General features: G+C 38.7%; 60 protein-coding genes (2 of these 60 running past the window's edge). 35 read left to right on the top strand and 25 right to left on the bottom strand.

Annotation, left to right across the window (positions count from 1 at the left end; translation table 11 throughout):
- The 9 genes from ssb to dnaA form a co-directional block, all read right to left on the bottom strand.
- A protein-coding gene (gene ssb / locus R4146_RS02120) for a single-stranded DNA-binding protein (RefSeq protein WP_339959805.1) crosses the window boundary here: on the bottom strand, positions 1-339 show its 5' portion. The gene continues 261 nt to the left of window position 1, outside the view; 339 of the gene's 600 nt are visible here — the first part of the coding sequence; the start codon lies at positions 337-339; its stop codon lies off the left edge, out of view.
- Positions 340-378: 39 nt separating this feature from the next.
- Positions 379-669, bottom strand: coding sequence for a 30S ribosomal protein S6 (gene rpsF, locus R4146_RS02125; RefSeq protein WP_339959806.1), 291 nt, complete (start codon positions 667-669; stop codon positions 379-381).
- 221 nt (positions 670-890) lie between these two features.
- A complete protein-coding gene (gene gyrA, locus R4146_RS02130) occupies positions 891-3,386 on the bottom strand; it encodes a DNA gyrase subunit A (RefSeq protein WP_339959807.1) in 2,496 nt (831 codons plus the stop codon).
- 83 nt (positions 3,387-3,469) lie between these two features.
- The gene (gyrB, locus tag R4146_RS02135) at positions 3,470-5,413 is read right to left on the bottom strand and encodes a DNA topoisomerase (ATP-hydrolyzing) subunit B (RefSeq protein WP_339959808.1); all 1,944 of its coding nucleotides are present in this window, start codon (positions 5,411-5,413) and stop codon (positions 3,470-3,472) included.
- Positions 5,414-5,442: 29 nt separating this feature from the next.
- Positions 5,443-6,558: a DNA replication/repair protein RecF gene (recF, locus tag R4146_RS02140; RefSeq protein WP_339959809.1), complete on the bottom strand. Its 1,116-nt coding sequence runs from the start codon at positions 6,556-6,558 to the stop codon at positions 5,443-5,445.
- A complete protein-coding gene (gene yaaA / locus R4146_RS02145) occupies positions 6,558-6,785 on the bottom strand; it encodes a S4 domain-containing protein YaaA (RefSeq protein WP_339959810.1) in 228 nt (75 codons plus the stop codon). Before yaaA ends, recF begins: the two co-directional genes overlap by 1 nt.
- 217 nt (positions 6,786-7,002) lie before the next feature.
- The gene (locus tag R4146_RS02150; RefSeq protein WP_339959811.1) at positions 7,003-8,103 is read right to left on the bottom strand and encodes a M24 family metallopeptidase; all 1,101 of its coding nucleotides are present in this window, start codon (positions 8,101-8,103) and stop codon (positions 7,003-7,005) included.
- 36 nt (positions 8,104-8,139) lie between these two features.
- On the bottom strand, positions 8,140-9,273 hold the full coding sequence (gene dnaN, locus R4146_RS02155) for a DNA polymerase III subunit beta (RefSeq protein ID WP_339959812.1): 1,134 nt from the start codon (positions 9,271-9,273) through the stop codon (positions 8,140-8,142).
- A gap of 228 nt (positions 9,274-9,501) precedes the next feature.
- Positions 9,502-10,857 (bottom strand): chromosomal replication initiator protein DnaA, encoded by a 1,356-nt coding sequence (gene dnaA / locus R4146_RS02160; RefSeq protein ID WP_339959813.1) that lies wholly within the window; start codon positions 10,855-10,857, stop codon positions 9,502-9,504.
- A gap of 486 nt (positions 10,858-11,343) precedes the next feature.
- On the opposite strand from dnaA, the gene rpmH reads away from it, so the two are divergent.
- The 8 genes from rpmH to lepB (R4146_RS02200) all read left to right on the top strand — a co-directional run bounded on the left by rpmH (position 11,344) and on the right by lepB (R4146_RS02200) (position 18,738).
- A complete protein-coding gene (gene rpmH, locus R4146_RS02165) occupies positions 11,344-11,478 on the top strand; it encodes a 50S ribosomal protein L34 (RefSeq protein ID WP_219053889.1) in 135 nt (44 codons plus the stop codon).
- Positions 11,479-11,546: 68 nt separating this feature from the next.
- A complete protein-coding gene (gene rnpA, locus R4146_RS02170; protein ID WP_339959814.1) occupies positions 11,547-11,915 on the top strand; it encodes a ribonuclease P protein component in 369 nt (122 codons plus the stop codon).
- Positions 11,908-12,744 (top strand): membrane protein insertase YidC, encoded by an 837-nt coding sequence (gene yidC, locus R4146_RS02175; protein ID WP_339959815.1) that lies wholly within the window; start codon positions 11,908-11,910, stop codon positions 12,742-12,744. Before rnpA ends, yidC begins: the two co-directional genes overlap by 8 nt.
- A gap of 110 nt (positions 12,745-12,854) precedes the next feature.
- The gene (jag, locus tag R4146_RS02180) at positions 12,855-13,610 is read left to right on the top strand and encodes an RNA-binding cell elongation regulator Jag/EloR (RefSeq protein ID WP_339959816.1); all 756 of its coding nucleotides are present in this window, start codon (positions 12,855-12,857) and stop codon (positions 13,608-13,610) included.
- 183 nt (positions 13,611-13,793) lie between these two features.
- Positions 13,794-15,191 (top strand): tRNA uridine-5-carboxymethylaminomethyl(34) synthesis GTPase MnmE, encoded by a 1,398-nt coding sequence (mnmE, locus tag R4146_RS02185; RefSeq protein WP_339959817.1) that lies wholly within the window; start codon positions 13,794-13,796, stop codon positions 15,189-15,191.
- 73 nt (positions 15,192-15,264) lie between these two features.
- Positions 15,265-17,190: a tRNA uridine-5-carboxymethylaminomethyl(34) synthesis enzyme MnmG gene (gene mnmG / locus R4146_RS02190; RefSeq protein WP_339959818.1), complete on the top strand. Its 1,926-nt coding sequence runs from the start codon at positions 15,265-15,267 to the stop codon at positions 17,188-17,190.
- A 143-nt stretch (positions 17,191-17,333) separates the two neighbouring features.
- On the top strand, positions 17,334-17,984 hold the full coding sequence (gene lepB, locus R4146_RS02195; RefSeq protein ID WP_339959819.1) for a signal peptidase I: 651 nt from the start codon (positions 17,334-17,336) through the stop codon (positions 17,982-17,984).
- 142 nt (positions 17,985-18,126) lie between these two features.
- Positions 18,127-18,738, top strand: coding sequence for a signal peptidase I (gene lepB, locus R4146_RS02200; protein ID WP_339960638.1), 612 nt, complete (start codon positions 18,127-18,129; stop codon positions 18,736-18,738).
- A 47-nt stretch (positions 18,739-18,785) separates the two neighbouring features.
- Here the strand turns inward: lepB (R4146_RS02200) and R4146_RS02205 are convergent, their stop codons facing one another.
- Both R4146_RS02205 and R4146_RS02210 read right to left on the bottom strand, forming a co-directional pair.
- On the bottom strand, positions 18,786-19,088 hold the full coding sequence (locus R4146_RS02205) for a hypothetical protein (protein WP_339959820.1): 303 nt from the start codon (positions 19,086-19,088) through the stop codon (positions 18,786-18,788).
- Between the two features lie 28 nt (positions 19,089-19,116).
- Entirely contained in the window at positions 19,117-19,965 is an 849-nt protein-coding gene (locus R4146_RS02210) for a helix-turn-helix domain-containing protein (protein ID WP_339959821.1), read from the bottom strand.
- A gap of 505 nt (positions 19,966-20,470) precedes the next feature.
- Here R4146_RS02210 and R4146_RS02215 point away from each other — a divergent pair.
- The 5 genes from R4146_RS02215 (at position 20,471) to R4146_RS02235 (ending at position 24,341) form a co-directional block, all read left to right on the top strand.
- Positions 20,471-20,893, top strand: a complete 423-nt coding sequence (locus R4146_RS02215) for a hypothetical protein (protein ID WP_339959822.1) — start codon at positions 20,471-20,473, stop codon at positions 20,891-20,893.
- A 123-nt stretch (positions 20,894-21,016) separates the two neighbouring features.
- Positions 21,017-22,333: a C1 family peptidase gene (locus tag R4146_RS02220; RefSeq protein ID WP_339959823.1), complete on the top strand. Its 1,317-nt coding sequence runs from the start codon at positions 21,017-21,019 to the stop codon at positions 22,331-22,333.
- 21 nt (positions 22,334-22,354) lie between these two features.
- The gene (locus R4146_RS02225) at positions 22,355-23,680 is read left to right on the top strand and encodes a C1 family peptidase (RefSeq protein WP_339959824.1); all 1,326 of its coding nucleotides are present in this window, start codon (positions 22,355-22,357) and stop codon (positions 23,678-23,680) included.
- An 83-nt stretch (positions 23,681-23,763) separates the two neighbouring features.
- On the top strand, positions 23,764-23,970 hold the full coding sequence (locus tag R4146_RS02230) for a DUF6440 family protein (RefSeq protein WP_339959825.1): 207 nt from the start codon (positions 23,764-23,766) through the stop codon (positions 23,968-23,970).
- 20 nt (positions 23,971-23,990) lie between these two features.
- The gene (locus R4146_RS02235; RefSeq protein ID WP_339959826.1) at positions 23,991-24,341 is read left to right on the top strand and encodes a DUF1516 family protein; all 351 of its coding nucleotides are present in this window, start codon (positions 23,991-23,993) and stop codon (positions 24,339-24,341) included.
- A 40-nt stretch (positions 24,342-24,381) separates the two neighbouring features.
- Here R4146_RS02235 and R4146_RS02240 read toward each other — a convergent pair whose 3' ends face one another.
- Positions 24,382-25,035 (bottom strand): hypothetical protein, encoded by a 654-nt coding sequence (locus R4146_RS02240; protein ID WP_339959827.1) that lies wholly within the window; start codon positions 25,033-25,035, stop codon positions 24,382-24,384.
- Between the two features lie 128 nt (positions 25,036-25,163).
- Here R4146_RS02240 and R4146_RS02245 point away from each other — a divergent pair, with 128 nt between their 5' ends.
- The 4 genes from R4146_RS02245 (at position 25,164) to R4146_RS02260 (ending at position 29,140) form a co-directional block, all read left to right on the top strand.
- Positions 25,164-25,475, top strand: coding sequence for a toxin-antitoxin system HicB family antitoxin (locus R4146_RS02245; RefSeq protein ID WP_339959828.1), 312 nt, complete (start codon positions 25,164-25,166; stop codon positions 25,473-25,475).
- A gap of 16 nt (positions 25,476-25,491) precedes the next feature.
- On the top strand, positions 25,492-26,319 hold the full coding sequence (locus R4146_RS02250) for an SPFH domain-containing protein (RefSeq protein ID WP_339959829.1): 828 nt from the start codon (positions 25,492-25,494) through the stop codon (positions 26,317-26,319).
- A 132-nt stretch (positions 26,320-26,451) separates the two neighbouring features.
- Positions 26,452-27,897 (top strand): cardiolipin synthase, encoded by a 1,446-nt coding sequence (gene cls / locus R4146_RS02255; protein ID WP_339959830.1) that lies wholly within the window; start codon positions 26,452-26,454, stop codon positions 27,895-27,897.
- Positions 27,898-28,099: 202 nt separating this feature from the next.
- A complete protein-coding gene (locus R4146_RS02260) occupies positions 28,100-29,140 on the top strand; it encodes a PTS sugar transporter subunit IIC (RefSeq protein WP_339959831.1) in 1,041 nt (346 codons plus the stop codon).
- Positions 29,141-29,466: 326 nt separating this feature from the next.
- On the opposite strand, the gene pyrE is transcribed toward R4146_RS02260, so the two are convergent.
- The 4 genes from pyrE to serC form a co-directional block, all read right to left on the bottom strand.
- Positions 29,467-30,105 (bottom strand): orotate phosphoribosyltransferase, encoded by a 639-nt coding sequence (gene pyrE / locus R4146_RS02265; RefSeq protein ID WP_339959832.1) that lies wholly within the window; start codon positions 30,103-30,105, stop codon positions 29,467-29,469.
- A 5-nt stretch (positions 30,106-30,110) separates the two neighbouring features.
- Complete coding sequence (gene pyrF / locus R4146_RS02270; RefSeq protein ID WP_339959833.1) at positions 30,111-30,824, bottom strand: orotidine-5'-phosphate decarboxylase; 714 nt, start codon at positions 30,822-30,824, stop codon at positions 30,111-30,113.
- A gap of 180 nt (positions 30,825-31,004) precedes the next feature.
- Entirely contained in the window at positions 31,005-32,165 is a 1,161-nt protein-coding gene (locus R4146_RS02275) for a phosphoglycerate dehydrogenase (protein WP_339959834.1), read from the bottom strand.
- Positions 32,166-32,178: 13 nt separating this feature from the next.
- Positions 32,179-33,261, bottom strand: coding sequence for a 3-phosphoserine/phosphohydroxythreonine transaminase (gene serC / locus R4146_RS02280; RefSeq protein ID WP_339959835.1), 1,083 nt, complete (start codon positions 33,259-33,261; stop codon positions 32,179-32,181).
- A gap of 383 nt (positions 33,262-33,644) precedes the next feature.
- Here serC and R4146_RS02285 point away from each other — a divergent pair, with 383 nt between their 5' ends.
- The 5 genes from R4146_RS02285 (at position 33,645) to R4146_RS02305 (ending at position 38,287) form a co-directional block, all read left to right on the top strand.
- Positions 33,645-34,268: a histidine phosphatase family protein gene (locus tag R4146_RS02285; RefSeq protein ID WP_339959836.1), complete on the top strand. Its 624-nt coding sequence runs from the start codon at positions 33,645-33,647 to the stop codon at positions 34,266-34,268.
- A gap of 10 nt (positions 34,269-34,278) precedes the next feature.
- Entirely contained in the window at positions 34,279-34,743 is a 465-nt protein-coding gene (locus R4146_RS02290) for a PH domain-containing protein (protein ID WP_339959837.1), read from the top strand.
- Positions 34,733-36,157, top strand: coding sequence for a PH domain-containing protein (locus tag R4146_RS02295; protein ID WP_339959838.1), 1,425 nt, complete (start codon positions 34,733-34,735; stop codon positions 36,155-36,157). The genes R4146_RS02290 and R4146_RS02295 overlap by 11 nt, the downstream gene beginning before the upstream one ends.
- Before the next feature lie 116 nt (positions 36,158-36,273).
- Entirely contained in the window at positions 36,274-37,506 is a 1,233-nt protein-coding gene (locus tag R4146_RS02300; RefSeq protein WP_339959839.1) for an MFS transporter, read from the top strand.
- A 157-nt stretch (positions 37,507-37,663) separates the two neighbouring features.
- On the top strand, positions 37,664-38,287 hold the full coding sequence (locus R4146_RS02305) for a helix-turn-helix domain-containing protein (protein WP_339959840.1): 624 nt from the start codon (positions 37,664-37,666) through the stop codon (positions 38,285-38,287).
- A gap of 46 nt (positions 38,288-38,333) precedes the next feature.
- Here the strand turns inward: R4146_RS02305 and R4146_RS02310 are convergent, their stop codons facing one another.
- The 3 genes from R4146_RS02310 to R4146_RS02320 form a co-directional block, all read right to left on the bottom strand.
- Positions 38,334-39,203, bottom strand: coding sequence for a GRP family sugar transporter (locus R4146_RS02310; protein ID WP_339959841.1), 870 nt, complete (start codon positions 39,201-39,203; stop codon positions 38,334-38,336).
- Between the two features lie 98 nt (positions 39,204-39,301).
- Complete coding sequence (locus R4146_RS02315) at positions 39,302-39,844, bottom strand: GNAT family N-acetyltransferase (protein WP_339959842.1); 543 nt, start codon at positions 39,842-39,844, stop codon at positions 39,302-39,304.
- Positions 39,845-39,851: 7 nt separating this feature from the next.
- Positions 39,852-40,733: an N-acetylmuramoyl-L-alanine amidase gene (locus R4146_RS02320; RefSeq protein ID WP_339959843.1), complete on the bottom strand. Its 882-nt coding sequence runs from the start codon at positions 40,731-40,733 to the stop codon at positions 39,852-39,854.
- A 162-nt stretch (positions 40,734-40,895) separates the two neighbouring features.
- On the opposite strand from R4146_RS02320, the gene R4146_RS02325 reads away from it, so the two are divergent.
- The 5 genes from R4146_RS02325 (at position 40,896) to R4146_RS02345 (ending at position 45,356) form a co-directional block, all read left to right on the top strand.
- Positions 40,896-41,795 carry a metal ABC transporter solute-binding protein, Zn/Mn family gene (locus R4146_RS02325; protein WP_373695330.1) on the top strand — a complete coding sequence of 300 codons (900 nt, stop codon included), beginning with the start codon at positions 40,896-40,898 and terminating at the stop codon, positions 41,793-41,795.
- A gap of 6 nt (positions 41,796-41,801) precedes the next feature.
- The gene (locus R4146_RS02330; protein ID WP_339959844.1) at positions 41,802-42,464 is read left to right on the top strand and encodes a metal ABC transporter ATP-binding protein; all 663 of its coding nucleotides are present in this window, start codon (positions 41,802-41,804) and stop codon (positions 42,462-42,464) included.
- Positions 42,464-43,261, top strand: coding sequence for a metal ABC transporter permease (locus tag R4146_RS02335; RefSeq protein WP_339959845.1), 798 nt, complete (start codon positions 42,464-42,466; stop codon positions 43,259-43,261). The genes R4146_RS02330 and R4146_RS02335 overlap by 1 nt, the downstream gene beginning before the upstream one ends.
- 65 nt (positions 43,262-43,326) lie before the next feature.
- Positions 43,327-43,977: a hypothetical protein gene (locus tag R4146_RS02340; RefSeq protein WP_339959846.1), complete on the top strand. Its 651-nt coding sequence runs from the start codon at positions 43,327-43,329 to the stop codon at positions 43,975-43,977.
- A 47-nt stretch (positions 43,978-44,024) separates the two neighbouring features.
- On the top strand, positions 44,025-45,356 hold the full coding sequence (locus tag R4146_RS02345) for a GH25 family lysozyme (protein WP_339959847.1): 1,332 nt from the start codon (positions 44,025-44,027) through the stop codon (positions 45,354-45,356).
- Between the two features lie 101 nt (positions 45,357-45,457).
- Here R4146_RS02345 and R4146_RS02350 read toward each other — a convergent pair whose 3' ends face one another.
- Together R4146_RS02350 and R4146_RS02355 are read right to left on the bottom strand one after the other, a co-directional pair.
- A complete protein-coding gene (locus tag R4146_RS02350) occupies positions 45,458-45,847 on the bottom strand; it encodes a VOC family protein (RefSeq protein WP_339959848.1) in 390 nt (129 codons plus the stop codon).
- Positions 45,848-45,868: 21 nt separating this feature from the next.
- Positions 45,869-46,879: a zinc-dependent alcohol dehydrogenase family protein gene (locus tag R4146_RS02355; RefSeq protein WP_339959849.1), complete on the bottom strand. Its 1,011-nt coding sequence runs from the start codon at positions 46,877-46,879 to the stop codon at positions 45,869-45,871.
- Positions 46,880-47,337: 458 nt separating this feature from the next.
- Here R4146_RS02355 and R4146_RS02360 point away from each other — a divergent pair, with 458 nt between their 5' ends.
- The 8 genes from R4146_RS02360 to R4146_RS02395 all read left to right on the top strand — a co-directional run bounded on the left by R4146_RS02360 (position 47,338) and on the right by R4146_RS02395 (position 54,383).
- Positions 47,338-47,718: a fluoride efflux transporter FluC gene (locus R4146_RS02360; protein WP_339959850.1), complete on the top strand. Its 381-nt coding sequence runs from the start codon at positions 47,338-47,340 to the stop codon at positions 47,716-47,718.
- Positions 47,718-48,068 (top strand): fluoride efflux transporter FluC, encoded by a 351-nt coding sequence (locus R4146_RS02365; protein ID WP_339959851.1) that lies wholly within the window; start codon positions 47,718-47,720, stop codon positions 48,066-48,068. The genes R4146_RS02360 and R4146_RS02365 overlap by 1 nt, the downstream gene beginning before the upstream one ends.
- 213 nt (positions 48,069-48,281) lie before the next feature.
- Positions 48,282-48,764: a class Ib ribonucleoside-diphosphate reductase assembly flavoprotein NrdI gene (locus R4146_RS02370; protein WP_339959852.1), complete on the top strand. Its 483-nt coding sequence runs from the start codon at positions 48,282-48,284 to the stop codon at positions 48,762-48,764.
- Positions 48,757-50,928: a class 1b ribonucleoside-diphosphate reductase subunit alpha gene (gene nrdE, locus R4146_RS02375; protein ID WP_339959853.1), complete on the top strand. Its 2,172-nt coding sequence runs from the start codon at positions 48,757-48,759 to the stop codon at positions 50,926-50,928. Before R4146_RS02370 ends, nrdE begins: the two co-directional genes overlap by 8 nt.
- A gap of 10 nt (positions 50,929-50,938) precedes the next feature.
- Entirely contained in the window at positions 50,939-51,865 is a 927-nt protein-coding gene (locus tag R4146_RS02380; protein WP_339959854.1) for a ribonucleotide-diphosphate reductase subunit beta, read from the top strand.
- An 11-nt stretch (positions 51,866-51,876) separates the two neighbouring features.
- The gene (gene nrdF / locus R4146_RS02385; protein WP_339959855.1) at positions 51,877-52,827 is read left to right on the top strand and encodes a class 1b ribonucleoside-diphosphate reductase subunit beta; all 951 of its coding nucleotides are present in this window, start codon (positions 51,877-51,879) and stop codon (positions 52,825-52,827) included.
- 180 nt (positions 52,828-53,007) lie between these two features.
- Entirely contained in the window at positions 53,008-53,730 is a 723-nt protein-coding gene (pnuC, locus tag R4146_RS02390) for a nicotinamide riboside transporter PnuC (RefSeq protein ID WP_339959856.1), read from the top strand.
- Between the two features lie 26 nt (positions 53,731-53,756).
- Positions 53,757-54,383 carry a deoxynucleoside kinase gene (locus R4146_RS02395; protein WP_339959857.1) on the top strand — a complete coding sequence of 209 codons (627 nt, stop codon included), beginning with the start codon at positions 53,757-53,759 and terminating at the stop codon, positions 54,381-54,383.
- A 65-nt stretch (positions 54,384-54,448) separates the two neighbouring features.
- On the opposite strand, the gene R4146_RS02400 is transcribed toward R4146_RS02395, so the two are convergent.
- The 4 genes from R4146_RS02400 to R4146_RS02415 all read right to left on the bottom strand — a co-directional run.
- Positions 54,449-55,393: a metal ABC transporter substrate-binding protein gene (locus R4146_RS02400; RefSeq protein WP_339959858.1), complete on the bottom strand. Its 945-nt coding sequence runs from the start codon at positions 55,391-55,393 to the stop codon at positions 54,449-54,451.
- Between the two features lie 24 nt (positions 55,394-55,417).
- A complete protein-coding gene (locus R4146_RS02405) occupies positions 55,418-56,257 on the bottom strand; it encodes a metal ABC transporter permease (RefSeq protein ID WP_339960640.1) in 840 nt (279 codons plus the stop codon).
- Positions 56,254-56,991, bottom strand: a complete 738-nt coding sequence (locus R4146_RS02410; protein ID WP_339959859.1) for a metal ABC transporter ATP-binding protein — start codon at positions 56,989-56,991, stop codon at positions 56,254-56,256. The genes R4146_RS02405 and R4146_RS02410 overlap by 4 nt, the downstream gene beginning before the upstream one ends.
- A gap of 267 nt (positions 56,992-57,258) precedes the next feature.
- Positions 57,259-57,671, bottom strand: the final stretch of a protein-coding gene (locus tag R4146_RS02415) for an NCS2 family permease (RefSeq protein ID WP_339959860.1). It continues 898 nt past the right edge of the window; 413 of the gene's 1,311 nt are visible here — the last part of the coding sequence; its start codon lies beyond the right edge, outside the window — the gene reads right to left on this strand; it ends in the stop codon at positions 57,259-57,261.

The following is a 57,671-nucleotide window of genomic DNA, read 5'->3' on the forward strand; positions in this document are numbered from 1 at the left end:
TCCTCTGGAGTTTGCAGAATTACGTGACTCTAAGAATGAGAAATTCTCAACAACTACTTCTGTGACATAAACACGGGTTCCCTGATTATTTTCATAATTTCGGGTTTGGATTCGACCATCAATGCCGACCAAATTACCCTTATGCACATAGTTAGCAAAATTTTCAGCTGACTTGCCCCAAATGACACAGTTGATAAAATCAGCTTCACGGTCCCCGTTTCCATTTTTAAAACGACGATCAACAGCTAAAGTAAAACTACCAACAGCTCTGCCGCTTTGGGTGTATCGCAATTCTACATCCCGGGTCAAACGACCAGTTAATGTGGCTCGATTAATCATGCTGAAAAACTCCTCTCGTATCAGAACTTAAATGTCTAATTATCTTACTACAGTCATTTGACGTAAAATACCGTCACTGTACTTGGATAAACGATCAAATTCAAGTAATGCATCGTGGTTATCAGTAGTTAAGTTAACAATGTGGTAAGTACCTTCATTGAAACCGCCAATTTCGTATGCAAAACGACGCTTTGACCAATCCTTTGAATCAATAATCTTAGCACCATTATCAGTCAAGATCTTGTCGAAACGGTCAACTAATTCCTTCTTAGCTGGTTCGTCTAAATCAGGGCGAATGATGTAAGTAATTTCATATTTCTTTTCTTCCATGAGTTACACCTCCTTGTGGTCTTTGGCCCTCTAGCCAATTCTAGAGAGCAAGGAGAATAAAAGCAGACAACTGCTAATATTCACAAATTAAAATTATAGCACGCTTACTAGCATTAATCAATAAAATCTCATAACGAGATGAAAGAATTGCGATACCCATTTAAATACGCAAAGCAAATAAAAAAACGACCAAAAGTCGTTCATTTATTTTAAAACATTAATTATTCGTCTGAGTTTGCAGACTCATCATCATTTTCTGCGTCATCTTCCTTAGCCACTTTGGCCATGGTAGCCACCTTAGAGCCATCATCCATTCGGATTAAATGAACCCCTAAGGTCACCCGACTACTTTCAGAAACGTTGTTTGCATCAAATCTAATTGTGACACCCTTGTCAGTAATCAACATAATGTCTTCATCACCATCAACCGTTGCCAATCCAGCAATTGGTCCGTTCTTAGCACTAATCTTGGCGGTCTTGATTCCTTTACCACCACGGCCCTTAATTGCGTATTCATTGGCTGGCGTCCGTTTTCCATACCCTTTTTCAGAGATAATGAAAACATAACTATCCGGTGCTAAAACATCGGCACCAACTACATAGTCATCAGGATGGAGGTTAATTCCTCGAACCCCACTCGCAGTACGGCCCATTGAACGGACATCGGATGCCTTGAAACTAGCTGCATACCCAAGGTGGGTTCCGATAATCATATTATCGTCTTTTCCAACTACGGATACTCGAATTAACTCATCGTCATCCTTTAAGCTAATTGCCTTTAGCCCATTACTACGAATATTGTAAAATTCATTAATCGCAGTTCGCTTGGAACGACCGTTTAAAGTGGTGAAGAAGAGGTATTTATCTTCATCCTTAGCCTTTTCAGAAACGTTAATGACCGCTTCAATCTTTTCTTCTGGCTTAATGCCTAATAGATTAATAATTGGAATTCCCTTTGCAGTCCGACCGTATTCAGGAATTTCATACCCCTTCATTCGATAAACCTTACCGGCATTCGTAAAGAAGAGCAATGTATCATGAGTAGAAGTAGCAACTAAGTGTTCAATGAAGTCATCATTGTGCACACCCATACCTTGAATTCCACGACCCCCACGATTTTGAGTCTTAAAGTCAGAAGTTGGTAGGCGCTTTACGTAACCATTGTGAGTCAATGTAACCATCACGTCTTCTTCAGCAATTAGATCTTCATCTTCAATGCTGAGCACTTCACCAACTAATAACTTCGTCCGACGTTCATCACCGAACTTATCCTGAATTTCAAGTAATTCATTGTAGATAATTTCATTGATTTTTTCACGACTAGCTAAAATGGCCTTGTATTCCTGAATAGCGCTTAAAAGACGTTGGTGTTCATCTTCCACTTTTTCACGTTCTAATCCAGTCAATCGAACTAGTCGCATGTCCAGGATTGCTTGGGCTTGCTTGTCAGATAAGTCATAGTTATCAATCAATTGGGCCTTTGCCACTGCCCCAGTTCTAGATTCACGAATAATCTTAATGATGGCATCAATATGATCTAGCGCAATCAACAATCCTTGTAAGATGTGATCACGATTTTCAGCCCGTTTTAAGTCATGTTGAGTCCGCCGCTTGATTACTTGAACTTGATGTTCTAAGTAGTTTTGGAGGATTTCCTTTAAGCTAAGCACTTTTGGTGCCCCGTGAACAATCGCTAACATGTTAAAGCTAAATGAAGTTTGTAATAGGGTTAGCTTGTAAAGGTTGTTTAACACAACTTCAGCACTCGCATCCCGTCTAACATCAATGGTAACCCGTAATCCTTCACGGTCAGATTCATCCTTGATGTCAGTAATGCCTTCAATCCGCTTTTCACGAACTAAGTCAGCGATTCGTTCAATCAATTTAGCCTTATTAACCATGTATGGTAATTCAGTGGCTACAATTTGTTGATGACCTCTAACTTCTTCAATGTCAACCTTGGCCCGTAATACAATGGTTCCCTTACCGGTTTCATAAGCCTTCCGAATTCCAGACTTACCCATTACGACCCCCCCAGTAGGAAAGTCAGGGCCAGGGAGTGCATCCATTAAATCAGCCACTGTCGCATCTGGATTTTTCATCAAGATGTGAAGCGCACTGATTACTTCACTTAGATTATGCGGTGGCACGTTGGTAGCCATCCCAACCGCAATTCCAGAAGCTCCGTTAACTAATAAGTTAGGGAAGCGAGAAGGTAACACCGTTGGTTCCTTTTCCGTTCCATCATAGTTATCTTGAAAATCAACGGTATCCTTGTTGATGTCGCGTAACATCTCTAATGAAATCTTACTCAACCGTGCTTCGGTATAACGCATTGCGGCTGCACCATCACCATCGACGGACCCAAAGTTTCCGTGTCCATCAACTAGCATGTAGCGATAGCTGAAGTCCTGTGCCATCCGCACCATTGATCCATAAACCGCAGCATCACCGTGGGGGTGGTACTTCCCAAGGACATCCCCAACGACTCTGGCAGATTTCTTGTATGGTTTATCAGGGGTAACCCCTAATTCGTGCATATCATATAAAATTCTACGGTGCACTGGTTTTAATCCATCTCGTACATCAGGCAATGCTCTGGCAACGATAACACTCATCGCATAGTCTAAGAACGAGGTTTGCATTTTTTTAGATAAATCAATATCCGTAATTCGGTGATTTACAATATCTCCGTTGGCCAATTTCTTTGCCTCCATTCATAGTTACCCAGTCTTGTTGATTTGTGTTACACGTGAAACACAATCAAATCTAATCATAAAATGTTACACGTGAAACAATTTTAAACATCCAAGTTTTCAACGAACTTAGCGTTTTCTTCGATGAACTTGCGCCGTGGTTCAATTTGGTTCCCCATTAACATGGCGAATACTTGGGCAGCATCGGCAGCATTTTCTGAATCCACCCGTAACAAGTGGCGGTTATCTGGATTCATAGTTGTTTCCCAAAGTTGTTCTGGATCCATTTCACCAAGCCCCTTGTAACGTTGAATTTGTGGCTTAGGTGAGCCTGGGAGTTCGCTTAATAGTTGTTGTAATTCTTGATCAGTATCAATATACCGTTGTAACTTACCTTGTCTCAACCGATACAAAGGTGGTTGGGCAATGTATACATATCCGGCATCCAATAGTGGCCGCATGTAGTTATAGATCAACGTTAATAATAACGTTTGAATGTGCGCACCATCGACATCGGCATCAGTCATGATAATCAATTTGTGATAATGAACTTTGGAAATATCAAAGTCATCCCCAAATCCAGTTCCCATTGCAGTAAATAGGGACCGGATTTCTTCGTTAGCTAGGATTCGATCCATACTTGCCTTTTCAACGTTCAAAATCTTACCCCGAATTGGTAGGATGGCTTGCGTTAATCTAGAACGACCCTGCTTAGCAGAACCACCGGCAGAATCCCCTTCGACGATAAATAATTCTGAAATTTCGGGATCATTACTAGTGTTATTAGCTAACTTACCAGGTAAGTTACTAATTTCAAGTCCACTCTTCTTACGGGTTACTTCACGAGCCCGCTTAGCAGCGACCCGGGCCTTAGAAGCAATTGAACCCTTTTCGACGATCTTTCTAGCAATACTTGGATTTTCCAATAGGAACCGACTGAAGTGTTCACTAAAAATACGATCAGTTGCAATCCGCGCATCAGAGTTACCTAACTTTGTCTTAGTTTGGCCTTCGAATTGAGGATCTGGATGCTTAATACTAATCACGGCCGTCAATCCTTCGCGGACATCATAACCAGTTAGTTTGGCATCTTTACCCTTTAGTAAGTTATTTTTACGTGCATAATCATTGACTACCCGTGTAAGAGCTCGCTTAAACCCTTCTTCATGGGTTCCACCTTCAATCGTGTGGATATTATTCGTAAAGGTCAATAAATTACTGTGATAATCATCAGTGTATTGAAGTGCTACTTCAACGTTGATGTCATTTTCTTTTCCTTCAACGTAAATCGGCGTCTTAAATAGCGTGTCCTTATTTTTGTCTAAGTATTCAACATAGTGTTTAATTCCACCTTCATAGTGGAAGTCATGTTCAACGGGTTCGTCAGGGCGATTATCTCTAATCGTAATCCGCAAGCCCTTATTTAAGAATGCCAATTCACGAACCCGATTGGTTAAGGTATCCATGTCATAAGTAGTCGTTTCAGTGAAAATATCTGGATCTGGTACAAAATGCACCTTAGTTCCATGGTCTTCTTCTGAAGTCGTCCCAATTTGTTTCATTGGATCTTGAACGTGACCACGCTTGAAGTCGATGTAGTAAACCTTACCACCACGTTTGACAGTTACGTCTAACTCAGTGGAAAGCGCATTAACAACTGAGGCCCCAACCCCATGTAGTCCACCAGAAACTTTGTATCCGCCACCACCGAATTTTCCACCGGCATGTAAGATTGTAAAAATCGTTTCTAGGGCTGGTTTGCCAGTCTTAGTCATTGTATCCACTGGCACTCCACGTCCATTATCAGTAACGGTAATACTATTGTCCTTTTCAACCGTTACATGAATTGTGTCGGCAAATCCAGCTAATGCTTCATCAATTCCGTTATCCACAATTTCCCATACCAAGTGGTGTAGTCCTTGCACGCTTGTGGAACCAATGTACATTCCTGGACGTTTTCGAACTGCTTCGAGGCCTTCTAAGACCTGAATTTGGCTGGCATTATATTTTTCTGCTTCAGCTTCACGGCGCTTTTCTTCGTCAGTCAACCTAAACTCCTCCTTTGTGCGAGTCACGATCAATCGGTTGCCAAATCACCATTGGTGATATTGAACACCTTCGGATCATGAATCAAATCCTTAGCAATCCCACTTAAACTAGTGGTGGTTAAAAACGTTTGAACTTTATCTTGAATCGCCTTTAACAGGTGCGTTTGCCGTGCATCATCTAATTCAGACAAAACATCATCTAGTAATAATACTGGATATTCACCAGTTTCTGACTTCATCAAATCAATTTCAGCCAACTTTACTGATAGTGCCGTCGTCCGTTGTTGACCTTGCGAACCAAATGTTTGAACGTCATTGTGGTTGATCTTAAATTTTAAATCATCCCGATGCGGCCCCAAGACGGTCGTCCCCATTCTAATCTCACGGTCACGTTCATCTTGGAACGCTTGTTTTAACCCAGCGTAAATGTCATCTACGCTTTGTAATTGCTTTTGTTTTAGTGTTGTCACGTATTTAAACGTTAATTGTTCTTTATTTTGCGAAATCGTTGCATGAATTTGACTCGACCATTGCTCTAGTTTTTGTAATAACTGGAGCCGTTGATAAATAATTTGGGCCCCATAAGCCGACAGTTGATCAGATAAGACGTCTAAGTAAACTAAGTCATTTGCCTTTTTGATCTGCAATAACTTTAGATACTTATTTCTTTGGCGCAGGATTCGCTGGTACTGCGAGGTGTTGTATAAATAGAGATTGCTCATCTGACCAAACTCAATATCCATAAACCGGCGCCGTACCTGCGGTGAACCCTTCACAATTGAAAGATCCTCCGGCGCAAACAAAATGACGTTTAACTGACCAACGTATGATGACAGCTTTGCTTGTTCAATATGATTGACCTTTGCGCGTTTACCCTTTTTACCTAGGTCTAGTTCTAGATTCAAGTGCCCATTTTGCTTAGTAATTAAGGCTTTTAACTGGGCATTCGATTGTTTCCATTGAATCAAATCAGCATTATTGTTAGTGCGATGACTTTTGGTCAATGCCAACACGTAGATGGACTCCAAAAGATTGGTTTTCCCCTGGGCATTATCCCCTAATAAAACATTAACCCCATCCGAAAACTCAGTTTCCACATGGGTATAATTTCTGAAGTGATCCAATTCTAACTTTGCAATTTTCATTAATCATCCTGCTTTGTCCGAATGAAAAACATTCCCACATCTGGGATTGTGACGTTGTCACCATCATATAGCTTCTTACCACGTCTGTTTTCAGGTTCGTCATTTAGCATCACGGTATGCTCACGCAAATACCACTTAGCTTGACCACCTGAACCTACGATTGTCTCCTCCTTTAACATTTGTCCCAATGTTATATATGGAGTGGAGATAAAAACAGTTTTTTTCAAATTTTCACCCCTCTTTACAATGTCTATTATACCCTTAAAACGGTAAAAAGTACACTTTATTCACATTATCAGGCTTTCTTAGCAATTTTAAGTTCAACCAGTATATTTAGTCGTAAAAATAAAAAATCGCCTTAAATCGTTAATTTTGGTATAAATCGCAAAAAAACATGGACCCAAATCAATTGAGTCCATGTTTTTTGAATTTGATTATTAATTTTTATTTATCAACGTAGGTTAATTCTTTTGAAGTGTGGGTAAATGGTTCAGCACCATTTTCAGTCACGTGCACACAATCTTCGATTCTAACTCCTGCAACGTCTGGAATGTAAATTCCGGGTTCAATTGAGAAACACATTCCCGGTTGTAATTCCATCTTATTGCCTTCCATGATGGATGGGAATTCATGTTCACTCATCCCCATTCCATGACCGAGTCTGTGGATAAAGTATTCGCCATAGCCGGCCTTGTTGATAACATCACGGGCTACAAAATCCAATTCTTCGGCAGTGATGCCTGGTTTAACTGCATCCATTGCCTTTAATTGAGCTTCCAAACAGACCTTGTAAATATCAAGTTCCTTATCGGTTGGCTTCCCAACAGCAACGGTTCTAGAGGCATCTGAAATATAACCATCATGAACGGTTCCTAGATCAAATAACACTAATTGGTTATTTTGCACCTTAATCTCACTAGTGTCACCATGTGGATTCGCCGCATGGGCACCAGCTTGCACCAAGGTGTCAAAACTCATGTTACTAACGCCACGTAATTTTAATTCATATTCCAACTTAGCGGCAATACTCATTTCAGTTACTCCAGGATGAACGGCAGCAAAACCTTGTTCAAAGGCAAAGTCTGCTTCACGGCCAGCTGCTTCTAGCTTAGCAATTTCATCTGGCGTCTTAAATAAGCGCATGTGTTCAACTAGTGAAGTTACATCCTTGTCAAAGGCCGCATCAGTGAAGACTTTTTGTAATGCTTCTTCGCGGGCAACTGGTAAGTATGACTTATCCAAAGCAATTCGTTTAGGATCAGCAACCCGTTTCTTAACTTGGTCTCCAATCATTTGCCATGGATTTTCATGGTCTAAATAGCCATAAACAGGGTGGCTAAAGCCAGTTCCCTTAATGACTTCTACTTCCAAAGCTGGTGCAAACATAAATGGTTCTTGATCTGCAAACACGACTAACGCTAAAACCCGTTCAACTGGGTCACTATAGAACCCAGTTAAATATTCAATTGTTTTAGGATCACTGATATAAGTAAAATCAGCGCCTTGTTCAGCAGTCCATTTTTGAATCGATGTTAGTTTTGACAATTAAACCACCCCACAAATAATTTTGTTCGTTGGATCTTAGAACGTCCGAACTGGCGTTACTAGTTGAATAAAGCTGTCCCCATCTTCAGTTGGCTTAAGTGTAAATGGCCGTAATGCTGATGAGAATGAAATTTGAATCATGGTCTTGCCGAATGAACGTAGGGCGTCCTTAACGTAATCCGGGTTAAACGAAATTTCTAATGCATCTCCATCAACAGATTCTGGTTCTAATTCTTCTTCAACAGTCCCAACGTCTGGTGAATCACCAGTTAGCTTAATCATAGCATTATTTGGGTCGATGGTTAACTTAACGACATTATTTCTAGATGCATGGGAAAGTAGTGAGGCCCGTTCAATTGATGCCAATAAGACGGGTGCTTCTAGTTGAATTCTAGTATTTGATTCTTCTGGAATTAACCGTGAAGTATCAGGATAGTTTCCTTCAAGTAATCTGGAGTAGAAGTACGTATCACCAAAAATAAATAATACTTGGTTTTCAGCAATCCGCATTTGTAATTCTTGATGGTCTTCAATCATCCGCGAAAGTTCACTTAGACTCTTTCCTGGAATGATGAAGTTGTATTCACGATCACTACCAGAGAAGTTGATGACACGTTGACTTAAACGATGACTATCAGTAGCAACTGCTAATAATTGCCCATCTTTTAATACAAAGTGCACTCCAGTTAAAATAGGCCGACTTTCTTGAGTTGATACGGCGATTACAGTTTGGCTAATGATTTCTTTAAAGATATCACCAGAAAACGTTACAGAATCGTCAGTATCAATTTCTGGTAGGTGGGGATAATTACTAGCGCTTAGTCCTTTAATTGTAAATTCTGATTGGCCAGATGTAATGGTTGCTTGTAAGTCGTTACCAACCGTTAGTTGCATGGTAGTGTCAGGTAATTTCTTAACGATGTTTACAAAGAAACCAGCGGTTAGCACGATTGAACCTGGTTCTGTGATTTCTAGTTCGTTATCAGGATTGTCAGTTTTAATTTGGGTTTCGATTGAAATATCTGCATTACTACCAGTTAGGATTAATCCTTCAGCATCTGCAGTAATTTTAATTCCAGTTAAGATTGGAATTGTGGTTTTAGAAGAGATTGCTCTTGAAACGGTGTTCAAACTTTGAATAAATGCTGATCTTTTGATTGAGAATTTCATAGTTTAATTTTTGCCTCCTGCGCTCTACAACAATAAGTAATAATAAAACAGTAGTAGTAAGGGCTGTGGATAAAGTCGCGATTTTGGACCTCATCCCTTGCCACCACTGGGATAGTGCCTGTGGATAACCTGTGGATAAACTCGATTTTCTGTGGATAACCTGTGGATATCTTTTTTCAGCGACTAGTCATAATTTGGTTGAAAATGTTACTAAAATTATAACATTTTTTATCTTAGCAACTCAGTTTTTAAGTCCCCAACTTCGTCTTTAATTTGGGGATCATTATTTTTCAATGCTTTTTTGATTTTATCGTAAGCATGAATAACAGTCGTATGATCTTTACCACCAAATGCCTTGCCAATTTTTGGTAGCGAAGCATTAGTTAACTCACGAGAAAGATACATGGCGACCTGGCGCGGCCCCACAATTTCTTTGAACCGCTTTTTACCTTTGATATCTTTGACTTGAACGTTGTAATATGATGCAACTTTTTCTAAGATCTCATTGATATCAACATTACGGTCAATTTTAGTTGAATAATCTAAGCCGTTCATTGCATCTTCAACTAATTGTGTATTGATGACGGCTTTTGTGCCTTGGAACTTAGAATACGCTTTAACTCTTGAGAGGGCACTTTCTAACTCCCGAACGTTTGAATCTACTTTTTCAGCTAGGTATTCTAACGCTTCATCAGTGATGGAGATTTTGGCATACTTAGCCTTGCTTTGTAGAATCTTAGTTCGCGTGGCCACATCGGGCTCGTCAATGCTCACCGCTAGTCCCCAATTGAAGCGAGAAATTAAGCGATCTTGTAACTTAGCAATTTCATTCGGTAACCGATCAGAAGTCATTACGATTTGTTTACCATCTTTGTGTAAGTCATTAAAAGTATGGAAAAACTCCTCTTGGGTCTTATCCTTACTAGAGAAAAACTGGATATCATCTACTAATAATAAGTCCACGTTGCGGTACTTTTCCTTGAACTTTTCCATTTCATTGCCGCCGTTACTATCTTTCTTAACAGCACTAACGAATTCATTAGTAAATTTCTCACTAGTAATAAATACGACATTTTTGCTCGGATCCTGTTCCAACATATAATTTCCAATGGCTTGCATTAAGTGGGTCTTACCTAAGCCCACCCCTCCATAGATTAGGAGGGGATTATAAGTAGTTCCAGGGTCTTCAGCAACTGATAGGGCCGCTGCTTGGGCAAACATATTTGGTTTACCGACCACGAACTTATCAAATGTGTATTTTGGATTTAATTGGTTATTCTCATCATCAGCAACTGGAAATGGTTGCTTTTGTTCTTGTTCCTGTTTTGCATCATTAACTTGATCTTCAGTTACTAATACGGGCGTGATGTCCTTACCAGTTATCTGAAATGAGTACTCAATTACCTTACTAGTAATGTTTTTTTGCCAATAATCAACGTGCAAAGGGGAAGGAAGCTGAATGGTCAGTTTGTTGTTTTCGAACTTAATGGGTTTAACGTTGCTAAACCATGTTCGGTAACTGACTTGTGTAAAATCATTTTTTAGTTCTTCATCTAATTTGTCCCATAGTGATTTTGCATCCAAATAAAGTGCCTCCCTTCCTAAAAATACAAAAAATATTTTAGCATTAAATTAGGGAGTTTTCCACAGGTTGAAAAGTGATAAAAATTTGTTTCACAAGAAATGGGCTAAAGTTATCCACATTTGCATAATTCTGTGGATAAAAAATATTAATAACATAGTTATCAACAGGGGTTGTGGATAAAAAAGACGCTATAAACATTGTTATTATAGGATTTAGTAAAAGTTATCCACACCTGTGGATAAAGTTATCCACACCCTGTGGATATGTGGATAAACCTGTGCATAACCTGTTGATAAACTGTTAATAACTTAAAAACATTGGGGAACATAAAAGTTGCGTAACAATTTTTATTAACCGCACTGTGAACAAAAAATAGTGGCTTGGAATCGAAATAACTATTTAAAATTATTGGGAGTTGTGTTATTATATTTAGGAATTGTATTTAAACTTAAATAGAAATAAAACAAGTCTAAGGAGGGTTAGTAATGAAGAGAACTTACCAACCAAAGAAACGTCATCGTGCTCGTGTACACGGCTTCCGTAAACGTATGTTAACTAGTAACGGACGTAAGGTGTTAGCACGTCGTCGCAGAAAAGGCAGAAAATCATTGTCTGTATAGATCACTGACCATTCAGTGGTCTTTTTCATTATTAATGTATATTTTGAATCGTTACTTGGAGATGGATTATGCGAAAATCATATCGCGTTAAAAAGGAAGCTGACTTCCAGACGGTATTTGAAAACCATAACTCAGTGGCTAATCGGATGTTTGTTGTTTATCAATTGGACAAGCCTAGCCAGCCTCATTTTCGAGTTGGGATTTCTGTTGGTAAAAAAATTGGGAACGCAGTTCATAGAAACTGGGTTAAGCGTCGGATTAGACAGTCACTTTTAGAGTTAAAACCAGAATTGCGCAGTGATGTGGATTTCTTGGTGATTGCCCGTCCCCATGCTTCTGGCCAATCGATGAAAGCCATCAAGTATAATTTGATTCATGTATTAAAACTAGCAAATTTACTTAATCCTGATTATAGTGAGGATCAAAAAATTGAATAAAAAACTTAAAAAATTAATTGCGTTATCTTCCGTACTTAGTTTGGCCTTTCTATTAAGTGCTTGTAGCACGACCCCAATTACTAATCACAGTACTGGGATTTGGGATGGTGGAATTGTTTTAAACTTCTCGCGGGCAATTATCTGGTTATCCAATATCTTTGGATCCAGTTATGGAATCGGAATCATTGTGTTTACGATTATCATTCGGATTATTATCTTACCATTGATGATTTTCCAAACTCGCAGTATGAAGAAGACGCAAGAAATCCAACCACAATTAAAAGCATTACAAAAGAAGTATTCATCTAAGGATACTGAAACAATGCAAAAGTTGCGTGAAGAACAACAAAAGCTTTATTCAGAAGCTGGCGTAAATCCAATTGCTGGATGTTTACCATTGGTAGTGCAATTACCAATTATCTATGCACTTTACCAATCGATTTCACGGACTGAGATTTTGAAATCAGGGCAATTCTTATGGTTACGACTTGGGGATAAAGATCCATTCTTTGTTTTACCAATTCTAGCTGCCCTATTGACGTTCGTTAGTTCCTGGTTAGCAATGAAGTCACAACCAGAAACGAATGGAATGGCTACCATGATGACGATTGGGATGCCATTGATTATCTTCTTTACAGCGCTAAATGTGCCATCCGCCCTTTCACTTTACTGGGTAATTACCAATGCGTTCCAAGCTGTACAAACCTTGGTATTACAAAATCCTTGGAAAATGCAACGCGAACGTGATGCTAAAGAACAAGCACGTAGAGAACGTGAACATAAAGTGGCAAAGGCAATTCGTAAAGCGAAGAAGAGCCGTCGGAAATAACATTAAAGCTTAATTAAAAGACACCAATTCTATTGAATTTGGTGTCTTTTTTTGGTTTGCATGTGCTATTATTATAATGTTAAGCAAAAATTACTGGAGGCTCCACATTCATGAATACGTTCACCGGAAAAACTGTTGATGAAGCAATTCAAAAAGCTCTCAACACACTAGAAATCGATAAAAATGATGCAATAATTAAAGTAATTCAAAAAGCCAAAAAGGGATTCTTCGGAATTGGCAAACGTGAAGCCATTGTCGAAGTAATCAAAAAAGAAACTGAACCAGCACCAGTTGAAGATACTGAAATTAATGAAGATATTAATGAAAAGGCATCGAATGCTGCCAAATCTGCTAGTGCTGAATATAACCGCAATAATCACTCGGATGCTAAACCAAGTCAACGAGCTGCGGATGCAGATGAAGCAATTGATAAGCTAAAAACATATTTAGATGCCATCATTGCTCAATTAGGAATTAACTCAAAATCAGAAATAGTGTTCAAAAATAGTAAGAGCGTTAAAATTAATTTTGACACGCAAGAAGAGGGATTGTTGATTGGAAAACATGGATTAACAATTAATGCGCTTCAAACATTAGCAGAGATTTATTTAAATCGATTAGGAATTTACCACGTAGTAGTTGAATTAGATACGGCCAATTATCGCCAACGCCGCTTAGATGTATTAGAAAAATTAGCGGAAAAAACAGCTCGTGATGTAGTTGCGGAAGGTAAACCAGTTTATCTCGATCCAATGCCATCATTTGAACGTAAGAAGATTCATAAGACACTAGAAAATCACCAATATGTCCGCACTTACTCAGCTGGCCGGGAACCTTACCGGGCGGTCGTCGTCGTTCCAAAATAAATTAAAAAAATAAAACAGACAAATTGACAAACCGTGGATATCACTATATGATATACATGTTTATTTGTCGTGAAAAAAATTAATATGCTAGATGAAGTAGTGAAAGTGCTTTGTCCACGTGACTTAAGGCGTGGAGTGGGCACTTTTTTTGTATTGTAATTACAACGAAAGGAAGTCATCAATATGGGATTAACCACAACTGAATTTGATACGATTGCTGCGATTTCAACCCCACCTGGTGAAGGTGGAATTGCCATTATCAGAATTAGTGGTGAAGATGCAATGAAGGTTATCACCAAAATTTATCGGGGCAAGGACTTAAACCAAGTAAATAGTCACACCATTAATTATGGGCACATTGTAGACCCAGCTGATAATAATGAAACGGTCGATGAAGTCATGGTATCAGTAATGAAAGCCCCTAATACCTATACTAAGGAAGACGTCATTGAAATTAACTGTCACGGAGGAATTGTGGCAACCAATCGGATTTTACAGATTGTATTGAGTAACGGGGCTCGAATGGCTAATCCCGGTGAATTTACTGAACGGGCATTTTTAAATGGGCGCATTGATTTATCACAATCAGAAGCGGTTATGGACTTGATCGAAGCTAAAACTGATCAATCAATGAAGGCAGCTTTAAATCAATTAGATGGAAATTTGTCTCATTTAATTCGGAATTTACGCCAAGATATTTTAGACGTTTTGGCCAATGTTGAAGTTAATATTGACTATCCAGAATACGATGATGCTGAAACCATGACGACTAAATTATTGTTGGATAAAGCTAATGAAGTTCATGCTAGCATCGAACAACTATTGAAAACTGCTAAGCAAGGAAAGGTATTACGAGATGGATTAGCCACTGCTATTGTGGGGCGGCCTAACGTTGGAAAATCCAGTATCTTAAATCACCTCTTGCATGAAGACAAGGCCATCGTGACGAATGTGCCTGGGACCACGCGGGATGTTTTGGAAGAATACGTTAACGTTAGAGGAGTCCCGTTGAAGCTGATCGATACGGCTGGAATTCGTGAAACCGATGACCAAGTGGAAAAAATCGGGGTGGAACGATCACGTAAATCCATCAATAGTGCTGATCTAGTATTATTAGTGTTGAATGCTAGTGAACCACTAACGAATGAAGATCGCGAACTATTGAAGTTGACTGAACACACGAAGCGGATTGTGATCTTGAACAAGACCGACCTAACTCCAAAGATTGAAATGGACACGGTAAAAGAGTTAGTGGGAGCCGACAATATTATTTCCACTTCTGCTATGAAGGCAGATGGGTTACAACCATTAGAAGAACGAATTGCAAAGTTGTTCTTTGAAGAAGGAATCGAAAATTCACAGTCGAATGTCATGGTAACAAATGCACGGCACATTAGCTTATTGAATCAAGCGATGGATGCACTATCAGATGTCACTAATGGAATTGCTAGTGGGATGCCTGTGGATCTAGTTCAAATTGATATGACGAGATGTTGGGAGCTTTTAGGTGAAATTACCGGAGATAGCTATAACGATGAATTATTGGACCAACTCTTTAGTCAGTTCTGTTTAGGAAAGTAATTTGTGGATAACTAGTGGATAACTATTTTAAATTAAAAAGTAATTAACATGTGGATAACTTTTGGAGGAAATTATGAGTGAAATTTTAAGTCATGTTAAGCAAACCTACCAGGGCCCTGACTACGATGTAATCGTTGTAGGCGCTGGACATGCTGGATGTGAAGCGGCTTTAGCTGCTGCTAGAATGGGCAATAAGACTTTATTGCTAACGATTAACTTGGAAATGGTGGCCTTTATGCCATGTAATCCATCCGTTGGGGGACCAGCTAAGGGAATCGTTGTTCGTGAAGTTGACGCTCTTGGTGGTGAAATGGGTCGTAATATTGATAAAACTTACATTCAAATGCGGATGTTAAATACTGGAAAGGGGCCTGCAGTGCGTGCTTTACGGGCCCAAGCCGACAAGCATGCTTACCATCGCGCAATGAAGGAAACGATTGAAAACCAACCAAACTTGACGTTACGGCAAGGAATTGTGGATTCATTGTTAACTAAGGATGGTGTTTGTACCGGAGTGGTAACGAATACCGGTGCCAAATATAACGCCAAAACGGTCGTTTTATGTACGGGAACTGCTGCGCGGGGTCGAATTATCATTGGGGAACTTCAATACTCCTCAGGTCCTAATAACACCCAACCAGCGTTAGAATTATCCAAAAACCTAGAAGATCTTGGATTTAAGTTAAAGCGGTTTAAGACTGGAACGCCACCACGGGTTGATGGAAATACGATTGACTTTAGTAAGACTACTGAACAACCTGGGGATAAAGAAGTGAACCACTTTAGTTATGAAACTCCAGATAGTCAATATCTAGATTTAAAGAATCAACTATCGTGTTGGTTGACTTATACCAACGAAAAGACCCACGAAATCATTCGTGAAAACCTTGGTCGGGCGCCAATGTTTAACGGAACGGTTGAAGGAATCGGACCTCGTTACTGCCCTTCCATTGAAGATAAGGTAGTTCGGTTTGCAGATAAGGATCATCACCAAGTCTTTTTGGAACCAGAAGGACGTGAAACCCAAGAATATTACGTGAATGGGATGTCCACTTCCATGCCGGAAGAAGTACAACAAAACATGATTCATTCCGTTGAAGGGCTAAAAGATGCTGAATTAATGCGGCCTGGTTACGCGATTGAATATGACGTTGTGGATCCATATCAATTAAAACCAACCTTTGAAACAAAAGTGTTGAAGAACTTATACACAGCTGGTCAAACTAACGGGACTTCCGGATATGAAGAAGCTGCTGGACAAGGAATCTATGCCGGAATTAACGCTGGACTTAGAGCCCAAGGCAAAGATCCAATGATTCTAAAGCGAAACGAAGCTTATATTGGGGTAATGGTCGATGACTTAGTAACAAAGGGAACTAACGAACCATACCGACTTCTAACTAGTCGGGCTGAATACCGGCTCTTATTACGGCACGATAATGCTGATATTCGTTTAACCGAAAAGGGACACGAATTAGGATTAATCTCAGATGAACGTTACCAAAAGTTCTTGGCTAAGAAAGCAGCTGTGGATAACGAAATTGATCGGTTAAACAGCATTCGCATCAAGCCAAATGATGAAGTTAATCAATTTATTCAAGAACATGGGGATAAACCATTACAAGATGGGGTATTAGCATCTGTCTTTCTACGTCGTCCATACGTTAGCTACAATATCTTAAGACAATTTATTCCAGCCCCTGACCAACCACTTGGTCGGCGGGTGATCGAACAAGTTGAAATCCGGACTAAGTACGCTGGATACATTAAGAAGGCGGAAGAAAACGTTGAAAAGTTAAAGAAGATGGAAGCTAAGAAGATTCCTGAAAACATTGACTACGACGCTATTGATGGATTGGCAACTGAAGCTCATCAAAAATTAAAGAAGATTCAACCACACAGTATTGCACAAGCATCACGAATTAGTGGGGTTAATCCTTCCGATATCGCAATTTTAAGTGTCTATATTCAACAAGGACGCATTGCTAAAACAAAATAATTAACAGTTAATAAAACCACTGTGGATAACTTTTCCACAGTGGTTTTATTGTTAAAAATTAATTTCTGTGGATAAGTTGTGAAAAACTATTAAAATTATTATATATTATTAATAGTTTTACATAAGCAATTAGGAGTGAAAAAATGAAGAACAATAAGGTAGTTCAGTTTATTAAAGATTACGTCCTGTTGATATTAGCAATTATTGTGATTTGGGTGTTGCTCAATCTATTTTTATTTGCCCGGGTCAACGTTAGTGGACCATCAATGGAACCTAATTTGAACAATAAACAGTCGTTGATTGTATGGCGTCAAGCACAGATTAAACATTTAAGTGTAGTCGTATTTAATGCGGCGGGAGTGGATCCTAATGCGCAAGCAAGCCCTATTTACTATGTAAAACGGGTAATTGGGTTACCTGGGGATAAAGTGGCATTTAAAGATGGTGCTCTTTATGTGAATAACCAAAAGGTTAACCAGTCGTTTATTAGTCAGACTGAACAGACTAATGGGACCCAGATTCAACCAGGAGTATCTAAAATTCCAGCATTAAAGAACTGGGATTTAAAGCAACTTTCTAATTATTGGACGGCAGATAAGGGCGCCGTGACGGTCCCTAAGGGGAAGTACTTTGTTTTAGGCGATCACCGGAGCGTTTCCAACGATAGTCGTTATTGGGGATTTGTGCCGAAGGATAAAGTCATGGGGGTTGTGAATTCTGAAAGCTGGCTATGGCCATTCCGTTACAATACTAATGATCAACAACGTTATAATATTAATTCATTAGGTTATTAACAGGTTATCCACTGTGGATAATTATTTACAAAATGATTAAATGACCAAACTTCGTTTAGAAAATGTTATAATGTGAATAAATTGTAGATTTGTACAGGAGATTTTGATTTTGGAAAAAGAAGAGAATAAATTACTAGGCTTCATGAAGGATTATGTTTTGCCAGTTGTAGTGACGCTATTAGTACTATGGCTAATTAATAGCTTTTTAGTAACTAAGGTCCGGGTAAGTGGTCCATCAATGGAACCTAATTTAAAGAATAACCAGTCGATTATTGTATGGCGCCAAGCACAAATTAAGCATTTGAGTGTAATTGTGTTTAATGCCTCAGGTGAAGACCCACAAGCTAGTGGGAATCCAGACTATTACGTAAAACGGGTGATTGGATTACCTGGTGATAAGGTGGCATTTAAAGATGGCACTATTTATGTAAATGACAAAAAGGTTCCGCAAACCTTCATTAGTAAATATGAACGGACTTCAGGAACGCAGGTGCCAGCTTATAAGATTACCAATTGGGACATTAAGAAACTAGCAGCTAATTGGCCTAAGAATAAGCAAGCAGTGACCGTTCCTAAGGGCGAATACTTCGTCTTAGGTGATCACCGGAGTGTTTCTAATGATAGTCGTTACTGGGGCTTTGTACCAAAGGATAAAATCATGGGGGTTGTTCATGCTTACGGATGGCCATGGCCATTTAATGGAAATAACACCAATGATCAACAACGTAATAACATTAATTCATTAGCATATTAAAGTTCAAAAAAGGACGTCCAACTAAAATGTTGGGCGTCCTTTTTATATTAATCAATAATATTTAGCTTCATTAGAACGTTTTGAATAATAGAATTAAAGTTTGCTTCTGTGAATTGACCTTGCCAAATAATATGATTGTGTTCATCTGATACTTGATATTCATTGGTATTTTCAATTGGAGCAAGAACGATTTTAATTTGCTTGCCGTTATTTTGAAAATTCGCTACCGAAACTAACCATGTTTTATGATCAGCCTGCGCTAGTGATTGGACATCTTCAGTAGTACTTAAGTCACCGTTTTTAACGGCGATTTCAGCATACTTACGGATGTGTTGTTTGATGTTAATCATGAAAACACTACCTTTCTAGTGTCGGAAATTAAAAAAGTTTATTTTCCTTACTAAAACTGTTGTATTCTTCAAATAAATTAGCAAAATTTTGGTATCTTTGTAATACATCTGGCTTTAAATCGAGACCGTTGCCAGCTTCATATGCAATGCTAAATAATGAATGCATGAAGTGAGTAGTATTAATTTGATTATTTAATTTGATGCCAACCTTAACAATATCCATTGTTCGCTTGTAATTCTTTGTTAAAACATAGTAATGAGCTAATTGGTTACATACAAAGATAATTTGAATTTGACGATAGCTAAATTCATCACCATCTTTTTGTTGCTTGGCCATAAAGTCATCTACTAAATTGAAGAAGTAGTCGGCCTTATTAAGCTTATCAAGCTTTTTGTATGAGTCACCCTTAATTGTGTATGCTAATGTTGTATACACATTTAAGTCATCACTGTGAGTACTTGCGAGCACCTTATCACATTCAAAGATTGCGTCTTCGTAGTGATCTTGACGGAATTTTGAGAATGCAATCACAAAGTGGTATTGGACCAGTTGATCAGCATCCATTTTAACATTTGATAGTGATTTAATGCGCTTTTCAATTGATGGTTGATCTTCTGGTGCGTAATTGTATAAATCATCTTCAATTTGCATTAACTTATTATCTAAGTCACTATCAGGACGACTAAAGTCGGAAAATACATCATTTAAAGTTAAGTCAATGCGCTTGCATAGCTTAATTAAAATCTTAGTAGTTGGTGGCACATTGTGCTTTTCAATCTTACTAATCGTATTTTGCGTACAAATGTCCTTTGCTAAATCAGTTTGAGTAATATTCTTTGCCTTTCGCTGTTGGGCAATTTTACTTCCTAAAAACATAAACATACCTCTCTATATTAAAAACATATTTTTAACTAACAAAAAGGTCCTAATGTTTTCACTAACAAAAAGTATCTACTATTCACAAGTTAATATAATATCACAACTAACAAAAAAATAACATATGTATCATTGAATACTTATGAATAATTTCTATAAATTTTATTTTAAAATAGACATTTGACCAACGGATGTATCGATAGCAGTAGGGGGTTTCGCATTTCATATCAATGATTAAATTAGATATTAATATTTACCAATATTTGTTCATAACCAATCTAATTAGCACTAATCTATTCAAAATAAATTACTGATGGGGTCAAATTGTTTGATCTCGTTTACAATCAAAACTTAATCAACACATTCGTTAATGATACAATTATTTATATTTTATTCTGAAATAACTATAAAACTGGTTGTAGAATAGGATATAATAGTAATCGGTCTTGAATTATAATGTTATAATTTAATACGTATTATTAATATTAGGAAAGGATATGATTTCATGCAGATGATTGATACGATTGAAAGTGCTGTCAATTCAGTAAAAGCAAACAGCAAATACAGCATTTCCGACTTAAAAATTATCCCCGAAACTCCTTACTGGGCAATGGTAGGGTTAGTTAATGATGGCGATTGCGAAATTCAATTCCAAGTTCACAACGACCACCAAGTACGGGTCTTAATTCCACTTCAATTGGAAGACTGGGGTGTTTTTAATCTTGAACACTTCCCTGAACTAAAGACTGTTGAAAACTACTTTGAAAAGTTACCTAATCACCGGGTTGATGGCAGTAACTTCAAGATTTATTACTACCGTCCATACCACTGTTTAACCACTACGGTTGATTTAAATGATGTTAACCTAACTGATGTTATCGAAAAGATGACTAGTACTTATGACGATATCATAAGTACGCAAGCTTAATTAATCATCATTATAAAGTCCCTGTTATCAGGGGCTTTTTTTGTTGGCTTAATTACAATAACTTTACTTTGAAAATCTGCTCGAGTATGATTTAATTAACTAATTTTTTAGGGGGCTTAATCAATGGGAAAAGAATTAACCGCTAATGATATCGCTAAATTTAAAGGGGCGTATTACCAACAACCCCAAGCTGATGTAATTGCTAGAGCAATTCAAGAAAACGGGATCAATAAGGTAGCAATTGATAGTCAGGCACAAGTTCGCCTCAATCCTACCTTTTCAATCGATTTAAAAGCGAGTGAAAACGACAAGATTACTGATCAAAAACAAGCTGGTTTTTGTTGGATGTTTTCATTAATGAATGTTTTAAGACATTCATTTATTAAGCAACATAACATTAAGGGTTTTGAACTATCCGCCAATTTCTTATTCTTCTGGGATAAGATTGAACGGGCAAACGCTTACTATGAACAAATCCTTAGAACTGCTGCTAAGGATACTAACGATCGAGAAGTAGCATCTTATCTCGCCTATCCAGATGAAGATGGTGGCGAATGGGACATGGCTGTGGCGTTAGTGCAAAAGTATGGCGTCATGCCAGCCGCTGTATTTCCACGGACTTCAGTTGCAAATAATACGGGTGATTTTAACAATGTCTTGTCGTTAAAATTACGGCGTGATGGGATGAAGCTACGGGGCTTAGTTAATGACGGTGCCAATCCGGATGAAATTAAGCAGACGCGTAAGCAAATGTTGTCAGAAGTTTACCGTATGGTTGCCCTAAGTATTGGGGTACCACCAAAGACTTTTGACTTCGAATATCGGGATGACAAAAATAATTATCATATTGACCGGAATTTAACCCCTAAGCAATTTTACGATAAGTACTTTGGCATTGATTTAACCCAATATATAGCGGTATGTAATTATCCACACCGTAAGTACAATCAACTTTACCAACAATCTAAGGCTGACAACGTGTTAGGTGGTCAACACATTCATTACTTAAACCTACCAATGACCGAATTAAAACGAATGGCATTACAACAACTAAAGGATGGCGAACCAGTTTGGTTCGGAAATGATGTTGGTGCTCAATCAGCAACTAAGCCAGGATTATTGGACCGGAATCTTTATCATCGGGATCGTTTGTTCAATGTTGACCTGGACATGACCAAAAAGCAACGCTTTGAATATGATGAAGCTCAAGCTTCCCATGCAATGACCTTTACTGGAGTTGACGTTGTTGATGGTAAAACCACTAAGTGGCAAGTTGAAAACAGTTGGGGAAGCAAAGTTGGCGAAAGTGGCTACTTTACAATGGCTGATGATTGGATGGATAACTTTGTTTACGAAGTGATCGTAAAGAAGGATTATCTAACTGCTGATCAACAAAAAATGCTAACACAAATACCAGTTGAACTTGAAATCTGGGACTAATTACGAAACGGAGGGAATTAAATGATTAATAAGCAATCACAATTAACGGCTGCTGATATCGCAGCCTTGGAAGCTGACTTTGATAAACAACCTCAATCAGCGGTTATCTCACGTGCCATTCAACAAAATGGGATTAATAATGTAGCCCGTGACCCTAAAGCGGCCGTGCGCACTGAACATGTCTTTTCCGTTGAAGTTGAAACTGGTGGTGTAACTAACCAACGCCAAAGTGGGCGTTGTTGGTTATTCTCCCTTACCAATGTATTACGGCATCAATTTGCTGAAAAATACGGCGTAAAGGACTTTGAATTATCACAAAGTTACCTCTTTTTCTGGGATAAAATTGAACGAGCCAACATTTTCTTTGATCGGATGATTGAAACGGCTAGCCTACCAACTACTGATTGGACCGTTGATTTTTACCTTAGTAATCCTGGTGCTGACGGTGGCCAATGGGCAATGTCAGCAGCGTTAGTTGCAAAATATGGAGTGGTTCCAAAGAGCGTTTTCCCAGAAAGTAACGTTACTAAGAACACCCGTGATTTAAACTCAGTTTTAAACTTAAAACTACGGCGTGATGGAATGCAATTACGTAACTTGGTCAATGATGGTGCAACTGATGAAGAATTAGCTGCTGCCCGAGAAAAGATGCTAGCTGAGGTATATCGAATCACTGGTTATTCCGTCGGAGTCCCACCAGAAACCTTTGATTTTGAATATCGTGATGACAAACATAACTATCATTTGGATCAAGGTTTAACTCCTAAGCAATTCTATGATAAATACTTTGATTTTAACTTGGATGATTATGTTGTTGCTACTAATGCGCCAGATAAGAAGTTCAACCAACTTTACAGCTTACCAAGTCAAAATAACGTGGTTGGTGGTAAAGAAATTCAATTTTTGAACTTACCAATGGAAACCCTTAAGGATGCAGCCATCAAACAACTTAAAGATGGTGAGACCGTTTGGTTTGGCAATGACGTGGTTCAACAATCAGAACGGAAAGCCGGCATCTTAGATAATCACCTTTATCATTTTGATGAATTATTTAACGTGGACTTACAGATGAGTAAGGCGGAACGGTTCCAATACCACCAAGCAAATGTTTCACATGCGATGGTATTAACTGGAGTCGACTTAATTGATGACCAACCAATTCGATGGAAGGTTGAAAATAGTTGGGGAGAAGATAACGGTGAAAAGGGTTACTTCTCAATGACTGATGGCTGGTTAGATGAATTTGTTTACGAAATTGTAATTAACAAGAAGTACCTATCAGCTGACCAACAACAATTACTATCACAAACGCCAGTTGAATTGGCACCTTGGGATTCATTAAGCTAATTAAAAAGTGTAGAACGAACGTTAGTCGTGGTTCTACACTTTTTTGTGTTAAAATATTGGTATAATAGTTTTGGAGGCGACCATTGTTGGCTAAACGATTTAAGTTATTAGAAGAATCATTTACAGGGGTTTCTGTATATGTTGACCGTGAAACCGGGGTTGAATATGGCGGCTACGGTAGTTCACTAATTCCGTTATTGGACGCAAATGGTTCGGTTAAAATTAATGCAAAAACTGCTGAAAAATTATTAGCAGATAAAAGAAAGAAAAAAACACCTAAGGGTGAATAGATCAGAAAGGCGGAATTAAGATGTTGCTATGGCTACATTTAATTTTCGTGCTAATTCTAATTATCTCCGCTTCAATGGGCTTACTATTGCGAAGTGGAAATCAATTTTACATTATGATTGTTCGAGTATGCTATTTAGTGTTTATAGTTAGTGGAATCTTATTATTTTCCCATGCTTGGGCACGTGATCCATTCTTGACCATTGTTAAGATTATTGTGGCGATTGGATTAATTGGAATTTTGGAAGTGTCGTTCGCTAAACGCAAGCGGAATCAACTAACTAAACAATGGATTGTGATTGATGTATTAGCATTCATTGTTGTCATTATAGTTGGACTGTTGTTAGCGGGTGGCCGGCCGTTTATTAGATAATAAAAATGCATGATCAATTAATGATCATGCATTTTTTAATTTAGCCCCGTTTAATAACGGCAACCCCTTTATTTTCAGGCATTTCTTCGTTGTTTAAAATGAATACATTGCCACCAAAACCAATTACGGTAATGGCAAGGTCATTTAAAATATTATATTTGGCTTCTTGGGATGCGGCACTATTAATTAAGAGTGCATCTACGCGGCCAGCTGGGGCTAACTTAACGATTTGATCAAGACTATCACTAGTTAGGTCGATTTGACTAGATTCGTGGTAGTGCACTTTGATGTTTTTAATCGCCGCCTTAAATAGATGGTGAGAACCTTGGACGTGTTTGAATTGAGTATCTAAAATCAATTCAATGATTTTCATGGTGTCACCAACTACGATGGATTCATTAACTTCGTGATTTAATTTATAGATTTTTAGAATCGTAGGGCCAACGTAAATTGCAAGGCCCTTGGTAGTTCTTGGATTGATCAAGCGGGGAACTTTAATTTTATCAAACTTATCTTGGTATGGCTCCCAATCCTTATCAGGATACTTTTGCTTGAAAGTTTCCGCACTACGTCGTCCTAAATTTTTAATAAAGTCACGATTTTTAGCGCTTTCTAGTGGGATAAAAATTGAAAAGAAAGGTCCTGGTTGTGATTCAAGCATTAACATTTTGCGTAATTGTAAACTAGTAGCCATCCATATGTCCTCCAAGTCTATGATTTATTAACTTTTAGTATATCACGAAACATATTTTGGTTGTAACAATAAGGGTTATCATGCATAATGTTACACGTGAAACAAATTTAAATGAGAGGGACTATGCCATGCATATATCGTTAGACATTGATGCTCAACTAGCACAACAAATTCAGCGGGCGGCAGATTTAGAGCACCGCAGCGTTGATGAATATGTAAAAAATGTTTTAAGTAACGTGGTCAAAAGTGGCACCTTAGAACAACGGCAATTCGTTGGTCGAACGGTCAGTGGAGCTGATATTAGTGCTAAGAGTCACTTAGTCTTAATGCAGGGGATTTATTATCGCTACGACTTATTAAATGAATCTCACCCTAATCACGATGCTAATTATGAAATTGTGAGTACGAACGGCAATGTTTTAATGTTGCGGCAAAAATAATACGGAGGACTTTCAAATGCCATTTGGATTAAAAGTAGTTAGACAAAATTGTGAAGGACTAGTGGAAACATTAGGTCGGTATAGCCGGACGGTCCAGTCCGGATTACATCTATACATCCCATTTATTCAAAAAATTCGAACGGTTAGCTTAGCAATGGAACCAAAAGCACTAAAGCGTTATTCCATCATCACTAAGGATAATGCGGAAGTCTCAGCTAGTGTGACTTTGAATTATCATATTACGGACTCTGTTAAGTACCAATATGAAAATACGGATTCAGTAGAATCCATGTCCCAATTAGTGCGAGGCCATCTGCGTGATATTATTGGGCGAATGGATCTAAACGAGGTCTTAGGGTCGACTGCTAAGATTAATCAAGACTTAGCAGAAGCAATTGGTGATTTGACTAACACGTATGGAATCAATGTTGACCGCATTAATATTGATGAATTAACACCATCGACTGCCATCCAAGAAGCAATGGATAAACAACTAACGGCTGATCGAGAACGGAAGGCGGAAATTTCAAAGGCTGAAGGAGACGCTCAATCGATCCAATTACGGACCAAGGCACAAAATGAAGCCTTGATCGCAACAGCGAATGCGAATGCCAAAGCGACTCGCATCAAAGCGGATGCTGAAAAGTACCGCATCGATACCTTACAATCAGGGTTAGAGAATGCTGGGAATAAATACTTTGAAAATCAATCGATTAATGCCTTTGCCGAACTTGCTAAGTCAGATAGTAATTTGATCGTGACCCCAATTGATCAAGCAGATCAATATGGTCGACTAGCTAGTTTGAAAAAGATTTGGGATGCTAATGATAAGCAAAGTAAATAATTAATTAGTTAGTTGTTCGAAGGGATTGACTTAATCGTTAATCTCTTTTTTATTCATAATCAATCTTATCATTTTCATGAATTAGCGTATAATTAGCATTATTAATTAAAAATAGGGAGTTGGTGGAACTAAATGCTATATATTGTAATTGAAGTAGTTATTTGGTTGAATACGGCATTGGCATTGTTAACTGTCTTTAGACAAAAACGTGATATTGCAGCAACATGGGCATGGCTATTGGTGTTGTCATTTTTACCAGTTGTGGGCTTTATTTTATATGCCTTTTTAGGACGTAAATTACCTAAGAAGCGGTTATTTAGATTTCAAGCACAAAACGTGGCTAATATGCGGAAGGTATTAGATAAGCAGTTAGGGATGTTTAAAAATATTCAGGGAATTCCTGCTGACCGGGTAGCCTATCATTCACGGGGGTTGATTCGATTGTTTGATAATATGGATGATTCTTTTTTGACCCGCCGAAATCAAGTTAAAGTCTTTACAGACGGGAACGATCTCTTTAAGCAAATGCTAGCCGAATTTGAAAATGCTAAGGAAAGCATTAACATTGAATTTTATACTTTTTATAGCGATAAAATTGGCACCCAAGTTCGCGACTTGTTGGTTAAGAAAGCTAAACAGGGCGTGACCGTACGGGTAATTTATGACAGTTGGGGCTCGATGGGCACGACTGCGAAATTCTTTAAGCCATTAACGGATGCTGGCGGACTAGCTGAGCCATTTCTACATACTCATTCAGCTATTTTTGATTTTCGGATTAATTTTAGAGATCACCGTAAAATCGTGATAATTGATGGGCGCATTGGTTACGTTGGCGGATTTAATATTGGAGATCAATATTTAGGCCGTAAGAAGAAATTTGGCCATTGGCGGGATACGCATCTGCGCATTGTAGGAGCCGGCGTTTTCGGGCTTCAGTCTCAGTTTATCTTGGATTGGAACGCAACGGATGATAAGCATCAACTAGATGATGATAATCCAAAGAACTTCCCCGTGACGGATGTGGAAGGTAGTACGAATATGCAAATTGTCGTTAGTGGGCCGGATTCAGACATGGAACAGATCAAGGTCGGCTACATTAAGTTAATTCAAATGGCTGAACGGACCTGCTGGATTCAAACCCCATATTTAATTCCCGATGATAGTATGGTGGATGCGCTAAGAATCGCTGCAATGTCTGGGGTAGATGTTCGTATCATGGTACCATGTAAACCAGACCATCCCTTTGTTTATCGTGCTACTCAATACTATGCTCGACAAATGGCTGATTATGGGATTAAGATTTATTTCTATCAAGATGGCTTTATCCATGCTAAGACGATGGTCGTTGATGGCCGGGTTGCTTCTGTTGGGTCTGCTAACTTAGATTTTCGTAGCTTCAAATTGAACTTTGAAATTAATGCATTTATGTATGATCAAAAGATCTCAGAAGAACTAGTGCAAATTTATAAGAACGATATTAAGAATAGTCAATTGATTACGCCAGAAATGTTTAGACAACAGTCGCGCTGGTTGCGCTTTAAACAACAATTTAGTCGATTATTGTCGCCAATTTTATAGTAATCATAAAAAGTCACGATGCAATCGTGGCTTTTTATTATGCTCATATTTACTCGTACGTTTGGTATTAATTTTGATAATGATGATCGATTTTAAAATCAATATTTTATCGATCATGACAATTATAATTAAAAAATTAATTTATTTAAACATGTACTAATGGTATAATAATATTTACTAATAAGATTGATGAGGTTGATTTATGAATATAAACGCGAAGCAGTTCAAGGCGGGCGCTTTGAATGTGTTGAACGGAGTGAGCATAGCAATTATCGTTGCATTAATGCCCTCCGCATTATTAAACGAAGTCCTAGATTACGGTCAACAAATGTGGCCAGTATTGGGAATTCTAAAATCGTTAGTAACGTTTGCGATGGGATTATTACCAGTAATTGCGGGTCTGTGTGTCGCAATGTACTTTAAATTTAAGCCGATGGAAACGGCTACGTTGGCCCTGACTGCAGCAATGGGAGCGGGGAATTGGACGCTAGTTCCCACCGGTGGCTTCATCGTTAAGGGAAGCGGCGACGTAATTAACGTGATGGTGACGATTGCAGTGGCAGTCATTTTAATTAAGTTGTTAGCTCCTCGGTTAGGTAACTATAGCGTATTGTTATTACCGACGCTTACGATTGCAATTGGTGGTGGAATTGGATTATTGACCCTCGGGCCAGTTCGGTTGATCACAAAAGCGATTGGTGACATCGCGAGTTGGGCGACGGCACTACAACCAGAAATGATGGGGATTGCGATGGGAATTTTATTCGCAGTGTTAATTTTAAGCCCCATCTCTTCAGTTGGGGTGGCAACTGCCATTTCACTTGGCGGCGTTGCTTCTGGATCTGCTAACTTAGGAATTACGGCTGCCGCGATTGCACTGGCAGTATATGGTAGCCAAGTGAACGCGTTTGGAACTTGTATTGCGCACTTTATTGGGATGCCGAAAATTCAAATGGCTAATGTTATGCAAAAGCCCAAGTTGTTCATCCCAATTGCAATTAACGCCTGTATTGTGGGTGGCATTGGCGCCTTACTAAGGGTTCAAGGCACGCCATTAAGTGCTGGGTTTGGCTCAGCTGGCCTAGTGGGGCCAATCAATGCATTAAAGACTGGTTCCAATGTGTTTACGTTATTGTTGATTTACTTAGTAGTGCCGTTGATCTTGGCATTTATCAGCAAGTGGTTCTTTATGCATAAGACGCAATTTATGGCTGCGAAAGATTTTTACTTGAATTATGATTAACCAAAAAAACAGCTTTCAGTGCGAAAGTTGTTTTTTAGGCTTGTTTTCTAGTGGCACAATCACAGTGCCGGGAATTAGCATTATTATTTTGTTGTTTATTTTGAGCTTCTTGGCGTTCCATGTTAGCTTTACTCATTTGATCAGCCTCCTTGAATATGTTGGATATAAAAAGACCACACAGCCCGTGTGGTCTTTTTATGTATTTCGAAAGAAAGTTTTTAGGATAGTAATAATTAGCTCTGTGCACTACCATTAATAATGCACAAACAAAATCATAGTACAAAACCAATACAAAATCAAGCTAATTGTATTAGTTAATGTCTAGATTATTTGGTCCAGTGCCATGGATCTTCGCGCCACTTAGTTAATGATGCATGTTCATCTGGGGTAATTAGGTTTTCATCCATTGCTTGGCCAATTAAACTAGAGTAGTTTGTTAACGTGGTCAATGGCTTATTTGCTGCATTAAAGTTCTTAGTGCTATCTGCTAATTCGTATGTGAAAATAGCAGCCACGCCAACTACTTCTGCGTTTGGTTCCTTATCAACAGCCTTAGCAGCATCTAAAACACTCTTACCAGTTGAGATTAAATCATCGATTAAAACAACTTTGGCGTTGTCAGGGAGGTGGCCTTCAATTTGCCGCCCTTGACCGTGATCCTTAGGTTTAGAACGAACGTAGACCATTGGAAGGTTGAGTCGATCAGCAACCAGTGCAGCATGGGGAATCCCAGCGGTTGCGACTCCCCCGATTACGTTTGCTTCCGGGTAGGCGATTTTGATCATGTTGGCCAGTCCATCTGCAATTTGGGTCCGTAATGCGGGATAGCCAATGGTTAACCGGTTGTCGGTATAAATTGGTGACTTGATACCACTAGCCCAGGTAAACGGGTCGTTTGGTGATAGGGTCACTGCGTTAATTTTTAGAAGTCCTGATGCAATTTGTTTTTCAATTTTTAATGCCATATTGATTATCCTTCCCATTCTTGTTTAACGATTTGATATGCCGCTTGGGGGTCCTTAGCTTGGGTAATGGTCCGCCCAACGACGATGCCGTTACTGCCTAATTCACGAGCTTGAGCCGGAGTAGTAACCCGCTTTTGGTCATCCGTGCTGTTACTTTGCAACCGAATTCCAGGATTAATACATAAAAAGGCATCCCCCGCCGCTTGATGAATTAATGGTGTTTCCAATGCTGATGAGATCGTCCCATCCGCACCATTAGCTGCTGCTAGCTTAGCTAGGTGGGTTACCGATTCAGTTAAGCTAACGTCCACTAGTTGTTCTTCTTGCATCTGGTGTTCAGAAGTTGACGTTAATTGCGTTACCGCTAATAATTTCGCTGGTTGACCATTAACTTGTTGACTCCCTTTGACTAACCCGCGCTTGGCAGCTTGAATCATTGCTGAACCACCGGATGCATGGATCGTAGTCATTTGGACATCGAGGCGACCAAGTTGTTCCATTGCTTTTTCAACGGTGTGGGGGATGTCGTATAGTTTGAGGTCTAAGAAGACCTTAACGCCCATTTGCCGAAGTTTTTTAACGATGGCAGGGCCTTCAAAATAGAAGAGCTCCATGCCTACCTTGACGAATAGTGTTTCTGGATGGTCAAATTGATTCAAAAAGTCCATTACGATTTGTTGATTCTGAAAATCTAGCGCAATAATAATTGGTCTCATCATCTTCACCTTTCAATACAAAAAGCCGACTAGTCTGTCGACTAGCCGGCTTTAAACCTGTCCGCATTTAAGGATGGACAGACTGATACATATATACCGTAAATTTGCTAGCCTCACAGGACTAAATTAAAACCCTTGTTTAATTACATGTATTCTAACGTGATTGGCGAACAAACGCAAGGATTATTTTTGGTTTTTGATAATCCGGACCCGAATCACCGCGTTGATTTGGGTTAATTCATTTACTAAGTCTTCATATGGTTCTTGGTCTAAGTCAATAATGGTGTAGGCCGTTTTATCCTTAGCAGCATTGCTCATTCCTTCAATGTTTAAGTCATTATCAGCTAACTTGGTTGCGATTTGACCCACCATGTTTGGAATATTTTCGTGAATTAAAGTTAACCGGTAAGGGGTGTTAAATGGCACGTTCAAGTCTGGTAAGTTTAGGGCGTTCTTTACGTTTCCAGTTTCCAAGTACTTCATGATGATGTTAGCACCACGAATGGAACCGTTAGCTTCAGCTTCTTCAGTTGATCCACCAATATGTGGAGTTACGACAACGTCTTCACGGTTGTATAGGACCTTGTCACCAAAGTCGGTGATGTATGAAGCGACTTTTTTAGCATCAAGCGCGTCTACAGCAGCTTGGTTATCAACAATTCCTAATCGTGAGTAGTTTAGTAAGTGCACGCCATCCTTCATTTGCTTCAATTCTTCGGCACCAATTAAACCAGTGGTTTCCTTTGTTTTGGGAACGTGGACCGTTACAAAATCAGCATCTTGAATGGCGGCCTTCATTGAAGCGGCCCGTTCGATTTGGTTGGAAATGTTCCAAGCAGCATCGGAAGATAAGAATGGGTCGAATCCAGTAACCTTCATACCAAGGTCATTAGCAGCATTAGCAACTAGTGAACCCACGTGACCAAGTCCAATTACGGCTAACCTTTTGTTAAGGAGTTCAGTTCCTTTGAACCGGTCGTCAGTCTTTTTCATCAATGAAATATCAGCGTGAATGTTCTTAGCTGAGAAGTTAGCAACTGCGAACATGTGACGAGCAGAAGCAACGAGCATGGCAATGACTAGTTCCTTAACGGCGTTGGCGTTACTACCAGGTGTGTTGAATGCAGCAATTCCAGCTTTGGTAACGCGGTCGAGTGGGATGTTGTTAAAACCAGCTCCGGCTCTTGCGATAACCTTTAAATTCTTAGGAAATTCAGCTTCGTGAAGGTCAACTGAACGAATTAAGTATGCGTCTGCATCGTCAGTTTTGTTCACTTGGTAGTTGTTAGTTAAGCGGTCTAATCCAGCTTGTGAAATAGCGTTATAAGTTTTTACGTTGTACATAATGAAATTCCTCCTAGTGGGTTTGTTCGAATTGGTGTAAGCAATCAACTAATGCCTTGGCACCGTCAATTGGCATGGCATTGTATAAACTGGCTCTAAGGCCACCGACACTCCGGTGTCCCTTAATGCTGATCAAATCGTGTTGAGTTGCAAAGTCAACGAATTGAGCATCTAAGTCAGCATCACCAGTGGTGAATGTGATGTTAGTTAATGAACGTTCGCTTGGTTTAACATGGTTCTTGAATAATTTAGATTCATCGAGGTAGTCGTATAACACAGCTGCCTTTTGCCGATTGATCTTTTCCATTGCATCGATACCGCCAAGGCCCTTGAGCCACTTGGCAACTAAGCCAGCAGCATAAATTGGAAAAACGGGTGGGGTGTTGAACATGGAATCCTTTTTAACGTATGGTTCGTAGTTTAAGATCTTAGGGGTGTGCGCAGCTGGATCGATTAGATCCTTGCGAACGATTACGATTGTGACCCCAGCGGGAGCAAGGTTCTTTTGCGCACCAGCGAAGATTAAACCAAAGTCACTGACGTTGTAATGTTCAGCCATGAAGTTAGATGACATGTCGCCAACTAATGTGATGTCTTTATGGTCAGGGAGAATGTCATTGTGATAAGTAGTCCCTTCAATCGTATTATTGATGGTGGTATATAAATAGTCGTACTGACTAGATGACAGTTCATGGTCTGGGTATGGAAGTGATTGATAATTGTCAGCCTTAGTATTACCAACGATATCAACATCATAACCCAGATTAGTTGCTTCATTAGCAGCACCGGATGCCCAGTGGCCACTATCTAGCAACGCAATTTTGCGGTGATGATTAGCAAGGTTTAATGGAACGGCTGCAAATTGCCCCGTTCCACCACCTTGGCAAAACAAGATTTCATAATTATCTGGCACATTTAGCAAGTCCTTTAAGTCTTGCTTAGTAGTATCGATGATATCTTGGAACCGTTGACTCCGGTGCGAGATTTCTAAGATACTCATGCCGCTTCCCTGTAGTGAAGGAAGCTCGCGTTGAATCTGCTCAATAACTGGTTTAGGCATTACTGCCGGACCAGCCGAAAAATTATAAACTGTCATCAGAATAAGACCCCTTATTAAGTATGTGGATTTTTATAAAAAAGTTGAGTACACAAAAAGCCCTCACAGTGATCCACTGCGAGGGCTTTTCTCGGGTATTATTCCCGGCCTCACAGTGGATGCTAGACATCTATGCAAGACCAGACTAATTTGTCATTGGTAAATAGGCCTACATAAATGTCACTGTAGACCGAGAGGAACTGTTTGATTCGCTAATATTGAAATAATGATTAAACAAAATATTCATTAGAAATCCTCCCCTTCTTTATAATTCAAATTTAACATATTCCTTTTTTGATTGCAATTAAAATCTTAAATTAACTTGGTTTCAAATTCACAACTATGAGATAATAAAAGAAAATTAAACCATTGGAGGCATCATTATGACTGAATTTTATTTTGTTCGTCACGGACAAACCACAGCAAATGCAAAGGGATTAAAGCAAGGTGTAATCAACACGCCAATTACCCACTTATCAGAAAAGGGGAAGCAACAAGCACAAACATTACATGACCACTTTGATATTTCATTTGCAGACCGCATCATTGCAAGTCCGCTACAAAGAACGCAAGATACAGCCGCTTATTTGAATCAAACTGCTAAGTTACCAGTTAGTTTGGATGAACGGGTGTTGGAAATTTCATATGGAAAATGGGATGGCCAATTAAATGCGGACCTACATGCGAAGTATCCAGCAGTTTTTGATGATGTGATGCAAGATGTATTACCGTCATACGCTAGTTTAGCTGATGGGGAAACCTTTGAAAGTGTGATTGACCGGGTCGATGAATTTATGCATGACGTGAACGCTCAATTCCCAGATGAAAAAATCATTGTAGTCTCACATGGATTTACGATCAAGGCTGCAATGCTAGCGGCAATGGGGCACCCAGATGATGTAATGGTCATTCAAGAACCTGACAATACTTCCGTTACTAAAATTACGTTAGCTAAAGATAATTTCTACATTCACTACTTTAACCGTAGTGCAAATGGTGAGTTTTAGGAGGATTTGAATGCAAAACCTACCACCACGAGTCAAAAAAGTTTGGTTCTTAAGTACGATGGTGCAGTTGTTGATTTTAATTATCATTGCTGGTGGATACGTTTGGTTAACCAACAACGTTAGCTGGGCACCTAAATGGGGGCTATCCGTAATTGGATTCATTATCGTTGTCATAATTGGATTTGAATTGGCATTGATTCCATACCGTTACCGGTTCCATCAGTTTGCGGTGAACGAGACGGAAGTTGAAATTAAGAATGGGTTCTTTTTTCGCAGCCACGTTTCAATTCCAATCGCTCGGGTGCAAAACGTAGACATTAACCAAGGACCGTTACTACGTACTCAAAAATTATTTGAAGTGGATATTGCAACGGGCGGTTCAACGCATTCAATCGATGGGTTGAATCGAAACGATGCAGATCGGGTAAAGGAACGGGTCATGCAACTAGCATTGGAGGCTAAAAATGCGCAATAAACATTTGAATCCATTGGCGTTAATTGTGTACATGATCCGCTTTGCCAAAATTGCTTGGTTTGTGCTTTTGCCGCTATTATTTCAACATTTATCCATTCTTACTGTGTTGATTGTATTGGGAATTATCGTGCTGTATGCGTTGTCACAATATATTCCATTTACGTATTCAATCTTGCCGAATGAATTAGTTATCAAAAGTGGGTTGATTGTTTGCAAAGTCCGCCATATTCCTTATGAACGTATTCAATCGGTGCAACGTAAGCAATGGTTTTATCTACGGCCGTTTGGGATTGAAGAATTGATCATCGAAAATGCATCGAATAGCAGTGAGGAACAAACGGTGAATTTACCAGCCGTTGGAACGTCGATTGCGCCTGAGTTGGAACGCCGCCAACTGGTCGCCACCCATCATGAAAATGATCAACCATCGGAATCACCCAAGCCATTGCAATATCGGATTAAAGATAGCGATATGTTCGTCTTTGGCATTACCGGCGTAAATGTTGTCGCGGAGTTCTTTGTTATAATCGCATTGCTTGATCGATTGAACGTGGCCTTAACTCCTGAAATTGGGCGTCTTAAGTTCTTATTCAATAGCATCACAATGATTATCACGTCGGTCGTATCAGTCGTGATTATCTTAATGGCGATCGGCGTCATAAAAACGTTTGTCCGCTTTTATGGGTTTACCGTTACGAAACAAGCTGACCATTTGTTGATTGAAAAGGGGCTATTGCAACGTAAAACCTATAATATTCCCTTAGCCAAAGTTCAGGGAGTGGATTTTACGCAGAATATTGTGCGGTATTGGTTTCACTTAACAACGGTTCAGTTACGACTAATTACGAATGCAAAGGATGATGACAGTATTGGCGTCGTTACGATTATGCCGGTAATTAAGCAACAACAAGCCTTTGAAATGATTAACCGGTTAACTGGAATTGTGCCACAGCAAGCACCAACTATGAAACGTGGGGATGCTTACAGTAAGTGGCTATTTGTCCGGAATGCGCTATTAATTGCGTTACCAATGATGGCGTTGATCATGATTGCGATTTATCAAATCCATTCCGTAGTTTGGAATTGGGCGATACTAGGAATCAGTGCGTTAGTCATAGCATTTTTGATCGTGAACGGAATTTACAAGGGCTCCGTTACGGCGGTTAAACAAATTAGTGCCGACCAAGTGGCATTACAAAGCTCCCGCCGGTTATTGAAACGATTAACGATTGTGAATTGGCATCAAATTCAAAGTGTTAATTATCGTCAATCAATTTGGATGCTAAAGACCAAACGGGCCCACTTGGAATTATCGATTAGAAGCGGAACGCAGGCCCGTAAATTTAAATATCGTTACTTACCGCAATCAGATGTTCAACAGATATTTGAATGGTATCGTGACTTTGTGAAATAAAAATTGTGATTGCATTTTCATTTTGTTTGTGGCATGATAAATACAATTTGATATCTCGCAGAAAACCGAGAAATAAAGAGTGCCCGTGAGCGCTCATTTGGAGGAATTAATTTAATATGGACTTATTTAAAGACGAATCTCGTTCGTTAACATCGAATCAGAAATTGACGCTTGCATCCAGTACGGCTGGATTTGGATTGGAAAACATGGATGTCATGTTCCTATCCTTTGCATTAACATCAATCATTGCTGACCTACACATTAGTGCCGGTGCAGCGGGGTTGATTTCATCAGTTACTAATTTAGGAATGTTACTGGGCGGGATTCTTTTCGGTATTCTGGCAGATAAATATGGGCGGGTAAAGATTTTCTCCCACACCATTTTGATTTTTGCGTTTGCAACCGCAGCAATGTTCTTTGCAAATAATATTTACCTAGTGTTCTTGTTCCGATTCATTGCCGGAATCGGTGCCGGTGGTGAATACGGTGCTGGAATTACGTTGATTGCAGAAAACTTTAGACACGGCAAGATTGCTAAATGGACGTCGATTGCTTCGATTGGAGGCCAAATTGGGGCCATCGCAGCCGCATTAGTAGCCGCATTTGTCCTACCACGTTTTGGTTGGCATGCGTTATTCTTAGTGGGCTTGATTCCAGTCTTATTCGCATTCTTTGTTCGGCGGAACCTCAAGGAATCTGACGAATTTAAAACGGAAGTGAAGAATAATCCAAAGGAAACTAAGGGTTCCTTGAAACTCTTGTTCGCAACCCCACGGCTTGCTTATCAAACCTTTGCATTGATCGTAATGGTCATTGTACAGATTGCTGGTTACTTTGGTCTAATGAACTGGTTACCATCCATTATGCAAAAGCAATTAGGATTGAGCGTATCTGGTTCATCAACTTGGATGATCGTAACGATTGTTGGAATGAGTCTTGGAATGATGACCTTTGGTTCCATCATGGATTTCTTTGGACCTAGACGCGCATTTGGAATTTTCTTATTTATCGCTGCCATTTCAGTTTATGCCATTGTCTTTGCGTTCAATGCTTGGACGTTGCTATTAGCTAGTACGGTTGTTGGATTCTTCTCCAATGGGATGTACGGTGGCTATGGTGCCATCATTAGTCGCTTATACCCAACTGAAATTAGAGCTACTGCCAATAACTTAATTATGAGTGTGGGTCGGGCAATTGGTGGATTTTCACCAGTTGTAATCGGAATTTTAATGGAACATTACTCCCTTACCATCGTAATGGCGAGCCTATCTGTTTTATACCTAATTAGTTTAATTACAATGCTATCAATTCCAGCATTGAAAACGTTCCATGAAGATTTAGAAGAATAATTAAATAGATAATTTAAAAAGCCTGTCCAGAAATGGATAGGCTTTTTGTTTGGGTATATTAGCTATAATCCCTGTTATCATGGGGTTGCAAGGGATCATTGCTTGCTTAGGTTATAGTCTTTTATCATAATATTGGGTATATAAGGAGGCGAAAATTTTGCGATTTGGGGAACGTTTAAAGCAGGCACGACAAACGATGCACTTAACTCAAGATCAAGTAGCAAATGATTTTTTTGTTACTAGACAGACAATTTCAAGTTGGGAAAATGAAAAGACCTATCCAGATATGACAAGTTTGATTAAGTTAAGTGATTACTATCATATTTCATTGGATACGTTGTTGAAGGAGGATACAGGAATGCGAGAAACTTTAGAAAAGAAAACAGTTGCAAATGGCTTGAAACCATTGATGCGAAACATGATTATTAATGATTTGTTATTTTTAGTTTTACTTATTGGAGATATTTCAGGCTTGATTAATTCTAAGCATTTAATTATGTTGATTGTAACGATTTTAACATTCATTAATGTATTTACAATGCTTTCGCTACAACGTTTTGCAGATCAAAATACATTAAATATCAATTATTATAATTTAAGCCGCCGCTTTCCAAAGAAATCATGGAACGTTCTGTTCCCAGTATTAATTTTATTAATAGTACTTGGGATTGGTTTGTCACTTTATCTTTGGATTCACAAGCAAAGCTTATTAAGCGGATTGTTTAGTGGAATAACATTTATGTTAGTTATCTATATAGTTTATCATTATCGAAACCATTAAAAAAAGAGTTAGCAGAACGCATTCTGCTAACTCTTTTAGCTTATTCCTAGTCTAGCCGACTAATCATAAAGGCACTTGCGATAACTAAAATCAATCCAATTACAGTAAAGATAAGTTCCTTTTTATTCTTATGTTCTTTAAGAATTACGATTCCACCTAAAGTAGAAATAATAACGTTTAATTGCGTAAGTGGAAAGGCAGTTGCAACTCCATTTAAGTTTAATGAAGTTAAGTATGCTAATACCCCGAAACCACCGGCAATCCCGATTGAAGTACTCTTGATAGTTGGTTTAGTGAAGAATAGTGGTTTATGATCACGACTCTTCAAAATCAAACCAAGGACAACTCCACCGAAGAACATTCCCAATGTTTGTGGGAATAAACTAGCCAATCCAGAAGCATTTGGGACTCTTGGAAAGACTGAACAAGCGGTGTATCCTAATGAACCAACAATTAACAAGGTTAAACCAGATTTGTAGTCCATCTTTGGCCGAACCACGCTACCATCTTGGATACTAGTAAGTGAAATTCCAACAATTAGGACTAAGATACTGATGAAACCAATTAACTTAGCCGTTGCTGAACCCCATTCACCCCAAACGATCACACCGATTAACGGAATTTCAACTAACTGAAGTCCAGTTGAAATTGGCATTGCGGTAGATACGTTCATCTTCGTGAAAGCAGCAAATTGCATTAATTGAGCGATAGCCCAAAGTGCTCCCCCAGCGAAACACCAAATGAAACCACTTAGTGAAATCGAGGGTCTAAATACGATGAATAATACAATCCCAACGATAATTTGCCCGTAAACGGTACCAATCAATTGATCGATGGGACGTCCACCAGCCTTGGTGGCGATTAGCGGACCGACCCCCCAAAGAATAGCAGGCAAAAGTCCAATTAAAAGTGCCATGAAAAACCTTCCTTTTTTAATTAATTAAATTGTTCACATACTTAATTATATATTATTTTTGTTCAGTTAGTAAATTAAATTGACAAATTTTAAATAACCTAGTTAAAAATACGAATAAAAGTATCTGCATCATGGTAGCGCCCATTAGAGAAAATGTGGTCATGTAATACCGCTTCATGGGTAAAACCTAATCGTTGTGGAATTGAACGACTAGGCAAATTATCAACGTCGGCCACTACGGTAATTTTGTGTAGTTGTAATTCTGGTTGTAAGTTCATAATCATTTGTTTGAGGGCATTGGTCATAATGCCATGGCCCTGGGCGGTCGTTGATAACCAATAACCAACTTCAGCCGAATGATTGTCGTAATTAATGTTATGTAGATCAATCATCCCAACGGGTTTGCCATTGTAAGTGATTACGAATAAAAATAACTTAGCATCGATAAATTGATGCCGGGCAAAGTTAATAAAGTTTAGTTCATCCTGGACGCTATTGATTTCATTAGCCCATGGTAAAAATTGAGCCAGGGATTCTCGGTCGCGTTCAATAGTGGCATATAACGCTCTGGCAAATCGTGGCTCGGGCATGACTAATTCAATTTCAGCTTGATTTAAGATGAATGTACATAGTTTCATCATAATGTAATCACTCCGCTTCAAAATATTGTTTCATTGATTTAACGACATCTTCTGCAACGCTATTGCGATAATTACTATCACGAATGTATTTTAAGTCATTGGAATTATCCATGAAGCCCATTTCGATCAATACGGCTGGTTGCTTATTATTTCGAAGCACTAAGTAATTACCAAAGTTAATGCCACGACTGGTCAGTGGGAGGTTAGTAAAATTATTATTTAAAATACCAGCAAATGTATCCGCATTATTATGGTACTTAAATACTTCAATTCCAGAAGCATCATCAGCAACTTGAGAAGAATTATAATGAAAGCTCATGAATAAGTTAGCCTTAGAGTTATTTGATAAATCTGCGCGAGCTTGTAATCCAACAGTTTTATCAGTTGTCCGGCTCATAATCACATGAGCGAACGTAGGCTTTAATAACTCATTGACCCGCAACGCTAGCGGCAAGGTATATGTCTTTTCTTCATTATCGGCACCACTACCAAAGTGGGAGAGGGTTCCAGTATCTTGGCCACCATGCCCAGGATCTAAAACAATGGTTGCTTCCGAAATTGGATTAGCAGTTTTAGTATTATAGGTTGGTTGATCAATTAACCATGATGCAATCCAACCGGTATGACCATCATATTTAACATACCACCAGTCGGTTTGGGCATCTTTTTTTAGCACTTTAAGACGGGTACCCTTATTGATTCGTTCAACTAATTTAGCAGTTAAACTAGGGTTAGTTCGTAAATTAACTGAATGAGCTGTAACTAACGGCCGTGCGTAGTAAAGACCCATTTCAATGAAAATAATTCCGAAAATGCATCCTAAAATAATTAGTCGCACCAGCCACACCCCAGGTGATGCTACTAAAAAAGAATGTAGTTTTTTATTCATAATCTTTGCCACCCTTGTCAATTTCAAGTAAAATAGTAATGATTGGTTAAATATAATTAAAATAATTTTAACCTCTGTTAAGATTATCTAGCAAATAATACTTTAAATCAATTTTTATTGCTTTTGGGGGTAATAATAGATTGAAGGAGTGGACATTTTATAATGTTTAGATTTGTTAAGAGATCAATGTTGGGCTTAGTGTTAGTCCTAAGCATGGTGTTTGTTTTAGTAGGCTGTAGTTCAAAGAACGACAGCAGTAGCAAGGGAATTCACGTGGTGAGTTCAGTTAATTTTTATGGTGATGCCGCACGCGCAGTGCTTGGCAATCACGGGACCGTAACTTCAATTATTACGAAGTCAACGACTGACCCCCACGATTATCAACCCTCTGCACAAACTGCTAAGGACGTTGCAAAGGCAGATTTCGCAATTTACAATGGATTGGGCTATGATTCATGGATGAAGAAACTGCTTACCAACGCATCAGATGATATGAAATCTGTGAATGTCGGTAGTTTAATGGGCAAAAAGACTGGCGACAATCCACACATCTGGTATTCAAGTAAGACGATGCCAAAATTGGTTAATGAATTAGCTAAACAATTTGGTGAAAAAGATCCTAAGCACAGGGCAGAATTCAAAAAGAATGCTGCTAAGTACATTAAGTCTTTAGAAGCAAATAATAAGTTAATTGACCAAATTAAGAAGAACAACACTAAGAACAAGATGGTGGGAGTTAGTGAACCAGTCTTTGATTACTCATTACAAGAAATGGGTTACAAGGTCGCTGACAATGGTTATGCTAAGTCAGTTGAAAATGGAACTGACCCATCACCATCCGATATCAAGGAAATTCAAGATGATATCAAGAATAAGAAAATTGCTTTCTTCGTTGATAACAGCCAAGCTAGTGACAAGGTTGTTGAAAACTTAGTTAAGATGGCTAACCAACACAAGATTCCAGTCCTTAAGGTAACTGAAACAATGCCAAATGGAATGGACTATCAAGAATGGATGGCATCACAATACAAGCAATTATTGGCATTTCAAAAGGGAGAATAGATAAGATTGAATTCAAAAGTGTTAACTGTTGAGCATCTTAATGTTGCAGTTGAAGACCGAACTTTAATCAAAGACCTTTCATTTTCCGTTAATCGTGGAGTATTAACCTGCGTGACCGGTGAAAACGGGGTAGGAAAGACCACGTTAGTTAAGGCTTTATTGAAGTGCAAGCGGCATCCAACTAAGCAGGTTCACTTTTTGGTTCGTCCTGATCAGATTCAATATGTTCCCCAATTTCGGAACATTGACGATGATTATCCACTTAAAATAAAGGATTTTGTGAGCCTAAGCTTGCAAAATTCTTTTTTACCATGGTTAACAAAATCTGAAAAGAACCGGATCCAAAAAGTGCTTGAGATGACTAATTTAAATGAAATTAAGAATGAACCATTAGGTCGAGCATCTGGTGGTCAAAAGCAACGGGCCTATCTAGCGCAAGCATTAGTGACCAATCCAGAATTATTGATTTTGGATGAAACGACTGCTAGTTTAGATAAGGAATCACGTGTATACCTCTTACAAGTGGTTGTTGATATCATCAAACGAACGGGAGCGGCGGTAATGTTCATTACCCATGATCAAGAATTGATCAATCGCTTTGGTGATTATAATTTAGAAATCGCTGACCACCGTGGTGTGATGCATAAAATTGAGAGGAGTGATGCATAATGTTAGATTACGCATTTATGAGATATGGCTTTATTGCCAGCTTCTTCATCTCAATTTTATGTGGATTCATGGGCGTCTTCGTTGTTTCTAGAAAGACGTCGTTTTTCACCCATACATTATCTGAAATTGGGTTTGCGGGAGCGGCATTTGGATTGTTCTTAAAAACATCGCCAGTAATTGGGATGTTAATATTTACCATTTTAAGTTCCCTAATGATTGGAACGGTTGGGAATCGAGTAAGTCGTCGTGAATCATCCATTAGTGTGTTTTCCGGATTGTTTATCGGCCTCGGAATCTTGTTCCTATCGATTTCAAACACCCAGTCTAGCTATGCAACTAATATTTTATTTGGGAGTATTGTTGGGATTGGGGTCAATGATTTAAAGACGTTAATCTTTTTAAGTATTGCAATCATTGTGGCCATTCTGTTAATTTATCGGCGTTTGAAATATAATTCTTTTGATGGAACTGGTTCGCATTTTAATGCGGGATACGATACGGCCATTTCGATCATCTTCTTAATTTTATTGGCCTCCACCGTAAGTGTGACGGCACAAATCGTTGGATCGCTGTTAATTTTCGCGTTGTTGACCATTCCAGCATCAGCGGCTAAGTACTTTGTGCATAATGTCTGGGGTATGATCCTGTTAACGTTTATTTTCTCATTAATTGGGACCTGGGCTGGTTTGTCATTGAGTTATATTACCAACTTACCAGTTAGTTTCTTTATCGCCGCAATTGAAAGTGCCTTTTACATTATTGCCATTACTTACGATAAGTTAAGAAATCACGATTAATGTTTATTTTATAATTGAATTTGTTATACTATTTGAAAAGGATATTTTCCAGGGGGAAATTAATAATGAAAACTTACCAAAAATTAATTCCAATCGCTATGCTAGGTCTATTACTAGCTGGCTGTGGAAGCAAAAATAGTGATAATCAAAATGCTTCAATGAAAAACAGTGAATCAACATCAGTTAAGAGTAGTTCAGATTCATCTAGCTCAAAGGCTTCATCATCTGAATCCTCATCCTCATCTTCAGCATCAAGTAGCAGTGACACTAGTAGTTCTAGTGCAAGTAGCGCTTCTGAAATGAGTAATGGCGTTAAGACTAAGAACTATTCAAGTAATAATTCTGCTCAAAACAAGGTTGGTTACCAATCTGCTTCTGATACGGCAGGATTACCAACTGTTGATTTAGGTAGCGGCATTAAGGGTGCTAAAGATGGCGGTGCTGGTCAAGTATTCGTTAGTTTTAACATGGGTCGTTGGTCCATTGCAGTTCGTGGAACTGATGTTAACACCAGTGACACTGCTACTCCAGCTGCTAAACAAATTGTTGCTTATCTACAAACTCATACCCTTCCCGTACCAAACACGGTCGGTCGGGTAATGGCTGATATTGACTCTGGTGTTACAACTGTTAAGTGGCAAGATGGCAACGCAGTTCACTCTGTTTCCAGAAGCACACCAGAAGCAGCACTACAAGCTGCCATTGATGCTAAGTAATTTTTAATTTGGATAGATAATAATTAGCAAAAAAGGGATCCTGATTTATGAAGAAGATAAAACATGTATTAACAACGGCTGGATTAGTGTTATCCACAAGTGCGGTTACGTTAGGCATTTTAAATGTAACTAATCCTGGACGTACTAAGTACACCGCAAGTGCTTCAGTTAACATGAATCCGGCTTATGATTTGTCAGAATGGCAGAGCTCATTGACCGACGCTCAAGTTCAAAAATTGAAGAACGAAGCGAGTTTTGTCATTATTCGTGTTCAATATGGTAGTAATTACGCTGATAAAGTTTATCAAAACAACATTAGCCTATTGAACAAGTATGGTGTGCCATATGGAGTGTATAGTTATAGTTTATATAACTCCGTGGCTCAGGCACAGGGTGAAGCGCAAACGCTCTATAATCGTGTGCCAAACGCTAAATTCTACGTTAATGATTTGGAACAAACCAATGGGATGTCTAAATCTACTTTAGATGCTGCTACGTCAGCGTGGGCAGCTAAAATGCGCACGCTAACTAGTAGCCCGGTAGTGTTATACAGTGGCTTGTACTTTATGAACAACACCATTGGCGATTCTAAAAATGATTATGATACCTTATGGTTAGCATCTTATGGAAGTGGTGAACCAGATCCTTCCTATACTTATGGATTATGGCAATTTACCAGTAGTTATTACAGTAAGGCCTTGAACAAGAGTATTGATGCTTCTGTGATTCCAGATGGTGGTAAATCAATGGCCTTTTGGACTGGGAGCAGTAGCGCAACGACTAGTAGTGATGATGACGATGATGATTCAGTTGCTGATAGCAGCCAAGCATCCAGTGCCAGCAGCCAATCTGCTAGCTCATCAGTAGCAACTAGCAGTGCGGTTAGTTCTAGTGCCAGCTCCGTTAGTGCTACTTCAAGTGCAAGTAGCTCTGCTGCTAGCAGTAGTAGTGCAACTAGTGTTAGTTCAAGTACATCAACGCAATCTGCTGCCGCATCCACCACTAATGATGACAGTTCATCTGATGATGATGACGCGATTTTCAGTGATAGTAGTGACAATCTTGGCTCTAGTACTGCCAAGAAAAATGATGTTTCAAAGAAGGCTACTAAGAAGCAAAAGGTCACTACCATTAAAGTGATGAAGCCAAAGATTAATAAGAGCTTATACTATTCATCAAAGAAGATTAAGCGGGTGAAGGTCACTGCTAAGAATGGAATTTACGTTTATAACAGCGTTAATCACCGTCTTAAACATTACAAGAAGGGTCAAGTCCTAAAGGTCTTATCGTTCAAACAACAAGGAACTAAGACGATCGCAATTAGTAATAATGGGACGCACTTCACTGCTAATAAAAACTACATTAAAGCAGTTAAATAACTTAAAAGGAGTTGCTCTGTATGCAGAGCAACTCCTTTTTTATGATTTTAATGCAAAAAAATAACCGGCATGTTTACCATGCCGGTTATTTTTGATTGAAATTATAGAATTTGACAGAATTCGATAGTTTCATGGTTTGGTCCTAAGATGTTAAAGAACCGAATACCGTTGTCCCAGAATGAAGGTATTGATTGGATTTCATCATTAACCATGTCGAAACCTTCAGCCTTAGCAGCTTCGAAAGCTTTTTCAACATCAGTACAGTTCATTGAGAAGTGGTTGATGGCACCGTTCTTCATTGTAACGGGGTCACCTTCCCAAGTTTCAATTACTAAGTCATTGTATTTCATGAAAGCACAACGGTTTTCGCCGTTATGGAATAATCCAGCTTGTTCAAAACCTAACTTCTTGTAAAAAGCGATTGTTTTGTCTAAGTCTTTTGATGGGATTCCAATGTGTTGGAGTCCAGTAAAGTAATCATTTAAAGCCATTTTATATGCCTCCGCAGATAATTATTTTAAGCTACCGTCAAGTTCAACAACTGACTTACCAGGACGCTTGTCTGAACCATCAAGCTTACCAACAACTTGGTCAAGTGAAAGAACGTTCTTGATAAGTGGTTCAACATCAATCTTACCACTTGCCATTAATGCAAGAGAGTCATCAAATGCGTATGGGTTAATGAATGAACCCTTGATGTCTAATTCCTTTTGGAATACGGCATAAGTGTTAACAGTGAAAGTTTGATCTGGACGACCAACACCGAACATTAAGATTTGACCACCCTTACCAGCAACTTCGATTGCTTGTTCTTGAGTTTCTGGGCGACCAACAGCTTCGATAACGATGTCGTATTCTTCGTCAATCTTACCAGTTTCAGTGTTGATTACGTGATCAGCACCAGTAAGCTTTTGTTCTTCAGCTAACTTGTCATCGTGACGACCAGTTAAGTCAACGTGTTGAACACCGTAAGCCTTTAATAATTCAACGAATAGAAGACCCATGTAACCATCACCCATAACAAGAGCCTTGTAATGTGGTTGTAAGCTAAGACGACGGATACCGTGAACACCACATGAAACAGGTTCAGTTGAACAAGCAGCCTTTAATGAAAGGTTAGCTGGAACGTGGTATACAACTGATTCTGGAGCAGTGAAGTAGTCTTCCAAACCACCATTACGAGTAACACCAACAGCTGATAAGTCTTCAGCAAGTTGTGGACGGTCAACACGGAAGTACTTGTCCTTAGGGTAGTAGATGTTAGGGTCAACAGCAACACGATCACCCTTCTTGAATTGGGTAACGTTAGCACCAACAGCTGCAACTACACCTGAGTTTTCGTGACCTAAAACGATAGGAGGAACAGCATCTGCTGAACCTGGAAGACCGTTGTATAATGCGTCGTCAGTACCACAAATACCTGCGTATGCAGTCTTAACTAAAACTTCATCAGGCTTTGGAGTTGGAGTTTCCAAATCTTGGATTTCCATTTGTTTAGTACCAGTTAATACTAATGCTTTCATGAGTAAATATCTCCTTTGTGAATATAATAAATTTTTTAACTAGGACAGATGACCTAGCTTTCAATAACTATTTTATATGAAATAATCATTTGATTCCAAACATTTATTATTGGTCTCATTTGATTACACTTATAATACTAATGATTATTGTTAAATAATCAACTGCTATTTTATCTAAATATAACGATAAATTAATCAATAAACGAATAAAATCACATTAGTTTAACACTTGGTAAGCAAGGGGAAACGTTGATTTAATGCACTGGATAGTTAATCATTTCACAATCATTAATAGCTTAATTCTAGCTTTTTTATTAAATATGCAAAATGCAACCGGTTGCATGAATATTAAATAAAAATCATTAAATTTTATTTAATTTGTGAATTTATTAACTTAATTAGCTAATTTATAATTTATGGTACGATTAAATTGGTTATGAAAGGGAAGGATGATTCGCGTGCGTAGATTAATGTATATTATTGGATTTGGATTCATTGGTGGTGCCATTCGTGAGTGGTTGACCATACTATCTGGAAACGACCATTTCGCAATGATTATTGCAATTAATTTAATTGGGACTTTCTTATTAGCCTTCTTAGTTGGCATTTTACCGCTATTATTTAACATTTCCGCTGATCTATTAAGTGGCATTAGTGTTGGTCTGATTGGTAGCTTTACCACTTTTTCAACGTTTACAGTTGATTTTATTAATCTGTTCAAGTCTTCACTAATTAATTCATTTTGGTATCTTTTAATTAGTTTACTTGTTGGATATATATTCGCATTGATTGGAATTAAATTAGCTGATTATGTTAATGCAAAGGTGGGTGAAAAATAATGCTAACCAAAATTATAATTGTCGGTTTAGCGGCCTCACTCGGTGCGGTTTTTCGTTATGCACTCATTGAATTAATTGGTAATAAGTGGGGGTGGAAAGATTTTCCATTAGCAACGGTAGTGATCAATGTTTCAGGAGCATTTATCCTAGGATTACTGGCCGGTCATCTACCCACTGCCTCGTTATCATATTTGATTGGTAGTGGAGTGATGGGTGGTTACACCACATTTTCAACATACATGAATGAAACCGTTCGACTCCAATTTAGGAGTTATTCACTTTCAATGCTGTATTTCTTTGGAACTTCGATTTTGGGGATTGCGGCAGCGCTTGTGGGGATGGCATTATAAAAAGCAAAAAAGACTGAAAAAAATTTTTTTCAGTCTTTTTTTGTGCATTTTATTTAGTGATGATAATGGTTTGATGATTTTTAACTATTTTTATTGTGCACGATGATTCATTGACCTAAAAAAAGACAAATGTATAATGGTTTTTGTCGACTAACACAATATATAGCGGTAATGCATTACTTAACACAATATATAGTATAAGAGGGTTTTGTAATGAACGATCATATTAACATTCTATACGTCAGTCTTAGCGGTAATACTAAAGCGTTTATTCAGAAATTAACGACAGAACTAGCGAAGCAATCGATTATTGTAAATTCAATTAACGTTCGTGAACGACCAACCCAAAAGAAGTTGTTAGAACCATTCGTAACGTTTTTACCAGCTTTTTTAAAGGGTGGTAACGGAATTGATAACGGCTTCAAAGAAATTTTGACTACGCCATTACGTCGCTATTTGGAATTTGCAGATAACTATAAACAATGCTACGGCATTATTGGTAGTGGTAATCGTAACTTTAATAAGCAGTTTGCACTGACCGCTAAACAATATGCGAATGACTTCGGATTTCCATATTTAACTGATTTTGAACTAAAAGGGTCGAAAAGCGATGTCACTAAAATTAGTGCGCTTTTGATAAAGAAACAATCCGAAAATAGTTTAGCTATCGAAGGGAGTGCAGACACTAATGCCTAAAAAGAGTACTGCAGAACTTGATAAAAGCTATTTTTATTTAAATAACATGGTCAATGTCCCTGACGGTGGTCAAATTCAATTGCATTATGACCAAGAGGCGCTAGCTGCATTCTTCAAGGAAACCGTGCAACCCCAAACAATGCAGTTTGCGTCACTTGATGATAAGTTGGAATATTTAGTTGATCACGAATACATTGATGCCAATATTTTATCGCAGTATCGTCATTCATTTATCAGTTCGTTATTTGAAAAAATGCATCATTTTGATTTTTATTTTAAAAGTTTTATGGGTGCGTATAAGTTCTACATGCAATACGCAATGAAGACCAATGATGGAAAACAATTCCTAGAAAACTTTGCAGATCGAGTTGTTTTTAATGCATTGTACTTAGGTCACGGTGATGCAAAGCTAGCAGAATCGATTGCTGATGAGTTAATCCATCAACGTTATCAACCAGCTACCCCTACGTTCTTGAACGCTGCCAAGAAGCGACGGGGCGAGATGGTATCTTGTTTCTTGCTTGACTTGAATGATTCAATGTTATCAATTGGCCGGGGAATTAATTCGGCACTAGAGCTATCTAAGTTAGGCGGTGGCGTTGGGGTGAACCTTTCGAACCTGCGGGCTTCAGGGGATTCCATTAAGCAAATTGAAAATGCTTCATCTGGTGTCATCCCCGTAATGAAGCTATTGGAAGATTCATTTAGTTATAGTAATCAATTAGGGCAACGAAATGGTGCCGGAGTGGTTTATCTGAACGTTTTTCATCCAGATATTATGCGATTCCTAGCAACGAAGAAGGAAAACGCTGATGAAAAAATTCGGGTGAAGACCCTTTCGCTAGGGTTAGTAGTTCCAGATCAGTACTATCAATTACTAAAAACGAACCAACCAATGTATTTATTTAGTCCATATGATGTCGAACGTGAATACGGGAAACCATTTGCTTACGTTGACATTACTAAGGAATATGATCGACTAGTTGCAAATGACAATATTAAAAAAGCCAAAATTAACGCCCGTCAATTAGAACAAGAAATTTCTAGATTACAACAAGAATCTGGTTATCCATACATTTTAAATATTGATACGGCTAACCGTGATAATCCAGTTGATGGCAAAATCATTATGAGTAACCTATGCAGTGAAATTTTACAACCTCAATCGCCTTCTAAAATTAATCCAGACTTATCTTATGAACACGTTGGCACCGATATTTCATGTAATTTGGGATCTACCAACATTATGAATATGCTAGATTCTGATGATTTCGGCAAATCAGTTAATACTGCTGTTCGCGCATTAACTACGGTGACCGACGAAACGGACATCAAAGAAGTACCAACGGTGCAAAATGGAAATCGCAAGTACCACACGATTGGATTAGGTGCAATGGGCTTGCACACGGCGTTAGCGCGCCATCAGATTGAATATGGATCACCCGAGGCGCTAGAACTGACCGATGCGTATTTCCTAGCCCTTAATTATTATTCTTTAGTGGCTAGTAATGAAATCGCCAAGGAACGGAATGCAACGTTCGAACAGTTTGAATATTCTCAATATGCCGATGGAACGTATTTTGACCAATATTTAACAGCTGATTTTACATTTAAATCGCCACGGGTAGCTGCCATCTTTAGCCATATTAAATTACCACGGGTTAGTGATTGGCAAAGACTTAAGGAATCAGTAATGAAAGATGGCCTTTACCATCGGAACCGGTTGGCGGTGGCACCGAACGGATCCATTTCATATGTGAATGAAACGAGTGCATCGTTGCAGCCAATTACGCAATTGGTAGAGCAACGCCAAGAAAATAAGGTCGGTTCTATTTTCTATCCAGCACCTTACCTGTCGAATGAAACAATTAAATATTATCAATCCGCATATGATATGGATCAACGCAAGATCATTAATACCTATGCGGTGGCCCAAAAGCATATCGATCAGGGGATGAGTTTAACATTATTCCTCCGTTCTAAATTACCGGACGGCTTATATGAATGGAAACGACCAGGTGATAATCAGATGACCACTCGTGATTTAAACCGACTGCGTAACTATGCTTGGACTAAGGGGATTAAGTCACTGTACTATGTTCGGACCTACACTGAAGATGATGAATTTAGTGGGGCGAACGAATGTGAATCTTGCATGATTTAGGAGGACAACAATGGACTATTTATACTATCAAGCAATTAACTGGGATCAAGTCGATGATCCATTTGATAAAACAATTTGGGAACAACTCACCACTAACTTTTGGTTAGATATTCGAATTCCAATTAATAATGATCAAGCAAGTTGGCAAGCCCTAGATGATTCTGAGCAACAAAATTTGAATCAACTCCTTGCTAGTGCGTCATTATCGAACCTCCTTCAATCTGAATGGGGAACCCCTGCATTACGACATGAAATTATGACGCAGCAGGAAGAATCAGTATTAAATACCATTACCTTCATGAAGACAATTCATGCGAAGAGTTGTACCACTATTTTCCGGAATTTAATTAGTAATGATGAGGCTGAGTCAGCATTTGCATTTGCTGATCATGATGAATATCTACAAGCAAAGGCGGATCTATTACTATCTATTTATCAAAATGGTAATCCGCTTCAAAAGAAAACGGCCTTTGTATTAGCGGAAAGTGCCGCCACCTTTGGTGAATATTTACCTGTAATTAATCATTCTGAACTAAGTAATCTGAATCAAGTTATTAAAAACATTTTGCAAGGTAGCGCTATTTTTACTAAGTACGTTGGCTACAAGTTTAGAACCGCAATTAATAGTCTTGCCCCTAATCAACACGCAATTTATGTAGAATGGCAAGAACACTTTATTGATCAACTATATGAATTGGAATCTAAGGTCTTACAATCTCAATTAGGCGATGATGTTGAACCAGCACTATTAGCATTGCAGGATGGAATTAACTATGCGCTAACTCAATTAGGCTTTGATCCTAGATTTGATTTAGCTGGTCACCGTGTACCCATGATTGATGATCTGATGCAAGTGGACGCAATAGCTGCTAGTCACAAAAAAGCAGTGAATGTCGTTAGCGAACAATCGATGGATGATAGTGATTACGATTTTTAGGAGGGGTTATTATGGCTTATACAACAATTAATTGGAACGTTGATGAAGATGAATTGGACGAATATGTTTTTGATAAAGCGACTGCTCAATATTGGTTAGATACGCGAGTACCAGTTTCTAATGATATTTTAGATTGGCAACATCTGTCAGCAACTGAACGGGATGTTATCAACAAAGTAGTTGGTGGATTAGCACTATTAGACACCTTGCAATCAGAAGAAGGGGTCGACGTAATGCGTCGAGATGTCCGTACCCGCAAGGAAATGGCTGTGATCAATGACTTCTTGATGATGGAATCGATTCACGCCAAGAGTTACGGCACGATCTTAACGACTTTAAATGATGAACAAGTGGTGAAAGACGCGTTTCATTGGATGAATAACAATGAACAAATGCAATTTAAAGTTAAAAAGATTAATGCAGTTTATCAAAATGGAACGGGCCTACAAAAAAAGGTTGCCAGTGTGTTCTTAGAAGGAATTCTGTACTACGACAACTTTTTCACGCCATTATGGTATCGAGGTAATAATAAATTGGCTAATTTATCTGAAATCATCAAGTTAGTAATTCGGGATGAATCAGTGCATGGGACCTATCTTGGTTATAAATTTCATCAAGGATTTGACGAATTATCCGAACCAGAACAAAAGCAATTCCGGAAGTGGATGGACAACCTATTAGATGAGTTACTAGAGAATGAATTTAAATTTACAGATGTTGTTTATGGGCCAATTGGATTAGCTGAAGATGTAAAACAATTTGTTCGCTATAACGCCAATAAAGCAATGCAGAACATGGGATTTGACTCTATTTTTCCAAATGCTGAGCTTAAGGATATCAATCCGATTGTTATGAACGGTATCAATACTGAGACTGCTAATCATGATTTCTTTTCACAAGTTGGTGCAGGATATCTCATGGGAAATGCGGAAGCGATGAACGATGATGATTATGATTTTTAGTTTAGTGTTTAATATAAAGATCACGATCCACTAAAACGTTCAATATTATATCGTTGCCAAACCATGATTGAATTTACATTTTAAATCTGTATAATAGAACGAGTTGACTAAAATAACAATATATAGATATTATATATTAATATAAACACTATATATTGTATATAGGGAGCGTATTTTTAAATGAATTACTTAAAATGGTTGTGGAATCAACTATTAGGTTGGAATGTCCAATCGTACATCTTGTTATACTTTGGGTTGGGCTTTAATTTAGCCTTAACGTTGACTAGTCCAATTACCATGGTTAGCATTGTAACTTTTATTGCCGGGGCGCTTGGGCTTACCTGTGTGCTAGCAATTAATAATGCTAAGCCAGTTAATGGTTGGCTAGGGTTGATTAGTGCCATCTTGTTAATTAGTGTGGCGTTTACAGCTAAGAACTACATGGAAATTGTAATGCAACTTAGCTATATTATTTTACTTGATGTACCAGTGCTGCTAATGCCAAGTTGGAATCAAGATGCTGAAAACAAGATTTCAGGATTGCGTGGCGATAGCATGGCAGCTACATTAAAAAACTGGTTGCCATATATAATTGGCTTTGTAGTAGTCGTTTTCATTATGCATTCACTACTAACTAGTTTTACGGACAGTCCACGGCCATTGATTGATTCAATTTCTGCCACTACTGGAATTTTAGGAGCGGTCTTAACCACATTGAAGAAGCGGGAAACGTATTATTTCTGGTTTGCCCAAGGGATCTTATCCGTTATTCTATGGGGAATTACAGCCGCCCAGGGCGGTGCATCACCAGTGCTATTCGTAACTTACATGCTATACATTGGAAATGATATTTTAGCATTTACGAAGAGTCCGTGGTTTGCTAAACGAATTGTAACTGAGTAATAATGTATTTTTGATCGGGGGATTTTATGACAATGATTTTATTAGCGGGAACCATTGGCGCTGGCAAGTCATCATTAACGGGTCGACTGGCTAAGCATTTAGGCACTAAGGCGTTCTATGAACCAGTTAATGATAATCCAGTGTTACCACTTTTTTATCAAGATAAGGAAAAGTATGGATTTCTATTGCAGATTTACTTCTTGAATAAACGATTTCAGATGATTAAACAGGCCCAACAGGAAGATAATAATGTTTTGGACCGTTCAATTTATGAAGATGCTTTATTTACTGATTTAAATCATCAGCTAGGTAACATTAACGATACCGAAGCAGCAATCTATCATGATTTATTGGATAACATGCTAGAGGAGTTACCACTAGCAGCCAATAAGAAACGTCCCGATCTGCTCGTTTACATTGAAGTTAGTTTAGAAACCCAGTTGAACCGGATTCAGATGCGTGGCCGTGATTTTGAACAGTCCGATGAATTATTAGATTATTATCGAAAATTACGGGTAGCTTACCAAGAATGGTTTGAGAACTACGACATCAGTCCCAAGATTAAAATTGATGGTGATAAGTACGACTTTGTTAATAACCCCGCTGACTTAGCAACGGTTTTAAAACAAATCGATACGAAACTCGCTGAATAAAACGAAAAGCCCCTAAGTTTATTTTACAAACTTAGGGGCTTTTATGATGCCATTGGCATTGTTATTTAATTGGCTAATCCATCGTGGATTTTATCTAAGTTCCACTTCATCATACTGTAATAGGTATCACCAGGGTGTCCTTTTTTAGCCAATGAATCGGTAAAGATTTTAGAGTAAATCTTGAGGCCGGTTTCTGATGCGACCTTATCCATTGCCTTTGGTGAGACTGATGATTCAACGAATAGATGTTTAACATCTGATTTTCTAATCTTAGCTAGGACGGCCTTCATTTGTTCAGGGGTCCCTTGGGATTCAGTATTGATTTCCCAAATATAAGCAGGGGTAACATGGTAAGCCTTAGAGAAGTACTTAAAGGCTCCTTCTGATGTTACTAAGAGTCGTTGCTTTGCAGGGATATCTAAGAATTTGGACTTAGCGCTTTGGTTTAATCGGCTTAATTTAGCAATATATGCGTTAGCATTCTTTTGATAGTAGGCTGCGTTTTTAGGATCCTTATCTTTTAAGACCTTAGTCATGGTCTTAACGTATTGAATTCCGTTCGCCAGACTAAGCCATGCGTGGGGATCAACTTCATCTTTATTGGTAGATAAATGAAGTGGTTTTACGCCGTTACTTGCGGCAAAAACATCACGATTAAATTTCTTGTGCGCAGTTTTGACTAATTTATTGAACCAGCCATTACCACCAGTTTCTAAGTTTAAACCATTATAAAAGATGGCATTCGCATTAGTAGTAGCAGCGATGTCTTCTGGCTTTGGTTCGTATTCATGTGGATCAGTTCCACGTCGGACGATACTATAGACATCGATGCGGTCTTTACCAATATTTTTGACCATGTCTTCTAAAATCGAGTTAGTAACGACCACGTGGAGTTTATCATTTTTGGATTCAGCGGAGTTAGATTGCTTAGCACTACGTTGATTGACAAATAAAACTACGCCACCAATTAACATAATGACTGCGATTAATGAGATGATAATTCGCTTCATTCGAAAGGCCTCGTTTCTAAATAATTATTTTTTGAACTTCAACAAGCTTTGTTTTGGTGAAAAAATAAATGAGATTGCAAACATGATTGCGGCGACAATTACAATTGCCGGGCCAGAAGCCCAGTTAAATGTATAACTAAAGTAAAGGCCGATGATGGATGCAACGGCACCGAAGATGGCGGAGAATACTAGCATCGTTGATAGCTTTTCCGTCCAGAAGAAGGCCGTAGCAGCAGGAGTAATGAGCATTGCCACCACTAGGATAATCCCAACTGTTTGCAGTGCAGATACCGTTACTAAAGTAAGGACGAGCATTAACGAGTAGTGAACTAATTGGGTGTTTAAACCATATGTTTTCGCAAATGTTTCATCGAATGAAGTGATTAACAGTTCTTTGTATGCAATTTGAACGAACATGATTACGATGCCTAGCACCACTGCCGTAGTAATCATATCGGAGTTACTAACTGCTAAGATATTCCCGAATAGGATGTGGTGTAAGCTCGTCGAACTTTCAGCCATTGAGATGAGAATAAATCCAAGTGCGTAAAAGGCGCTGAACACAACCCCAATGGAAGTATCAACTTTGATTTTACTGTGGGATGATACAAAACCAATTAATAGTGCAGCGATGACTCCAAAAATGGATGCCCCAATTAAGAGGTTAATCCCTAGCATGTAAGCCACCGCCACTCCAGGCAGAATTGAATGGGAAATGGCATCCCCCATCAACGACATTCCACGTAGGATAATGAAACTACCTACGATTCCAGACATTATACCGACCATGATGGCGGTAATCATCGCGCTTTGAAGGAAGTCATACTTACCAAGCGCTTCAATAAATTCCATTATTTTCATTATTGGGCCTCCTTTGCGTTGAATAACACGGAGGAGAGGTCAGCACTAAATGCTTTACTCATATTTTCAGGATTATAAACTTGATCAACGGGCCCAGCGGCAACGATGCCATGGTTCATAATAATTAAGTCATCAAAGTAGTTCGAAACTTTATTTAAATCATGATGGACCACTAAGATGGTCTTATTTTGATCACGCCATTGCTTTAAAATGTCCATAATGGCGGTTTCACTTTGCAAGTCGATGCCCACGAATGGTTCATCTAAAATGACAATGTCAGCCTGTTGTAAAATGGCTCTAGCAACGAAGACGCGTTGTAGCTGGCCACCAGAAAGATTGCCAAATTGTCGATCAGCAAAGTCTTGCATCTTAACTTGTTCTAACGCTGACTGTGCAGCTTGTTTTTCAGTTTTGCCGGGGCTTTTGAATAGTCCTAAGCGACCATAGCTGCCGGTCAAAACTAGGTCGAAGACATTGATTGGAAACGCCAAGTCTAGATCTTTACGCTGTTCAACGTAGGCAATCTTCTTTTTAACGTTCTTAATCGGTTGTCCGTTGTACTCGCTGGTACCGGATTGTGCCTTGATCAAACCGAGGACGGCTTTGATCATGGTCGATTTACCGGCTCCATTGGGCCCGATGATTCCAGTGATTTTACCAGGACGAACGTCCAATGATAAGTTCGAAAATACGGGGGTGTTACCATAGGAAACTGATAGGTTCCTAATCTTTAGCATAAATAGCACTCCTTTAATATGGATACAGGGGGTCAAATTATTAGAAAACGATTATACATAATGGTTATGTTAAATAACAATTATAAATATTTTCGGTTTACCTAATAATTAATCATCGCTAGTAGTATACCGGAATTATAAATTTTTAGCAATCGTTTTTGGACTTATTTTAATAATTAGTGTTAACATTAAGTATAAAAATATCATTATATGTAAAAATAAAAGGATAGTGGCAGCGACCACTATCCTTTATTTTATTGATAATTATTATTCATTTAAGACCCAGAAGAAGATTAGGAAGATGATCCCTAACGCATACATAATGGGGTTAACTTGTTTACCACGCTTTGCAGCAAGCATGGTAACAGGGTAAACAACAAATCCTAGCGCAATCCCATCTGAAATACTGTAAGTTAATGGCATTCCAAGTACGATTAAGAACGCTGGTGCTGCAATTTCGAAGTTTTCCCAATGGATGTTCTTAAGTGAACTAGCCATTAGAATTCCGATAATGATCAATGCGGGAGCAGTCACTTGATCAGTAATTACTCCCAGCAATGGTGAGAAGAAAGTTCCGAGTAGGAATAAGATTCCAGTCACAATTACTGTAAATCCTGAACGACCACCAACGGCGATTCCGGCAGATGATTCAACGAAAGCACCGACTGGAGAAGTTCCTA

Source organism: Nicoliella lavandulae (genome assembly GCF_037546185.1).
GTDB classification, from domain to species: Bacteria; Bacillota; Bacilli; order Lactobacillales; family Lactobacillaceae; genus Nicoliella; species Nicoliella lavandulae.

Coding starts and splice junctions, on each gene's coding strand:
- R4146_RS02205 (WP_339959820.1), bottom strand. CDS start 19,088: ATGATTAACATCAAACAACACATCCGTAAGTATGCTGAAATCGCCGTT.
- R4146_RS02300 (WP_339959839.1), top strand. CDS start 36,274: ATGGACTTATTTAAAGACGAATCTCGTTCGTTAACATCGAATCAGAAA.
- R4146_RS02370 (WP_339959852.1), top strand. CDS start 48,282: ATGAACGATCATATTAACATTCTATACGTCAGTCTTAGCGGTAATACT.
- R4146_RS02365 (WP_339959851.1), top strand. CDS start 47,718: ATGCTAACCAAAATTATAATTGTCGGTTTAGCGGCCTCACTCGGTGCG.
- R4146_RS02250 (WP_339959829.1), top strand. CDS start 25,492: ATGCCATTTGGATTAAAAGTAGTTAGACAAAATTGTGAAGGACTAGTG.
- R4146_RS02295 (WP_339959838.1), top strand. CDS start 34,733: ATGCGCAATAAACATTTGAATCCATTGGCGTTAATTGTGTACATGATC.
- R4146_RS02275 (WP_339959834.1), bottom strand. CDS start 32,165: ATGTACAACGTAAAAACTTATAACGCTATTTCACAAGCTGGATTAGAC.
- R4146_RS02245 (WP_339959828.1), top strand. CDS start 25,164: ATGCATATATCGTTAGACATTGATGCTCAACTAGCACAACAAATTCAG.
- R4146_RS02395 (WP_339959857.1), top strand. CDS start 53,757: ATGACAATGATTTTATTAGCGGGAACCATTGGCGCTGGCAAGTCATCA.
- lepB (WP_339959819.1), top strand. CDS start 17,334: ATGAAGAACAATAAGGTAGTTCAGTTTATTAAAGATTACGTCCTGTTG.
- nrdF (WP_339959855.1), top strand. CDS start 51,877: ATGGCTTATACAACAATTAATTGGAACGTTGATGAAGATGAATTGGAC.
- R4146_RS02220 (WP_339959823.1), top strand. CDS start 21,017: ATGGGAAAAGAATTAACCGCTAATGATATCGCTAAATTTAAAGGGGCG.
- R4146_RS02210 (WP_339959821.1), bottom strand. CDS start 19,965: ATGTTTTTAGGAAGTAAAATTGCCCAACAGCGAAAGGCAAAGAATATT.
- pnuC (WP_339959856.1), top strand. CDS start 53,008: ATGAATTACTTAAAATGGTTGTGGAATCAACTATTAGGTTGGAATGTC.
- R4146_RS02215 (WP_339959822.1), top strand. CDS start 20,471: ATGCAGATGATTGATACGATTGAAAGTGCTGTCAATTCAGTAAAAGCA.
- lepB (WP_339960638.1), top strand. CDS start 18,127: ATGAAGGATTATGTTTTGCCAGTTGTAGTGACGCTATTAGTACTATGG.
- R4146_RS02400 (WP_339959858.1), bottom strand. CDS start 55,393: ATGAAGCGAATTATCATCTCATTAATCGCAGTCATTATGTTAATTGGT.
- R4146_RS02355 (WP_339959849.1), bottom strand. CDS start 46,879: ATGAAAGCATTAGTATTAACTGGTACTAAACAAATGGAAATCCAAGAT.
- R4146_RS02350 (WP_339959848.1), bottom strand. CDS start 45,847: ATGGCTTTAAATGATTACTTTACTGGACTCCAACACATTGGAATCCCA.
- R4146_RS02380 (WP_339959854.1), top strand. CDS start 50,939: ATGGACTATTTATACTATCAAGCAATTAACTGGGATCAAGTCGATGAT.
- R4146_RS02285 (WP_339959836.1), top strand. CDS start 33,645: ATGACTGAATTTTATTTTGTTCGTCACGGACAAACCACAGCAAATGCA.
- mnmG (WP_339959818.1), top strand. CDS start 15,265: ATGAGTGAAATTTTAAGTCATGTTAAGCAAACCTACCAGGGCCCTGAC.
- rnpA (WP_339959814.1), top strand. CDS start 11,547: ATGCGAAAATCATATCGCGTTAAAAAGGAAGCTGACTTCCAGACGGTA.
- gyrA (WP_339959807.1), bottom strand. CDS start 3,386: ATGGAGGCAAAGAAATTGGCCAACGGAGATATTGTAAATCACCGAATT.
- jag (WP_339959816.1), top strand. CDS start 12,855: ATGAATACGTTCACCGGAAAAACTGTTGATGAAGCAATTCAAAAAGCT.
- cls (WP_339959830.1), top strand. CDS start 26,452: ATGCTATATATTGTAATTGAAGTAGTTATTTGGTTGAATACGGCATTG.
- recF (WP_339959809.1), bottom strand. CDS start 6,558: ATGAAAATTGCAAAGTTAGAATTGGATCACTTCAGAAATTATACCCAT.
- R4146_RS02290 (WP_339959837.1), top strand. CDS start 34,279: ATGCAAAACCTACCACCACGAGTCAAAAAAGTTTGGTTCTTAAGTACG.
- R4146_RS02320 (WP_339959843.1), bottom strand. CDS start 40,733: ATGAATAAAAAACTACATTCTTTTTTAGTAGCATCACCTGGGGTGTGG.
- R4146_RS02410 (WP_339959859.1), bottom strand. CDS start 56,991: ATGCTAAAGATTAGGAACCTATCAGTTTCCTATGGTAACACCCCCGTA.
- pyrE (WP_339959832.1), bottom strand. CDS start 30,105: ATGGCATTAAAAATTGAAAAACAAATTGCATCAGGACTTCTAAAAATT.
- rpsF (WP_339959806.1), bottom strand. CDS start 669: ATGGAAGAAAAGAAATATGAAATTACTTACATCATTCGCCCTGATTTA.
- R4146_RS02345 (WP_339959847.1), top strand. CDS start 44,025: ATGAAGAAGATAAAACATGTATTAACAACGGCTGGATTAGTGTTATCC.
- R4146_RS02240 (WP_339959827.1), bottom strand. CDS start 25,035: ATGGCTACTAGTTTACAATTACGCAAAATGTTAATGCTTGAATCACAA.
- serC (WP_339959835.1), bottom strand. CDS start 33,261: ATGACAGTTTATAATTTTTCGGCTGGTCCGGCAGTAATGCCTAAACCA.
- R4146_RS02310 (WP_339959841.1), bottom strand. CDS start 39,203: ATGGCACTTTTAATTGGACTTTTGCCTGCTATTCTTTGGGGGGTCGGT.
- nrdE (WP_339959853.1), top strand. CDS start 48,757: ATGCCTAAAAAGAGTACTGCAGAACTTGATAAAAGCTATTTTTATTTA.
- R4146_RS02260 (WP_339959831.1), top strand. CDS start 28,100: ATGAATATAAACGCGAAGCAGTTCAAGGCGGGCGCTTTGAATGTGTTG.
- rpmH (WP_219053889.1), top strand. CDS start 11,344: ATGAAGAGAACTTACCAACCAAAGAAACGTCATCGTGCTCGTGTACAC.
- R4146_RS02335 (WP_339959845.1), top strand. CDS start 42,464: ATGTTAGATTACGCATTTATGAGATATGGCTTTATTGCCAGCTTCTTC.
- mnmE (WP_339959817.1), top strand. CDS start 13,794: ATGGGATTAACCACAACTGAATTTGATACGATTGCTGCGATTTCAACC.
- R4146_RS02225 (WP_339959824.1), top strand. CDS start 22,355: ATGATTAATAAGCAATCACAATTAACGGCTGCTGATATCGCAGCCTTG.
- R4146_RS02325 (WP_373695330.1), top strand. CDS start 40,896: ATGTTTAGATTTGTTAAGAGATCAATGTTGGGCTTAGTGTTAGTCCTA.
- pyrF (WP_339959833.1), bottom strand. CDS start 30,824: ATGATGAGACCAATTATTATTGCGCTAGATTTTCAGAATCAACAAATC.
- R4146_RS02235 (WP_339959826.1), top strand. CDS start 23,991: ATGTTGCTATGGCTACATTTAATTTTCGTGCTAATTCTAATTATCTCC.
- dnaN (WP_339959812.1), bottom strand. CDS start 9,273: ATGAAATTCTCAATCAAAAGATCAGCATTTATTCAAAGTTTGAACACC.
- R4146_RS02315 (WP_339959842.1), bottom strand. CDS start 39,844: ATGATGAAACTATGTACATTCATCTTAAATCAAGCTGAAATTGAATTA.
- R4146_RS02340 (WP_339959846.1), top strand. CDS start 43,327: ATGAAAACTTACCAAAAATTAATTCCAATCGCTATGCTAGGTCTATTA.